Below are 57,671 nucleotides of genomic sequence, written 5' to 3'. Positions count from 1 at the left end.
AAGCGGGCCGGGAAGCTGGTCAATCTGGAGAAGGCGTTGGCCGAGAGTCCGCTTCCGGCCGGGACGGTCGGGATCGGTCATACGCGGTGGGCGACGCACGGGGGGCCGACGGATGTGAACGCGCATCCGCACCTGGACGACCACCGGCGGGTGGCGGTGGTGCACAACGGGATCATCGAGAACTTCGCCGAGCTCCGGGAGGAGTTGGCGGGGCGGGGGCACGTGTTGCGGTCGGAGACGGACACGGAGGTGGTGGCGCATCTGCTGGGGGAGGTGTTCGCGGGGGATCTGGCGGAGGCGATGCGGGCGGTGTGCCGGCGTCTGGAGGGTGCGTTCACCTTGGTGGCGGTGCACGCGGACCAGCCGGGTGTGGTGGTGGGGGCGCGGCGGAACTCGCCGTTGGTGGTGGGGCGTGGGGTGGGGGAGAACTTCCTGGCCTCGGACGTGGCGGCGTTCATCGCGTTCACCCGGGAGGCGGTGGAGCTGGGGCAGGACCAGGTGGTGGAGCTGCGCTCCGACGGGGTGTCGGTGACGGACTTCGACGGCGCGCCGGCGGTGGTGCGGGAGTACCACGTGGACTGGGACGCCTCGGCCGCGGAGAAGGGCGGCTACGACTACTTCATGCTGAAGGAGATCGCCGAGCAGCCGAAGGCCGTGGCCGACACCCTGCTCGGGCGGATCGGCGCCGACGGGCAGCTGACGCTGGATGAGCTGCGGTTGGACGACGCGGACCTGCGGTCGGTGGAGAAGGTGGTGATCGTGGCCTGCGGGACGGCCTTCCACGCGGGGGCGATCGCCAAGTACGCGATCGAGCACTGGACGCGGGTGCCGTGCGAGGTGGAGGTGGCGAGCGAGTTCCGCTACCGGGACCCGATCCTGGACGAGCGGACGCTGGTGATCGCGATCTCGCAGTCGGGGGAGACGATGGACACCCTGATGGCGCTGCGGCACGCGCGGGAGCAGGGCGCGAAGGTGCTGGCGATCTGCAACACCAACGGCTCCACCATCCCGCGCGAGTCCGACGCGGTGCTCTACACGCACGCCGGGCCGGAGGTGGCGGTCGCCTCGACCAAGGCCTTCCTCACCCAGCTGGTCGCCTGCTACCTGGTGGCGCTGTACCTGGGGCAGGTGCGCGGCACCAAGTGGGGGGACGAGATCCTCGCGGTGATCGAGGAACTGCGGGACGCGCCCCGGCAGGTGGAGCAGGTGCTGCGGACCATGGAGCCGGTGCGCGAGCTGGCCCGTTCGCTGGCGGACGCCCGGTCGGTGCTCTTCCTCGGGCGGCACGTGGGCTACCCGGTGGCGCTGGAGGGCGCCTTGAAGCTCAAGGAGTTGGCGTACATGCACGCCGAGGGCTTCGCCGCCGGGGAGCTCAAGCACGGCCCGATCGCGCTGATCGAGGAGGGCCTGCCGGTGGTGGTCGTGGCGCCGTCGCCGCGCGGGCGGTCGGTGCTGCACGACAAGGTGGTCTCCAACATCCAGGAGATCCGCGCCCGTGGCGCCCGCACCATCGTCATCGCCGAGGAGGGCGACGAGGCCGTCGCCCCGTACGCCGACCACCTGATCCGCGTCCCCGTCACCCCGGTCCTCCTCCAGCCGCTGGTGGCCACCGTCCCGCTCCAGGTCTTCGCCTGCGAGCTGGCCACCGCCAAGGGCCACGAGGTCGACCAGCCCCGCAACCTCGCCAAGTCCGTCACGGTCGAGTAGCCCTGACCCGGTGTCACCCCGGCGGCCGGTGCCGGCGGGGTGACACCCTGGGGTGGTCGAGAGGAGCGGCAGGTGATCGTCGGGGTCGGGATCGACGTGGCGGAGATCGCGCGGTTCGGGGCGGCGTTGGAGCGGACGCCCGGGATGGCGGAGCGGCTGTTCACGGAGGCGGAGCTGGTGCTGCCGAGCGGGGCGCGGCGCGGGGTGGCCTCGCTGGCGGCGCGGTTCGCGGCGAAGGAGGCGCTGGCCAAGGCGCTGGGGGCGCCGGGCGGCTTGAGCTGGACGGACGCGGAGGTGTCGACGGAGGCGTCGGGGCGGCCGGTGCTGACGGTGCGCGGGACGGTGGCGGCGCGGGCGGCGGAGCTCGGGGTGCGGTCGTGGCACGTGTCGCTGAGCCACGATGCGGGCGTAGCGTCGGCGGTGGTCATCGCCGAGGGGTAGGAGGCAGGGCAGGATGCGCAGCGCTCACACGGTCGGTCAGGTCCGGGCGGCGGAGGCGGAGCTGATGGCCCGTCTGCCCGGGGGGACGTTGATGCAGCGGGCCGCGTACGGCCTGGCGGCGGTCGGGGCCCGGCTGCTGGGGCGGGTGTACGGGGCACGGGTGCTGGTGCTCGCGGGGAGCGGGGACAACGGCGGGGACGCGCTGTACGCGGGGGCGCTGCTGGCCCGGCGGGGGGCCTCGGTGCGGGCGCTGCTGCTGAGCCCGGAGCGGGTGCACGCGGGCGGGTTGGCCGCGCTGCGGGCGGCCGGCGGGGTGGTGACGGCGGATCAGGGGGAGTACGCCACCGCGGACCTGGTGCTGGACGGGATCGTCGGCATCGGCGGCCGGGGCGGGCTGCGCCCGGAGGCGGCCTGGCTGGCCGGGGCGGAGCGGCGCGGCACGCTGGTCGCGGTGGACGTGCCGAGCGGGGTGGACGCGGACACCGGCGAGGTGCCGGGCGCGGCGTTGCGGGCGGACGTGACGGTCTGCTTCGGCACGTACAAGCCGGGCCTGCTGGTCGATCCGGGGGCCTCGTACGCCGGGGTGGTGCACCTGGTGGAGATCGGGTTGGAGCTTCCGGAGGCCGGGGTGACGGCCCTTCAGGAGGCGGACGTGGCGGCGCTGCTGCCGGTGCCCGGAGTGGAGAGCGACAAGTACCGGCGGGGCGTGGTCGGGGTGGCCGCCGGTTCGGAGCAGTACCCCGGGGCGGCGGTGCTGGCGGTGGCGGGGGCGCTGCGCGGCGGGGCCGGGGCGGTGCGGTACGCGGGGTCGGCGGCGGCCGAGGTGGTGCGGCGCTTCCCGGAGGTGCTGGTCAGTGAGGGGACGCTGGCGGCCGCCGGGCGGGTGCAGGCCTGGGTGGTCGGGCCCGGCGGCGGGGCCGGGGCGGGGGAGCGGCTGGACCAGGCCCTGGCGGGCACCGTCCCGGTGGTGGTGGACGCGGACGGGCTCACCGAGCTGGCCCGGCGCGGCCCGCAGGACGGCCCACCGCTGGTGCTCACCCCGCACACCGGGGAGGCGGCCCGCCTGCTGGCGGAGGGCGGGGAGCCGCCGGTGGCCGCCGACCTGGCGGCCACCCGGCTGCGCACCGCCCGGCGGCTGGCCGAGAAGTACGGGGCGGTGGTGCTGCTGAAGGGCTCCACGACGGTGGTGGCCGCCCCGGACGGCCGCGCCCGGGTCAACCCCACCGGCACCTCCTGGCTCGCCACGGCGGGCAGCGGCGACGTCCTGGCCGGCCTGCTCGGCTCGCTGTTGGCGGCGGGGCTGGAGCCTTTCGACGCGGCATCGGTCGCGGCGTACCGGCACGGTCTCGCGGGGCGTAGGGCCGCAGCTCAAGGCACCCCGATCACCGCCAGCGAGGTGGCTGCGAACTTGGTGATCCCTCGGGGGCGCGAGGAACTGCGCGAATCGGAGGTCCAGACCTTTGGATCGGGGCACACGAGTCAGTTGCACGTGTGACCGAACACGGAACCGTGGGTTCCATCCGCCGCGTCGCAGAGGCGTATGCACAGGGGGGCCGAAGCGGTCTGGGAGACTGGTACGCGATGACGACTGCGAACACGACCGGGACGGCCCTGCTCACCGAGGGGGTCCGCGCCGAGGCGACCATCGACCTGGCCGCCCTGCGCGGGAACCTCGACGCCCTGCGGGCCCGCACCAACGGCCCCGAACTCATGGCCGTGGTGAAGGCGGACGCCTACGGCCACGGCGCGGTGCGCTGCGCCCGCGAGGCGGTCGCGGCCGGCACCCGCTGGCTGGGCACGGCCACCCCGGAGGAGGCGCTGGCGCTCCGGGCGGCGGGGATCTCGGCCGCCGAGGCCCGCATCCTGTGCTGGCTGTGGATCCCGGGCGGCCCGTGGGCCGAGGCGCTCCGGGCCGGCATCGACATCTCGGTGAGCGGCCAGTGGGCGATGGACGAGCTGCTCGCCGCCGTCCGGGAGACCGGCGTGCAGGCCCGGGTGCACCTCAAGGCCGACACCGGCCTGGGCCGCAACGGCTGCCAGCCGCACGACTGGCCGGACCTGGTGGCCGCCGCCCGCCGGGCCGAGGCCGAGGGGATGCTGAAGGTCGTCGGGATCTGGTCGCACTTCGCGGCGGCCGACGAGCCCGGCCACCCCTCGATCCGGCTCCAGCAGGACGCCTTCGCCGAGGCGCTGGCCCACGCCGAGCGGGCCGGGCTGCGCCCGGAGGTGCGGCACCTGGCGAACTCCCCGGCCACCCTGCTGCTGCCCGAGTCGCACTACGACCTGGTCCGGCCGGGCCTGGCGATGTACGGGCTCTCGCCGGTGCCGGAGGTGGGCGCTCCGGCGGACTTCGGGCTGCGGCCGGTGATGGCGCTGACCGCGCGGCTGGCCCTGGTGAAGGAGGTGCCGGGCGGACACGGTGTCAGCTACGGCCACCACTACACGACTCCGGGCCCGTCGACCCTGGGCCTGGTGCCGGTCGGCTACGCGGACGGCATCCCCCGGCACGCCAGCGGCACCGGCCCGGTGCAGGTCGGCGGCAAGTGGTACTCGGTGGCCGGCCGGGTGGCGATGGACCAGTTCGTGATCGACCTCGGCGGCGACCACGCCCGGGTCGGCGACGAGGTGCTGCTGTTCGGCAACGGCGAGCACGGCGAGCCGACCGCCGAGGACTGGGGCCGGGCCTGCGGCACCCTCTCGTACGAGATCATCACCCGGATCGGCGCCCGGGTGCCGCGCCGTTACCTGGGGGCGTCGGCGTGACCGAGGCCAAGGGGGTCGGCCGGACGGCGGGGCTGATCGGCATCTCGGTCGGCCTGCTGGCCGCCGGTGCGGCGGCCGGCGTGGCGGTCGAGCGGCTCACCGTCGGCCGGGCCACCCGGCGCCGGGCCCGCGAGGAGCTGGACGCCGCGGCCCCGTACGGCTCGCTGCGCGGGCGGACGGTGCCGGTGACGGCGGCCGACGGCACCGTGCTGCACGTCGAGGTGGACGGCGACGAGAGCGCCCCGCTGACCGTGGTGTTCAGCCACGGCTACTGCCTGGGCCAGGACAGCTGGCACTTCCAGCGGGCCGCGCTGCGCGACTCCGCGCGGCTGGTGTTCTGGGACCAGCGCAGCCACGGCCGGTCCGAGCGCTCCCGCTCGTACCTGGCGGGCGAGCCGGCGAGCATCGACCAGCTGGGCGAGGACCTGAAGGCGGTGCTGGACGCCGTCGTGCCCGAGGGCCCGGTGGTGCTGGTCGGGCACTCGATGGGCGGCATGACGGTGATGGCGCTGGCCGACCGGCACCCGGAGCTGTTCGGCCCCCGGGTGGTGGGCGTCGCGCTGGTCGGCACGCTGGCCAGTGGCTGGGACGAGGTGACCCTCGGGCTGCCGGCCTTCGGCTCCAAGCTGGTGAAGCGGATGGCGCCCGGCGTGGTGAAGCTGCTGGGCCGTCAGGCCGGGCTGGTGGAGGCCACCCGCCGGGCCGGCTCGGACCTCACGGCGGTGTTCTACCGGCGCTACTCCTTCGGCACCAAGGACGTGGACCCGGGCGTGGTCCGGTTCGCCGAACAGCTGCTGGAGGCCACCCACTTCGACGTGGTCGCCGAGTTCTACCCGGCCTTCGGCGCGATGGACAAGGTGGCCGCGCTGCGGGCGATGGCCGGGCTGCCCGTCCTGGTGCTGGCCGGGACGAAGGACCTGCTCACCCCGCCCGAGTACAGCGAGGCCATCGCGGCCGAGCTGCCCGGCTGCGAGCTGGTCCTGGTGCCGGATGCCGGGCACCTGGTGATGCTGGAGCGGCCCGAACTGGTGAACCGTCAGCTGGCGGACCTGCTGGCCGCCGTCGGAGAGAAGGAGTGACCTCGGTGATCACGGTGGACACGCCGGAGCGGATGAACCGCCTCGGCAAGGCGCTGGCCGGACTGCTGCGCCCCGGCGACCTGGTGATGCTCTCGGGCGAGCTCGGCGCGGGCAAGACCACCCTCACCCGGGGCCTGGGCGAGGGCCTCGGCGTGCGCGGTGCGGTCACCTCGCCGACCTTCGTGATCGCCCGGGTGCACCCGCCGCTGGGTGCCGGGCCGGCCCTGGTGCACGTGGACGCCTACCGGCTGGGCGGCGGTCTGGACGAGATGGAGGACCTCGACCTGGACGTCTCGCTGCCCGAGTCGGTCGTGGTGGTCGAGTGGGGTGAGGGCAAGGTCGAGCAGTTGACGGACGACCGCCTGGAGGTCCGGATCGAACGCGCGATCGGCGCGGACGCGGTGGACGACTCCGACCCGCGGCAGGTCCGGCTGACCGGGATCGGCGAACGCTGGGCCGGGGTCGACCTGGCGGTGCTGGCCGAGGTCTGAGCCGCCCGGCGTTTGCCGACGGGCCGTCGGTAAGCGGTTGTGGGCGGGTGCGCCGGTGTGGTGGGATGACCCTGGCAGTTAGGTGTGCCTAACCAGGGAGACACATCATGACGAGCACCACGCCCACCACCCCGCAGACGCCCAGCCCGATGCGGGCCCTGCTCGCCGCGTGCGCGGCCGCGAAGGCGGTCTCCACGCCGCCCCCGCCGCAGCCCGCCGCGCGCTGACCTCCCGTCAGGGGACCACCACGACCTTCGTCCCGTTCGGGGCGAAGTCCCACAGGCTCTGGCCGTCCGCCCGGTTCGAACGGATGCCGCCGGTCTTGGCCTTCGGATCGGCCGGCGCCGCGGGCGCCGCCGCCGAGTCCATGGCCGCGCTGAAGCCGAACACCACGCCGTTCTGCTGGGCGAAGCGGACCACGTGCTCGATCTGGGCGCCGTCGGTGCCGGTGCCGGCCGCCGTCCGGCTGTAGACGCTGTAGCTGCCCGGGGCCGGCTCGGCCGTGCCCGGGGCGACGGGGAAGGCGGCCTGCAGCGGGGTCGGCTTCTTGGGGTCGACCAGCCAGACCCAGTGGCTGCCGGCCGAGTAGACGACCCGGCGGCCGGTGCCCGAACTCGCGGGCAGCGGCGGGACCGTGACGGTCGGTGAGGCGGACGGGCTCGGCGCGGCCGGACTCGCCGGGGCGGACGGCTGCGCCACCGGCGCCCGGGAGGCCGCTCCGTTCGCCTGGAACCCCAGCAGGCCGACGGCGGCCAGCGCCGCCACGGTCAGACCGGTGACCACCACTCCAGGACGCGACACGTCGGCTCCCCACCATGCGTAGGACTTCGGGCTACCCGGCCATCGTGCCAGTTCCCGCCGGGCACCACGGTCAGCACCACGCAGAGCTGCGCCGCAGCGGGGTAGGTGGTCACCTTGGGGGCGCGGGGAACTGCGCGAGGCGGAAGGAGCGGACCGTCTGCCGGGTACGGGCAGTCAGGTGCACGTGAGCGCCCGTACCCGGCGATCAGGTCAGCTCCTCCCGCCTCGCGCAGTTCCCCGCGCCCCTGAACGCCCTCCGGGCGTTCGCGGTGTCTTGGGGTGGCCGGTATCGCTGAGCGCTCGCGCGGCGGAGCCGCACATCAGCAGAGCCCCGCGCCCCTGAACGCCCTCCGGGCGTTCGCGGTGCTCGCGGAAACCCTTAACCTTGGGGGCGTGCTGCTGCTTGCCTTCGACACCGCGACCCCTGCCGTCACCGCCGCCGTCCACGACGGGGAGCGGGTCCTCGCCGAGGCCCACCAGGTGGATGCCCGGCGGCACGGGGAGCTGCTGCTCCCGTCGATCGACCGGGTGCTGAGGGACGCCGGGGTGGACAAGCACGCGCTGACCGCCATCGCCGTCGGCGTCGGCCCGGGCCCGTACACCGGGCTGCGGGTCGGTCTGGTGACCGCGGCGACGCTGGGGCACGCGCTGGGCCTGCCGGTCCACGGAGTCTGCACGCTCGACGCGATCGCGCACCAGGCGGAGAACGACGGCGCCCCGTTCACGGTGGCGACCGACGCCCGCCGCAAGGAGGTCTACTGGGCCTCGTACGACGGCGACAAGCGCCGCACCGAGGGCCCGGAGGTCAGCCGCCCGGCGGACCTGACGCCGCACCAGGTGGCGTTCGGCGCCGGTGCGCTGCTCTACCCCGAGACCTTCCCGGCCGCCGTCGGGCCCGAGCACGTCTCGGCCGGCGCGCTGGCCGACTTCGCCGTGCGGGAGCTGGCGGCCGGCCGCGAGCTGCTGCCGAACGTCCCGCTGTACCTGCGCCGCCCGGACGCCCAGGTCCCGGCCGGCTACAAGGCGGTGCTCCCGGCATGAGCGTGCGGCTGCGGCCGATGTGCTGGTGGGACATCGAGCCGGTGATCGCGCTGGAGCAGGAGCTCTTCCCGGAGGACGCCTGGTCGCGCGGCATGTTCTGGTCCGAGCTGGCCGACACCGGCCCGGGGGGCACCCGGCACTACACGGTGGCGGAGCTGGACGGCGCGCTGGTCGGCTACGCCGGGCTGATGGCGATCGGCGTCGAGGGCGACGTGCAGACCATCGCGGTGGCCCCGGGCCACCAGGGCGCCGGGCTGGGTGCCCGGCTGCTCACCGACCTGATCGACGAGTCGGCCCGCCGGGGCTGCACCGAACTGCTGCTGGAGGTGCGGGTGGACAACCTCGGCGCCCAGCGGCTGTACGAGCGGCACGGCTTCGAACCCGTCGGCATCCGGCGCGGCTACTACCAGCCCGCCAACGTGGACGCGCTGGTGATGCGCCTCGACGACCCGGGCCTCGACGACCCGGCCCTCGACAACCCGAAAGAGCGGCAGCATGGCTGACGAACCGTTGGTCCTCGGCATCGAGACCTCCTGCGACGAGACCGGCGTCGGCATCGTCCGGGGCACCACCCTGCTGGCCGACGCGGTCGCCTCCAGCGTCAACGACCACGCCCGCTTCGGCGGCGTGGTGCCGGAGATCGCCAGCCGGGCGCACCTGGAGGCGATGGTCCCGACCATCCAGCGCGCGCTGGACACCGCCGGGGTCAAGGGCTCCGACCTGGACGGCATCGCCGTCACCGCCGGGCCCGGCCTGGCCGGTGCGCTGCTGGTCGGCGTCTCGGCCGCGAAGGCTTTCGCCTGGGCGCTCGACAAGCCGCTGTACGGGGTGAACCACCTGGCCTCGCACATCTGCGTGGACCAGCTGGAGCACGGCCGGCTGCCGCAGCCCACCATGGCGCTGCTGGTCTCCGGCGGGCACTCCTCGCTGCTGCTCAGCGAGGACATCACCACCGACGTCCGCCCGCTCGGCGCGACCATCGACGACGCGGCCGGCGAGGCCTTCGACAAGGTGGCCCGGGTGCTCGGCCTGGGCTTCCCCGGCGGTCCGGTGGTGGACCGGATGGCCCGTGAGGGGGACCCGAAGGCGATCAACTTCCCGCGCGGCCTGAGCGGTCCGAAGGACCCGGAGTTCGACTTCTCGTTCTCCGGCCTGAAGACCGCGGTGGCCCGCTGGGTGGAGGCCAAGCGCCGGGCCGGCGAGGAGGTGCCGGTGGCCGACGTGGCCGCGTCCTTCCAGGAGGCGGTCACCGACGTGCTGACCCGCAAGGCCGTCAAGGCCTGCAAGGCCCAGGGCGTCGACCACCTGATGATCGGCGGCGGCGTGGCGGCCAACTCGCGGCTGCGCGAGATGGCCCAGCAGCGCTGCGACAAGGCCGGCATCGTGCTCCGGGTGCCCCGCCCGGGCCTGTGCACCGACAACGGCGCGATGGTCGCCGCGCTCGGCGCCGAGATGGTCTGGCGCAACCGCGCCCCCTCGGCCTTCGAGCTGTCCGCGGACTCCTCGCTGCCCGTGACCGAGGTCTCCGTCCCGCACACCGACCTGCACGCGGCGGCGCACGAAGCGCTGCGCTGACCCCGGTAGTGTTCCTGGGAGTTCGCTGGGAGCGCACGACGACGGGGAGCACGGTGAAGAGGACGTACGGGGTGGCGGCGCTGGCCCTGCTGCTGGTGGCGGGTTGCGGCAGCGGGGCGGAGCCGCCGTCCACCCCCGCGCCGCCCGCCCCGGGCAGCGCCTCGCCGAGCGCGGTGAAGGAGGGTCAGCCGGCCGCGGGCGGCAGCCCGGTGGCGTCCGCGGACGCCTGGGCGAAGTGGGGGATCAAGCCGCTGCCCGCCGCCCCGCCGGCCCCGGCCGACAAGCCGGTGAAGCTGACCGCGAGCGGCCCGGTGCCGGTCTTCTCCGAGGTGCCCACCAAGGACAAGGTCGTCTTCGTGACGATCGACGACGGGGCCGAGAAGGACCCGAAGTTCGTCGAGATGGTCCGGGACCTCAAGGTGCCGATCTCCATGTTCCTGACCAAGAACATCGTCAAGGACGACTACGGCTACTTCAAGCCGCTCCAGGAGCTGGGCAACCAGATCCACAACCACACCACGGACCACGCCCAGCTGAGCAGGGTCGCGCCGGAGAAGCAGAAGTCCGAGGTCTGCGACGCGCAGGCCGCGCTCACCCAGCAGTACGGCAAGGCCCCGCTGCTGTTCCGCCCGCCGTACGGGGACGGCGCGCACACCCCGCAGCTCAACTCCTCGGTGCAGCAGTGCGGGCCGCGCGCCATCGTGCTCTGGCGCGAGTCGATGCAGATCCACGACATGCAGTACCAGGCCGCGGACAAGAAGCTGAAGCCCGGCGACATCGTGCTCGCGCACTTCCGCGGCCCGAAGGACCTCAAGGGCGAGACGATGACCGAGATGTTCGCCGAGATGCTGCGCCGGATCGGCGAGCAGGGCTTCGCGGTGGCCCGGCTGGAGGACTACATCGCGGCCCCGGCGGGCTGACCGAGCATCATGAGCGGGCCGTGGTCGGTCCGGGCGAGGATCACGGTGAGCTCGTTCGGGCCGCTCGGCCTGAGCTGCTTGCGCAGCTCCTCCGGGGTGACGGCGAGACCGCGCTTCTTGATGACCACGGTGCCGACCTGACGCTCCTTCAGCAGGGCCTTGAGCTTCTTCACGTTGTAGGGCAGCACGTCGCTGAGCTCGTAGGCGTGGGCGTACGGGGTGGCCACCAGACGGTCCGAGGTGAGGTAGGCGATCTTGGGGTCGATCAGCCGTCCCTCGACCTGCTCGGCCACCTCGGCCACCTGGTGGGCCCGGATCACCGCACCGTCCGGCTCGTAGAGGTACCGGCCGACCGGGCCCGCCGCCGGGTCCGGGAGGTGACCGCCCGTCAGGGAGTGCGGGCCGGGGAGGAGGGTGGCCCGGTGCGGGGCGGTGGCACCGGTGCCGAACCAGAGGACGGCCTCCTTGACCTCGCCGTGGTCCGAGACCCACTCCGCCTCGGCGCCGTCGGGCACCAGCTCGTGCGGGATGCCCGGGGCCACCTTGAGGGCGCCGTACGGGGTGCGGCGGGCCGCCTCGACCGCCCAGGAGAGCGGCGGCGAGTACGCCTCCGGATCGAACACCCGGCCCCGGGCCGTCCGGCGGGCCGGATCGGTGAAGACCGCGTCGTAGCCGGTGACGTCCACCTCGGTGACGTCGGCCTCGCGGACCTCGATCAGGTCCGTCAGGCCCAGGGCGGCGGCGTTGGCGGTGGCGACGGCGCAGGTCAGCGGGTCGCGGTCGACGGCGAGGACGTGCACGCCAGCCCGGGCGAGGGCGATCGCGTCGCCGCCGATGCCGCAGCAGAGGTCCGCGAGGCGGCGGACGCCGAGGGCCGCGAAGCGGCCCGCGCGCCACTCGGCGACGCTGCGGCGGGTGGCCTGTTCGACTCCGTTGGGGGTGAAGTACATGGCGTCCGCGTCGGGGCCGAACTTCGCGCGGGCGCGCTGGCGCAGGGCCGCCTGCGCGAGCGCCGCGGTCACCAGCTCCGCCGGGTGCTCCTTGCGCAGCCGGGTCGCCAGCGCCAGCTCCTCGCCGGGCTTGAACTCCCGCAACTCGGCCAGCAGGGCCTGGCCCTGATCGGTCAACAGGGCCTTGAACGCGTCGATCTCCACGGGGACATTCTCGCCGCTCCGACCGGGTGGGCACGCGCGTGGCGGCGGTGCGGGGTTGGTGGTCACCCCGGGGGCGCGAGGCTCTGCCTGATGTGCGGCTCCGCCGCGTGGGCGCGCGGCGGGAGGAGCGCGCCGGGTGCCGGGTGCGGCGCTTCACTTGCAGGTGGCTGCCCGTTGCCGGCGATCAGGTGTATGTCTTCCGCCTCGCGCAGTTCCTCGCGCCCCCGGGGTGGCCGACTTTCGCTTCGCGCCCACGCGGCGGAGCCGCACATCAGCAGAGCCCCGCGCCCCTGAAGGCCCCTGCGGGGCCGCGGGGCGCCACGCGCGGCGTTGGCACTCTGGTTGACTGAGTGCTAACCGGCGCCTATGGTCGTTCCTGGCACTCCCCACCGGGTGAGTGCTAACGCGATGGAGCGTGTCCGACCCCCGCGACGGCGGGCGCGTGCACATTGCCACCTACCTGTAGAACAACCCCGTAATCTCCGAAGGGGAGCTCGGACGTGACCGCCAGCAGCAAGGTTGCCATCAAGCCGCTCGAGGACCGCATCGTGGTCCAGCCGCTCGACGCCGAGACCACCACGGCCTCCGGCCTGGTTATCCCGGACACCGCCAAGGAGAAGCCCCAGGAGGGCGTCGTCCTGGCCGTCGGCCCGGGTCGCTTCGAGGATGGCCAGCGCCTTCCCCTCGACGTCGCGGTCGGCGACATCGTCCTGTACTCGAAGTACGGCGGCACCGAGGTGAAGTACCAGGGCGAGGAGTACCTCGTTCTCTCGGCCCGCGACGTTCTCGCCATCATCGAGAAGTAAGTCGTTCCAGCCCGCCCCGGTCACGTGTCGTCAGACAGCGGCCGGGGCGCGGTTGTTGGCTCCCGCAGTCAGTAGATCCCCAGAGGAAACGGAACCATGGCGAAGATCTTGCAGTTCGACGAGGACGCCCGCCGCTCGCTCGAGCGCGGTGTCAACAAGCTGGCCGACACGGTGAAGGTGACCATCGGCCCCAAGGGCCGCAACGTCGTCATCGACAAGAAGTTCGGCGCGCCGACCATCACCAACGACGGTGTCACCATCGCCCGTGAGGTCGAGCTGGACGACCCGTACGAGAACCTCGGCGCCCAGCTGGTCAAGGAGGTGGCCACCAAGACCAACGACGTCGCGGGTGACGGCACCACCACCGCCACCGTCCTGGCCCAGGCCCTGGTCAACGAGGGTCTGCGCAACGTCGCCGCCGGTGCCGGCCCGGCCGCCCTGAAGAAGGGCATCGACAAGGCCGTCGCCGCCGTCTCCGAGCACCTGCTCTCCATCGCCCGCGAGATCGAGGGCAAGGAGGACGTGGCCGCCGTCGCGTCCCTGTCCGCCCAGGACCAGCAGGTCGGCGACCTGATCGCCGAGGCGATCGACAAGGTCGGCAAGGACGGCGTCATCACCGTCGAGGAGTCGAACACCTTCGGCGTGGAGCTGGACTTCACCGAGGGCATGCAGTTCGACAAGGGCTACCTGTCGCCGTACTTCGTCACCGACGCGGAGCGTCAGGAGGCGGTCCTCGAGGACCCGTACATCCTGATCAACCAGGGCAAGATCTCCTCCATCCAGGAGCTGCTCCCGCTGCTGGAGAAGATCCTGCAGGGCGGCGCCTCCAAGCCGCTGCTGATCATCGCCGAGGACGTGGACGGCGAGGCGCTCTCCACCTTGGTCGTCAACAAGATCCGCGGCACCTTCAACGCCGTCGCGGTGAAGGCCCCCGGCTTCGGCGACCGCCGCAAGGCGATCCTCGGTGACCTGGCCACCCTGACCGGTGCCACCGTCATCTCCGAGGAGGTCGGCCTCAAGCTCGACCAGGCCGGTCTGGACGTGCTGGGCACCGCCCGCCGCGTCACCATCACCAAGGACGACACCACGGTCGTCGACGGCGCCGGTGACACCGAGGCCGTCGCGGGCCGCGTCGCCCAGATCAAGGCCGAGATCGCCAACACCGACTCGGACTGGGACCGCGAGAAGCTGCAGGAGCGCCTGGCCAAGCTGGCCGGTGGCGTCTGCGTGATCAAGGTCGGCGCCGCCACCGAGGTCGAGCTCAAGGAGCGCAAGCACCGTCTGGAGGACGCCATCTCCGCGACCCGCGCCGCGGTCGAGGAGGGCATCGTCGCCGGTGGTGGCGCCTCGCTGGTGCACGCCGCCAAGGTCCTGGAGGACGGCCTCGGCCTCTCCGGCGACGAGGCGACCGGTGTCGCCGTCGTCCGCAAGGCGCTCGCCGAGCCGCTGCGCTGGATCGCCCAGAACGCCGGCCTCGAGGGCTACGTCATCACCTCGAAGGTCGCCGAGCTGGAGGCCGGTCAGGGCTACAACGCCGCCACCGGCGAGTACGGCGACCTGGTGAAGGCCGGCGTCATCGACCCGGTCAAGGTCACCCGCTCCGCCCTGGAGAACGCCGCCTCCATCGCCTCGCTGCTCCTCACCACCGAGACCCTCGTGGTGGAGAAGCCGGCCGACGAGGAGCCGGCCGGCCACAGCCACGGCGGCCACGGCCACTCCCACTGACGCACCGTCAGCCCGACCGGAGGCCCGGTTCCCCTGCGGGGGAGCCGGGCCTCCGGCGTGTGGAGAACCTTCGGAAGGTGGTCATGCCGGGGGCGCGGGGAACTGCGCGCGGGGGTACGGCAGCGCGTGCAACTGGCTGACGTGCCCCGATCTCACGCTGGTCCGCCTTCCGGTTCGCGCAGTTCCCCGCGCCCCCGAAGGCGTAGCCACATTCGCCGAGCCCCAGCGGGTTGGGCGTTTGCCCAAAGGATCGCTTATAACGGAGTCATGATCGAGGCCCGCCACCTGCGCGTCCTGCGCGCCGTCGCCCGCACCGGTTCGTTCTCGGCCGCCGCCCGGGAGCTGGGCTGCACCCAGCCGGCCGTCAGCCAGCAGATGAAGGCGCTGGAGAAGTCGGTGGACACCCCGTTGGTGGTGCGGTCCGGCAAGGGGATGCAGCTGAGCGAGGCCGGACAGGTGCTGCTGAAGCACGCGAACGGGATCCTCTCGGGGCTGTCGGCCGCCGAGGAGGAGGTCGCCGCGATCGCCGGGCTGCGGGCCGGACGGGTGCGGTTGGTGTCGTTCCCGACGGCGAGTTCCACCCTGGTGCCGCCCGCCGTCGCCCGTCTGCGGGGCGCCCGTCCGGGGGTGCGCGTGTCGCTGGTGGAGGCGGAGCCGCCGGAGTCGCTGGCGATGCTGCGCGGGGGCGAGTGCGAGGTGGCGCTGGCGTTCCGGTACCCGGACTCGCAGGGGGTGACCACGGTGCCGGCGCCGCACGTGACGGCGCGTCAGGCGCGGGCCGAGGCGGCCCTGGAGGCGGCCGCCAGCCAGGCCGCGAGCGACTGGTCGGACCTGGTGGTGCGGCCGCTGCTGGACGACCCGCTGGTGGGCCTGCTCCCGGCCGGGCACCCGTTGGCGGGCCGGGACGAGAGCAGGCCGGTGGAGCTGGCGGAGCTCGCGGGGGAGCAGTGGATCGCCGGCTGCCCGCAGTGCCGGGGGCACCTGGTGGAGCTCTGCGCGGGTGCGGGCTTCGAGCCGTCGATCGACTTCGCCACCGACGACTACCCGGCGGTGGTCGGTCTGGTGGCGGCCGGGCTGGGGGTGGCGGTGCTGCCGGGCCTGGCACTGGAGGCGGCCCGGCACGAGGGCGTCGCGGCGGTGCCGGTGCGGGCCGCCTCGGGGGAGCCGGCGGTGCGTCAGGTGGTCGCGCTGACCCTGCCGGACCTGGCCGAGGTGCCGGCCGTCGCGCTGATGCTGGACCAGCTCACCGGGGCGGCCGCCGCACGCTGACGGCGGGGCGCCACCAGCGTCCCGTGGTCCCGTGAGGGAAAAACGTTTCTGCGGTTACGGCGAAGGGGTGACGCGCCGTCAGCGCCGGATGGTGGCGGGCATGGTGAGCGGCACCTCGACCAGCCGGTTGCGCGAACGCCCCATCAGTTCCTCGCGCTCGTCCTCGGTCAGGCCGCCCCAGACGCCGTAGGGCTCGCGGACCGCCATCGCGTGCGCCGCGCACTGGGCCCGTACCGGGCAGCGCATGCAGACCTCCTTGGCACTGGCCTCGCGCGAGCTGCGGGCCGCTCCGCGCTCGCCCTCCGGGTGGAAGAAGAGCGAGCTGTCCACGCCGCGGCAGGCGGCGGAGAGCTGCCAGTCCCAGAGGTCCGCGTTGGGGCCGGGGAGGCGGGAGAAGTCGGCCATGGCACTTGTTCCCTTCATGGACTGCTGGCGAGGGTCTCGGTCCGTCCGGCGAGCTTGCTCAAAGCCGATATGGACACCAGGAAATATGACTTACGGCAACCACTGGGACAAGTCACTCACAGCGCCGCACAACAGTCAATGACCCCACAGAAGCTATAAAAACGGACAAATGGGGGCATGGGGTTTGGCGTGTGTCGGCGTGCCGATCGGGTGGCTCCGGGCGCGCGGAGGGGCGCCCGGTGGCGCCGGTGGTGCGCGGCAAGCGCGTGAGCAGCACAAAAGTGCGGCGTGTGCACCGCGATGCGGCTGATCGGTAACGGGTCGGCCACGTACAGTGGTGGAGATGGCCCTGAAGGCCGTAACTCATTCGAGTGACGGTCGTTGGAAGTGCGGAGGCGGTTAGCGGGCGCTGGGCGCCGGGAACGATCGCGGGAGACCGCGGGCGACCGGAGTCCTTCGCCATTCGGCCGTGTCGGAGAGATTCGTACCAGCCAGGAGGCTCAACGTGACGCGGATCAGCTGCGGAGGACGACGGTCATGACATCCGTACTCGTCTGCGACGATTCCCCGCTCGCCCGGGAGGCGCTTCGCCGCGCGGTGGCGACGGTCCCCGGGGTCGACCGGGTGACCACGGCGACGAACGGTGAGGAGGTCCTCCGCCGTTGGGTGGCCGACCGCTCCGATCTCGTCCTGATGGATGTCCGGATGCCGGGCCTGGGCGGGGTGGAGACGGTCCGCCGGCTGCTCTCGGCCGACCCGGGCGCGCGCATCATCATGCTCACCGTGGCCGAGGACCTGGACGGGGTCGCGCTCGCGGTCGCCGCCGGGGCGCGCGGCTACCTGCACAAGGACGCCTCGCGCGCCGAGCTGCGGGCCACCGTCACCCAGGCGCTGGCCGACCCGACCTGGCGGCTCGCCCCGCGTCGGCTGCGCAGCCCGGACATGGGCGCCGCACCGACCCTGACGGCCCGTGAGATCCAGGTGCTGGAGGGCATGAGCCACGGCCGGAGCAACGCGGAGATCGGCCGCGAGCTCTTCCTCTCCGAGGACACCGTGAAGACGCACGCCAGGCGCCTGTTCAAGAAGCTCGGCGCCTCGGACCGCGCCCACGCGGTGGCGCTCGGCTTCCGCTGGGGCCTGGTCCGCTGACCGGCCCGCACCGGTCACCGCTCGCTCAGACGTATGACGTCACGGTCCCGAGGCTGCACCATGGAACAGTGGAGCACCTCGGGGACCAGCGGGCGGAGGCGGGGGCGGTGGGGGAGACGCATAACGTTCCGATGCACAACTCCGGAGGCGGTGCCGCGTTTTCCGTGCCGACCAGGCACCATGGACCGATGCGCGACGACGACGCTCCCCCGGCCGGTGGCCCACCCGGCGCCCCGGCCGCGGCACCGGCCGTCGCGGCGTCCGCCGTCGAGCTGGGCGAACTGGTCGCGGCCGCCGTCCGCGGCGAGGGCCCGGCCATCGAGGCCCTGCTCGCCTACGTCCACCCGCTGGCGCTCCGCTACTGCCGGGGCCGGCTGCTCCGGCTCCCCGGCGGGGCCCGGCACCACGTGGACGACGTGGCCCAGGAGGTCTGCGTCGCGGTGCTCTGCGCGCTCCCCCGGTACAAGGACGAGGGCCGTCCCTTCGAGGCCTTCGTCTACGGGATCGCCGCGCACAAGGTGGCCGACCTCCAGCGGGCCGCGATGCGCGGCCCCGGGTCGACGGTGATCCCGCCGGACGACCTGCCGGAGCTGCCGGACGACGCGCTCGGCCCCGAGGAGCGGGCACTGCTCAGCAGTGACGCGGCCTGGGCCAAGGAGCTGCTCTCCAACCTGCCGGCCCGCCAGCGCGAGCTGGTGCTGCTGCGGGTGGCCGCCGGGCTGTCGGCGGAGGAGACCGGGGAGGTGCTCGGCATGTCGCCGGGTGCCGTCCGGGTGGCCCAGCACCGGGCGCTCAGCCGGCTGCGGGCGCTGGCGGAGCTGGCCGAGGAGAGCTCCTAGCCGTCCGCGGAAGGGATCGGGCCCCTGAGGTGTTGTCAAGGGGGCGCGAGTTCGGCATACCGGATGCCAGTACCATGGGGTATCGGCGCCTGGGCAGGTCGCCAAAGTTTCGCGGGTGTGGGCGAGGTTCCCTCGGAGGTTCCTCCAAAACCTCGGGCGTGCTTGGCGGTCCTGAGCTAGTGCCGGTTCGAGAGCAGCGTGCTCCCCCGGCCCTCAGGGGAGCGCGGGATCAGACGACGGCCGCCATGGAAGGTCCCCACATCATGTCTTACAACGCCGCAGGCGTACCCGAGAAGTTCGCGATGCTCGGACTCACGTACGACGACGTCCTGCTGCTGCCCGGGGCCTCCGAGGTGCTGCCCAACCAGGTCGACACCTCCTCGCGGGTCTCCCGCAACGTCCGGGTGAACATCCCGCTGCTCTCAGCCGCGATGGACAAGGTCACCGAGTCCCGGATGGCCATCGCGATGGCCCGCCAGGGCGGCGTCGGCGTCCTGCACCGCAACCTCTCGATCGAGGACCAGGTCAACCAGGTCGACCTGGTGAAGCGCTCCGAGTCCGGCATGGTCACCGACCCGATCACCGTCGGCCCGGAGACCACGCTGGCCGAGGCGGACGCGCTCTGCGCCAAGTTTCGCATCTCCGGCGTCCCGATCGCGGACGAGGCGGGCAAGCTGCTCGGCATCGTCACCAACCGCGACATGGCCTTCGAGTCGGACCGCAGCCGCAAGGTCCGCGAGATCATGACCCCGATGCCGCTGATCACCGGCAAGGTCGGCATCAGCGGGACGGACGCCATGGCGCTGCTCCGCCGCCACAAGATCGAGAAGCTCCCGCTGGTCGACGACGAGGGCCGGATCAAGGGCCTCATCACCGTCAAGGACTTCGTCAAGGCCGAGCAGTACCCGAACGCCGCCAAGGACGCCGAGGGCCGGCTGCTGGTCGGTGCCGCGGTCGGCGCCTCCTCGGAGGCCTTCGACCGGGCCCAGGCCCTGGTCGGCGCGGGCGTGGACTTCCTGGTCGTCGACACCTCGCACGGGCACAGCCACAACGCGCTGTCCTGGATCTCGAAGATCAAGTCCGCGGTGGGCGTCGACGTCGTCGGCGGCAACGTCGCGACCCGGGACGGCGCCCAGGCGCTCATCGACGCCGGCGTCGACGGCGTGAAGGTCGGCGTCGGGCCGGGCTCGATCTGTACGACCCGTGTGGTGGCCGGCATCGGTGTCCCGCAGGTCACGGCGATCTACGAGGCGGCGCTGGCCTGCCAGGCGGCCGGCGTGCCGGTGATCGGTGACGGCGGCCTGCAGTACTCGGGCGACATCGGCAAGGCGCTGGCGGCGGGTGCGGACACCGTGATGCTCGGTTCGCTGCTGGCGGGCTGCGAGGAGTCGCCGGGCGAGCTGCTCTTCATCAACGGCAAGCAGTTCAAGTCGTACCGCGGCATGGGGTCGCTGGGTGCGATGCAGTCGCGCGGCCAGGCGAAGTCCTTCTCGAAGGACCGTTACTTCCAGGCCGACGTCTCCTCCGACGAGAAGCTGATTGCCGAGGGCATCGAGGGTCAGGTGCCGTACCGCGGCCCGCTGTCCGCGGTGCTGTTCCAGCTGGTCGGCGGCCTGCGGCAGACCATGGGCTACGTCGGCGCGGCGACCGTCGCGGAGATGGAGTCCAAGGGCCGCTTCGTCCGGATCACCTCGGCGGGCCTCAAGGAGAGCCACCCGCACGACATCCAGATGACCGTCGAGGCGCCGAACTACCACGGCCGCTGACGGGTAGGCAGTTCGCCCGGTAGGGCAGCGCCGTAGGGGCGCGAGGAACTGCGCGAAGGGGAACGGCAGCACCGGCAACTGGCTCTTGGAGCACGAGTTGCGGGTGGTCCGCCTCCCGGACCGCGCAGTTCCTCGCGCCCCTTGCGTCTGCCCTGCCGGGGGCCGCGGCGGACACATGCGCGCCCGTGTGGCCCGGTGCGGGATACTGGGGCGACCAGCAAAGCATGTGCAGGAAGGGCTCGAAGTGACTGAGATCGAGATCGGGCGAGGCAAGCGCGGCCGGCGGGCGTACTCCTTCGACGACATCGCCGTCGTCCCCAGCCGTCGTACGCGGGACCCGAAGGAGGTCTCGATCGCTTGGCAGATCGACGCCTACCGGTTCGAGCTGCCGTTCCTGGCGGCGCCGATGGACAGTGTGGTGTCGCCCGCGCAGGCGATCGCCATCGGTGAGCTGGGCGGTCTCGGGGTGCTGAACCTGGAGGGTCTGTGGACCCGGTACGAGGACCCGCAGCCCCTGCTGGACGAGATCGCGACGATCACGGACGAGGCCGCGGCGACCCGCCGGCTCCAGGAGATCTACGCGGAGCCGATCAAGGCGGAGCTGATCAAGGAGCGGATCAAGGAGGTCCGTGACTCGGGCGTGGTGACGGCCGCGGCGCTGTCGCCGCAGCGGACCGCCGAGTTCTCCAAGGCCGTGGTGGACGCGGGCGTGGACGTGTTCGTGATCCGCGGGACCACCGTGTCGGCGGAGCACGTGTCGGGGGCGGCCGAGCCGCTGAACCTGAAGCAGTTCATCTACGAGCTGGACGTGCCGGTGATCGTCGGTGGCTGCGCCACCTACACCGCCGCGCTGCACCTGATGCGGACCGGCGCGGCCGGCGTGCTGGTGGGCTTCGGCGGTGGCGCCGCGCACACCACCCGGAACGTGCTGGGCATCCAGGTGCCGATGGCGACCGCGGTGGCGGACGTGGCGGCGGCCCGCCGGGACTACATGGACGAGTCGGGCGGCCGGTACGTGCACGTGATCGCCGACGGTGGCGTGGGCTACAGCGGCGACCTGGCGAAGGCGATCGCCTGCGGCGCCGACGCGGTGATGATCGGGGCGGCGCTGGCGCGGGCCACCGACGCTCCGGGCAAGGGCTTCCACTGGGGCATGGAGGCGGTGCACGAGGAGCTGCCGCGCGGCAAGCGCGTGGACCTGGGCACCGTGGGCACCACGGCGGAGATCCTCTCCGGCCCGTCGTACACCCCGGACGGCACCATGAACCTGTTCGGTGCGCTGCGCCGGGCGATGGCCACCACCGGGTACTCGGAGCTCAAGGAGTTCCAGCGCGTCGAGGTGACGGTGAACCCGGCCCAGCGCTGACGGCACGTCATGACGGAAGGCCCCCGCTCCGCCTGGAGCGGGGGCCTTCCGCGTGCCGTCAGGAGGCGAAGCGCTGGGTGGAGTTGAAGCCGAAGAAGAGGGCGATGGCGTAGAAGACCAGGTCCATGAAGTCCCGGCTCTCGCGCCAGACGTCGAAGGTGACGTCGACCTCGGTGACCAGCAGGTCGAGCATCGAGAGGCCGAGGCCCTCGTGCGCGAAGAGCGCGATGGCGAACATCTGGCCGAGGAACAGGCCGAGGGCGGTGAGCACCGCGCCGACCGGCGGGAGCACCTGGTTGCGGCCGCCGAGCTTGGCCAGGCAGACGCCGACGGCGGCGGCGATGCCGAAGACGGCCCAGCCGATCTCGTGGTCGATGGCCTTGGCCAGGAAGCCGTAGGCCAGACCGGCCACCAGGGCGGCGCCGACCGCGGCGGCGATGGCGAGGCCGGGGGCCTTGGCCGGGGCGGGAGCCGTCGGAAGGGGCTGGAAGTCGGCGGCCGGCTGGGCGGCCGGAGCCGGCTCGGCGGGCTGGGCGGGCTGGGGCAGGTCGGTGCTCATGGTGTGGGTCCCCCGGGGTGGTGATGTGAACGACGGCGAACGGTAGCAGTGGGGAAGTGGGCGGGGACAGTGGTTTCCGGCCACGGGTCGGGTACGAACGCGCTTGTGGCCGGGGGTGGCTGACACGGAGTCGGGTGGACGCGAGATGATGGGGGCTTGGCTGCCGGACCCTGGGGGACATCGCGATGACCGAGACCGACGGACGTCTGCTGGGGCGGCGCTACCGGTTGACCGGTGTGCTCGGCCGGGGCGGGATGGGTACGGTCTGGCGGGCCGAGGACGAGATGCTCGGCCGGGTGGTCGCGGTCAAGGAACTGCGGATGCAGGAGGGCGTGGACGAGGCCGACCGGCACCGGCTGATCGCCCGGACGCTGCGGGAGGCCAAGGCCACCGCGCGGATCCGGCACGCGGCGGCGGTGACCGTCTTCGACGTGGTCGAGGAGGACGGCCGGCCGTGGATCGTGATGGAGCTGGTCGGCGGCCGTTCGCTGGCCGAGGTGATCAAGGAGGACGGCCCGCTGGCTCCGGCCCGGGCCGCCGAGATCGCCCTGGAGGTGCTCGGAGTCCTGTGCGAGGCGCACGAGTTGGGCATCCTGCACCGGGACGTGAAGCCCTCCAACGTGCTGGTCGACGACGACGGCCGGGTGGTGCTCACCGACTTCGGGATCGCCAGCGTCGAGGGTGACACCTCGATCACCTCGACCGGGATGCTGGTCGGGGCGCCCTCGTACATATCCCCGGAGCGGGCCAAGGGGCAGAAGCCCGGGCCGCCGGCCGACCTCTGGTCGCTGGGCGGCACGCTGTACGCGATGACCGAGGGCAAGCCGCCGTACGACCGCGGCTCGGCGCTGGCCACCCTGACGGCGGTGATGACCGAGGACCTGGAGCCGCCGGTGAACGCCGGGCCGCTGCTGCGGCCGGTGATCGAGGGGCTGCTGGACAAGGACCCGGCCCAGCGGATGGACGCGGGCCAGGCCCGGGCCATGCTGCGCCGGGTGGCCGCCGAGGCCACCACCCGGGCCGAGGCGACCACGGTGGTGGCCAGGCCGGCCGTCCCGGCGGGTGCGGGCGGGGACGGGGACGCGGCGCGCAAGCGGTGGCTGCTGATCGCGGCGGCGGTCGCCGTGGTGGTGGCGCTGGTGGTCGGGGCGGTGCTCTGGCCGGAGGGGGAGAAGGACCGGGGGACGCAGAACCCGGCGGCGCTCCCGGCGAGCAGCGGGCAGCTGACGCCCTCGCCGACGCCGCCCGCCCAGGGGCAGAACCAGCAGCAGACCCCGGCGCCGACCTCGACCGTGACGGCCACGGCCACGGTGACGGCCACCGCGACGCAGACGCCGCCGGCGGCCCAGACCCCCGCCGCGCAGACACCGCCGTCCGCTCCGGCCGGGTACCAGAGCCAGAAGGGCACGCAGGGCTTCACGGTCTCGGTGCCCGAGGCGCTCAAGCCGCAGTCCGCGAGCGCGACCCAGCAGGCCTTCCGGGGCAACGGGGTCAGCCTGATCGTGGCCTACACGAACACCCCGGGGCCGAGCGCGCTGAAGGACTGGCAGGAGTCGGACGCCGACGGCCCGACGAACTTCCGCGGCTACCAGAGCCTCGGCACCCGCCCGGCGCCGTTCCGGTCCTGGACCAACTCGGCGGACTGGGAGTGGACGTACGACAAGGACGGCGTCCGGATGCACGCGCTCAACCGGGGCTTCGTGACCGGGAAGTACGGCTACGCGATCTACTGGATCGCCCCGGAGTCGGTCTGGAACTCGCCCGAGCAGGTGCAGGCCCGTCAGGCCTCCTTCGACTCCTTCCAGCCCGCTCCCTGATCCGGCGCCAGCCGGGGCGCGGTGCGGATGCCGAACTCCCGGCGCAGCGCCGAGCGGGCCGCCAGGAGGCCGGGCATGCCGTGCACGCCCGGCCCCGGCGGGGTGGACGCCGAGCAGAGGTAGACGCCCTTGAGCGGGGTGCGGTACGGGTCCCAGGCGGGCACCGGGCGCAGCAGTGACTGACGGAGGGTCATGGCGCCGGCCGCGATGTCGCCGCCGACGTAGTTGGGGTTGTACGCCTCCAGGGCGGCGGCGCTGACCGAGCGGCGGTCCACCACGGTCTCCGCGAAGCCGGGGGCGTACTGCTCGATCCGGGCGGTGACCGCGTCGGCAGGGTCGGCGCGGTCCCCGTGCGGGACGTGGGCGTAGGCCCAGAGCGGGCGGTGGCCGTCGGCGGCGACCCGGGAGGGGTCGGCGGCCGACGGGTCCACCACGAGGACGAACGGGGCGCCGCCGGGGTGGCCCTTGGCGACCAGGCTCTCCTGTGCGAAGACCTCCTGCTGGGTACCGCCCAGGTGGATGGTGCCGGCCCGGCCGACCAGCGGATCGGCCCACGGCACCGGGCCGTTGACGAGGAAGTCCACCTTGGCGGCGCCCGGGCCGTAGCGGAACCGGGAGAGGGCGCGGCGGTAGGCGGGGGGCAGGAGCGGGCCCGCCACCCGGAGGAACTCCTTGGGGCCGAGGTCGAGCAGGACGGCACGGGCGCCGCGTAGTTCGCGCAGGTCGTCCAGGCGGGCCCCGGTGGTGACGGTGCCGCCGTGCGCGACCAGGTCGGCGGTCATCGCCTCGGCGATCCGGGCGCTGCCGCCGCGCGGCACCGGCCAGCCGCCGGCGTGGGCGAGGTGACCGAGCATCAGCGCCACCGAGGCGGAGGACGGGGTGGGCATCGGGCCGACCACGTGGGCGGCGACGCCGGAGAGCAGGGCGGCGGCCTCGGGGGTCCTGAAGCGGTGCGCGGCGAGCGGAGTGCCGTGGGCGAGGAGGCCGCGGGCCAGGAGGAGGGGTGCGGCGAGGTCGGCGGGGAGGCCGCGCTGGCCGGAGAGCATGAAGTCGACCAGGCCCTGACTGTGCCTCAGCAGGGGCTCCATCAGGGCCCGCCAGCGGGGGCCGTCGGGGCCGAGGCGCTCGCAGGTGGCGTCGAGGCTGTGGTGGGCGAGGGCGGCGCGGGCGGGGGAGAGGGGGTGGGCGTAGCTGATCTCGGGGCGGAGGAGGTCGACGCCGCGGGCGGGGAGGTCGAAGGCGCGGAAGAACGCGGAGGCGGTGGCCATCGGGTGGACGGCGGCGCAGATGTCGTGGACGACGTCGGGGCGGAACAGGGGCTCCGTGCGCAGGCCCCCGCCGGGGGTGGCGGCCGCCTCGCGGACCTCGACCCGGAGGCCGGCGCGGGCGAGGGTGACGGCGGCGGCGAGTCCGTTCGGACCGCTGCCCACGACGACGACTTCGGCTACCACTGGGTGACACCCCTTCCGGTACGGGACGAGCATAGGCACGGGGCGGCCGGGCAGGTTGTCGGGGTGCGTGGCGGGACGTACGTGGTGATGCCGGGGGCGCGGGGCCCTGCTGATCTGCGGCTCCGCCGCGGGGCGCGCGGTGGAACGGCAGCACGTGCGACTGGCTCGCATGCCCCGACCTGGCACCGGTCCGCCTTCCGGTTCGCGCAGTTCCTCGCGCCCCTGGTGTAACCACGTACGTCCTTGCGCGGGGAACAGCACGTACGTTCCTCGCGTCCTCAGAAGCGGAGCCACCGCGTACGCTGGCGGGCGAGGGAGGACACATGCACGCCCCGGGGGATGTGGTCGGCGGGCGGTACCGGGTGACGGGCCGTCCGATGGGTGGTGCCCTGGCGGGGGTGCTGGGGGACGAGTCGGTGCGGCTGGTGGAGATCGCGCTGCCGGAAGTGCTGGACCAGGAGGACTGGGACCGGCCGCAGCCCTGGGAGGGGTTGGCGGCGCGGGTGGCGGGGGAGCTGGCCGGGGCGCCGGGCGGGCCGCGGCTGCTGCGCGGGTTCGAGGCCTTCGTGGAGGGGCGTCGGCTCTGGGTGGCGGAGGAGGCTCCGTCGGGGAGCGTGCTCTCGGAGTTGACGGAGCGTCCGTGGTCGCCGTACCGGGTGGCGGAGCTGGCGGCCGATCTGGCGCGGGCGTTGGCGGAGCTGCACCGGGGCGGGGTGGTGCACGGGAACGTGACGCCGGAGTCGGTGCTGGTCTGCGAGGACGGCGCGGCGATGCTCGGCGGGCTGCTGCTGGGGGCGGTGCAGGAGGCGTACTGCCGGGAGCTCGGCGGGGTGGTGGAGCGCCGGGTGTACGAGACCAGGGCGGTGCTGCTGGGGGTGCGGGCGGAGCGTTGGGCGCCGTACGGCGGGGCGGCGGGGGACGCCTGGGCGCTGGGGGTGCTGATGCACCGTCTGTTGACCGGCCGGGCGCCGTACCCGGAGCGGGACCTGGGGGAGCTGCTGGCGGCGGTGCGGGACGGGCGGCACGAGCCGTTGGACGGGTGCGGACCGTTGGCGGGGGTGGTCGGCGGGCTGCTGGCCGGGCGGCTGACGGTGGGCCAGGTGCGGCCCTGGCTGGCCGCGTTCCTGATCGGGGCACCGGAGCCGTACGACCCGGAGCGGGTGGCGCAGGTGCTGCCGGCCGTGCGCCGGGGCGGGGCGGTGACGGCCCGTCGGCGGGGGCCGGTGGAACGCAGGCGGGCGGGGGAGGTGGAGCGGCGGTCGTCGGGGGTGTCGCCCGCGGTGCTGGGCTCGCTGTTGGTGGGCGGGGTGCTGGTGCTGATGGTGGCGGCGGTGGCGGCGGTGGCCGTGTTCGCGGGCTGATCTAACCTGTGCAGGTACGGAATTCGAACACCTGGGTACGGGGGGAGCAGTCGCTGTGGACGGGCAGGACGGCCAGCGGCTGCTGGCGGGGAGATACCGGCTCGGTGAGCGGCTCGGCCGGGGCGGCATGGGGACCGTCTGGCGGGCCAGCGACGAGATGCTGGACCGCGAGGTGGCGGTCAAGGAGCTGACGGTCAGCCACCTCCCGGAGGAGGACCTGGAGATCCTCCAGTCCCGGATGAAGCGGGAGGCCCGGGCGGCCGCCCGGATCAAGCACCCGGGCGTGATCACCATCCACGACGTGCTGGAGCAGGACGGCCGGCCGTGGATCGTGATGGAGCTGGTGGACGGCCGTTCGCTGGCCGACGTGATCAGCCAGGACGGGACGCTGTCGCCGCGGGAGGCGGCCGAGGTCGGCTGCCAGGTGCTGGCCGCGCTGCACCGGGGGCACCAGCTCGGCGTGCTGCACCGGGACGTGAAGCCGGCCAACGTGCTGCTGGAGCACGGCACCGGCCGGGTGGTGCTGCTGGACTTCGGCATCGCCACCTTCGAGGGGTCCACCGAACTGACCCGCCCCGGGGACCTGGTGGGCTCGCCGGACTACCTGGCGCCGGAGCGGGCCCAGGGCGAGCGGCCGGGGCCGGCCTCCGACCTGTGGGGCCTGGGCGCGACGCTGTACGCGGCGGTGGAGGGGGACTCGCCGTTCCGCCGGACCTCGCCGATCACCACGCTGGCCGCCGTGGTCGGGGACCCGCTGCCGGAGCCCCGCCGGGCCGGGGCGCTGGGGCCGGTGCTGGCCGCGCTGATGACCAAGGACCCGGCGGAGCGCCCGGGCGCGGACCAGGCGATGCGGATGCTGGCCGAGGTGCGGTCCGGGCACACCCTGGCGATCAAGCCGCAGGCGCAGGAGCGGCCGCAGGCCGAGCCCACCCAGAACGTGCCGGTGGTGGACCGGGCCGAGGCGGCCGAGCCGGCCCAGGCCCCCGAGCCGGTGACGGTGGTGGCGGAGCCCGCGACAGCGGCGGCCGCGAAGCAGCGGCGGCGCTGGCCCCGGCTGCTGCTGGCTGGGGTGCTGGTGGCGGTGCTGGCCGGGGCGGGCACCTACGCGGTGACCGTGGTCCGGGGCAACGGCGAGCCCGGCCCGGCCGCGCCGACCGCTCCGGTCACCCCGGGGGCGCCCGCGCCCAAGGGCTTCCGCTGGGCGGACGACCCGGCCGGCTTCCGCTTCCTGCTGCCCACCACGGGCACCTGGGAGCGGACGGTGGAGAACAACCAGATCTACTACTCGCCGGACAAGCGCAACCGCTACCTGCAGTTCGCCGTGACGGTCGGTCAGCCGCTGAGGCCGCTGGCGCACTTCAAGGAGATGGAGGCCACCGTCTCCAAGAGCCTCAAGGAGTACAAGCGGGTCGCCTTCGACGAGGTGGACGTGCACGGGCACGAGGGCGCGGTCTGGGAGTTCAGCTACCTGGGCAAGGACGGCCGCCGGCACGCCCGCGAGGTGGAGTACCGGGACGACAAGGGCACCTCGTACGCGATCTACGTCTCGTACCCCGAGGCCGAGTGGACCGACGGGCAGCGCCTCTACACCACGGTGCTCAACGGTTTCGGTACTTCCTGACACGCTCCCGCCCCCGGGGTGTTTTCTGTTACCGGCGGGTACCAAAGCCGGGGCGCAGGCCCTAGGCTGCGCCCATGACGGACACCACGGCAGCCCGACAGACCACCGGACGCAACCCCGCGGCCCCCGGCTCGGCCCGCACCGTCGCCTCGGCGGTGCCGGCCGCGCTGGTCGCCCGGCTGGCCAAGGGCGTCACCGCCACCGGCGAGCCCGACCTGGTGCACACCACCGCCCCGCTCACCGGCGAGCGCCTGGCGACCCTGCCGCGCTCCACCCCGGCCGACGTCGAGGTCGCCTACCAGCTGGCCCGGCGGGCCCAGAAGACCTGGGCCGCGCTGCCGGTGCGCCACCGGCAGGGCGTGCTGCTGCGCTTCCACGACCTGCTGCTGAAGCGTCAGGACGAGGTGCTCGACCTCATCCAGGCGGAGACCGGCAAGGCCCGGCTGCACGCCTTCGAGGAGGTGCTGGCCGCCGCGCTGGCCGCCCGTCACTACGGCCGCAAGACCGCCTCGTACCTGCGCGACCGCCGCCGCGGCGGCGCCGTGCCGGTGCTCACCCACACCGTGGAGGCCCGCCGCCCCAAGGGCGTGGTCGGCCAGATCTCGCCGTGGAACTACCCGCTGGAGCTCTCCGTCGGCGACGCGCTGCCCGCCTTCGCGGCCGGCAACGCGGTGGTCAACAAGCCCGACACCCAGACCGCGCTGACCGCCCTGTGGGCCCGCGAGCTGCTGATCGAGGCCGGACTGCCCGCCGACCTCTGGCAGATCGTGATCGGCGACGGCCCGGTGGTCGGCCCCGAGGTGGTTGCCCACGCCGACTACGTCTCCTTCACCGGCTCCACCCGCACCGGCCGCGACGTGGCCCAGCGGGCCGCCGCCCGGCTGATCGGCGCCTCGCTCGAACTCGGCGGGAAGAACGCCCTGTTGGTGCTGGAGGACGCCGACCTGGACAAGGCCGCCGAGGGCGCGGTGCGGGCCTGCTTCTCCTCCGCCGGGCAGCTCTGCATCTCGATCGAGCGGATCTACGTGCACCGTTCGGTGGCCGAGGAGTTCCTCGCCCGCTTCACGGCCCGGACGGCCGCGCTGCGCCTCGGCGGCGGCCTGGCCTACGGCGCCGACATGGGCTCGCTGGTCTCCGAGCGCCAGCTGGAGACCGTCACCCGGCACGTGGAGGAGGCCGTCAAGGCCGGGGCCACCGTGCTGACGGGCGGCCGGGCCCGCCCGGACCTGGGCCCGCTGTTCTACGAGCCGACCGTCCTGGACGGGGTCACCCACGAGATGGCGGTGTGCGAGGAGGAGACCTTCGGCCCGGTGGTCTCGGTCTACCGCTTCGACACCGAGGACGAGGCGGTCGAGGCCGCCAACTCCACGCCGTACGGCCTCAATTCGAGCGTCTGGAGCAGGGACGCCCGGCGCGGCCGGGCGGTCGCGGCCCGGCTGCACACCGGCACCGTCAACGTGAACGAGGCCTACGCCGCCGCGTACGGCTCGGTGGCCGCCCCGATGGGCGGCATGGGCGACTCGGGCCTCGGCCGCCGGCACGGCTCGGACGGCATCCTGCGCTACACCGAGGCGCAGACCATCTCCACCCAGCGGGTGATGCCGCTCGGCCCGTCCTTCGGGCTCAGCGACGAGAAGTTCGCCGCGCTGTTCACCACCAGCCTCAAGGCGCTGAAGGTGCTCCGCTTCAAGTAGTGCTTGCCTCCCGGGAGTTGTGAGTCACATGACGGATGGTGCGTACGACTACGACGTGGTCGTGGTCGGGTCGGGCTTCGGCGGGTCGGTCTCCGCGCTGCGGCTGACCGAGAAGGGCTACAAGGTCGCGGTACTGGAGGCCGGCCGGCGGTTCGGCCGGGACGAGCTGCCGAAGACCTCCTGGGACACGAAGAACTACCTCTGGGCCCCCGCCCTCGGGCTGTACGGCATCCAGCGGATCCACCTGCTGGCCAACGTGCTGATCCTGGCCGGCGCGGGGGTCGGCGGTGGCTCGCTGAACTACGCCAACACCCTGTACGTGCCGCCGGAGCCGTTCTTCCAGGACCGCCAGTGGGCCCACATCACCGACTGGCAGGAGGAGTTGGCGCCCTTCTACGACCAGGCCAAGCGGATGCTCGGGGTCCGCGAGAACCCGACCATGACCCCCTCCGACGTCCACCTCAAGGACGCCGCCGAGCGGATGGGCGTCGCGGACACCTTCCACATGGCCCCGGTCGGCGTCTTCTTCGGCGACGGCAAGGACGCCGAGGGCGAGGCCAAGGTCTCCCCGGGCGCCGAGGTCGAGGACCCGTACTTCGGCGGGGCCGGGCCCCGGCGGCGGGCCTGCACCGAGTGCGGCGAGTGCATGACCGGCTGCCGCCACGGCGCCAAGAACATGCTCACCGAGAACTACCTCTACCTGGCCGAGCGCAACGGCGCCGAGATCCACCCGCTCACCACCGTGGAGCGGCTGCGCCCCCACGGCGAGGGCTTCGCGGTGGACGTGCGGCGCACCAACTCCCGCTCCAGGGACCGGGTGGCGGCCGGCGCACGGACCATCACCGCGGCCAAGGTGGTGGTCGCGGCCGGGACGTACGGCACCCAGACGCTGCTGCACAGGATGCGCGACCGGGGCTTCCTGCCCGGCATCTCCGCCAAGCTGGGCGAGCTCACCCGCACCAACTCCGAGGCGCTGGTGGGGGCCTCGACCACCGACCGGCGCTACGGCGAGCGCGTCGACTTCACCAAGGGGGTGGCGATCACCTCCTCCATCCACCCGGACGCCAACACCCACATCGAGCCCGTCCGCTACGGCAAGGGCTCCAACGCGATGGGCGCCCTCTCGGTGCAGCAGGTCAGCGGCGAGGGCCGCGGGCCGCGCTGGCTGCGCTACGCGGTGACCGCCGCCCGGCACCCGTGGATCTTCGCGCTCTCGATGAACCAGCACCGCTGGTCGGAGAAGACCATCATCGGCCTGGTGATGCAGTCGCTGGACAACTCGATCACCGTCTCGCTGAAGAAGGACGGCCTCGGCAAGGGCAAGCTGACCTCCCGTCAGGGCCACGGCGCGCCCAACCCCACCTGGATCCCGGCCGCCGAGCAGGGCGCCAACGCGCTGGCCGCCTCCATCAACGGCTTCGCCGGGAGCTCGGTCGGCGAGATCTTCGACATCCCGATGACCGCGCACTTCCTCGGCGGCTGCCCGATCTCGGACCGCCCGGAGGAAGGGGTGGTCGACCCGTACCACCGCCTCTTCGGCCACCCCGGGATCAGCGTGGTCGACGGCTCGGCGGTCTCCGCCAACCTCGGGGTCAACCCCTCGCTCACCATCACCGCGCAGGCCGAGCGGGCCATGTCGATGTGGCCGAACAAGGGCGAGGCCGACCCGCGCCCGGAGCAGGGCGAGGCCTACCGCCGGGTGACGGCCGTCGCCCCGGCCGCGCCCGCGGTGCCGAAGGGTGCCTTCGGCGAACTGCTGCTGCCGGTGCCGGAGGTGCCGAAGAAGCGCTCGTGAGCGAACCGGGTCGGCCCGGCACGGTTGACACCCCGTCAGCGCCGGTGGGATAAACCCCCTCGAAGAGGGGGCGAGATGGCGATCTGCACGACCTGCGGGGCGGCCTCGGCGATGGGGACGGCACACTGTGCCGCCTGCGGGGCCGCCTTCGCCGCGGCCGCGCCGGACACCGGACCGGCGATCGGCGAGGTGGAGTTCGAGGGCGGCCGTCAGGAACCCGGCCCCCCGGGGCGCTGGGGCGGCGGCCGGGAGGTGGCGCCCCGCCGGTGGGACGACGCCCTGGAGCTGGTGACCGGTCCGGGCTGGCTGCCCGTGCTCCGGGTGGTGGCCGCCACCACCGGACTGCTCCTGCTGTTCGGCCTGCTGGCCGCCGTCGCCCTGGCCGGCCTGGACGACCCGGCGGTCGGGACCGGCTTCGGGGTCACGGGCCCGTCGGACCGGTACGGCGTGGGGCTGGCCGCCGCGCTCACCGCGTTCGGCGGGTCGCTGAGCTCGATCGGCAGCTCCGGCCCGTCGGAGACCGCACTGGTCGTCCGCCTGGTGCCGCTGACCGGCACGGTGCTCTGGGCGCTGCTGTTCGCCTTCGGGCTGCGCCGCTGGGCCGGGCCGACGGTCCGTCAGGCGGTCCGCGCGGGGCTGCTGGCCGTGCCGGCGAGCGGCCTGCTCGCACTGGCCTCCGGGCTCGACCGGACGGCCTCCGGCACGGACGGCCTGGCCCCGGCCGGTCTGCGGACGGTGGTGACGCCGGGCCTGCTCGGGCCGATGGCGGGCACCGCCGTGCTGGCGGCCCTGGTCGGCGGCTGGGTCTGCTGGGGTGCTCCGGCCTTGCGCGAGCGGGCCCCGCTCTGGTCGGCGGCGGTGCCGGCCGCGGCCCGGGGCGCGGCCTCGGCGGTGGGCCTGTCCTCGGTGGTGGCGCTGGTCGTGCTCGCCACCCAGGTGCCGCTGCGCACGGCGTCGGCCGGCCTGCTGGTGCTGCCCAACCTCGGTCTCGCCCTGCTCGCCTTCGGAGGGGGCGCCGGGCTGCGCTCCGCGTTCAGCAGCCCCTACGTCGACGAGGCCGGACGGCAGGGGGAGGACCGGGCGGTCTCGCTCTTCGACCTGGAGGGCCTGTCCGACCTGTGGCTGCTGACCCCGCTGGTGGCGCTGGCCGCGGTGCTGCTGCTCGCCCGGTCGGCGCGCGCCCTGGCCAGGCCGGTCCGGCTGCGGGCGGCCGGGCTGCTCTGGGCCGGCCTCGCCCTGCTGACGGCGGTGGCCGGGCTGCGCTACGAGACGGTCTACCGGATGGTGCCCGCCGTCGGCGAATCGGCGGAGTCCGTCGTGCTGTCCACCACCGGGTTCGACCTGCCCCCGCTGCTGGTGGTCCATCTGGTGCTGGTGGGGCTGGGCGTGGTGGCGGTGCCCGAACTGCTCGACCGCCTCGGCGGGCGCGACCGGCCGGCGGCACCGGCCCCGCCGGCCGGGCCGGGCCCGGCGGAGGACGACCCGACGGGGCTGGAGCTGACCGCCTCCGGGTACCTGCCGCCGCAGGGCGGCGAGGTGCTGGACTTCGGGAAGCGCTGAACCGGGCGGTGCCGGACCGGGCGGCGCCGAACGGGGCGGTGCCGGACGGCGGTGCCGGAACGGGCAAAGGGCCCCGCGGGGGAACGGGGCCCTTTGTCGTTCAGCACGCGGCGTCAGGGCGGCGCCGGTGCTGGGTGACGGCGCCGGGGGATGAGCGCCGTCTCGGAGAGATGGTCATGGGTGCGGAGCGGTCGGCCATGACGGAGCGTGATCATCCGGCTGGCGTCGGGGCGACCTCCACATCCAGCATCGTGCTGGACGGAGCCCCGGCTCTGCAACCGGTTCGACGCAGTTCGGTACAGTCCGGCGCGTACTTTCCGGGGCGGGCGTACCCTGTCCGACGGTTCGGAGACGGTCGAACGCCGGTGGTTACCGACCCGTTGGTCGACTACTGTCCGTAGTACTGGCACGCCGGGACGGGCGTGCGGAGGTACGGCGGCCGTCCCCGGCGTCCCGGGAGTCGCCCGCCGCACCTCCTTCACCGTTTTTCAGTCGTGCCCGGCCCGGCTGTCCCCTGCCGGTCCGGCCACTCCCACCCGCGCACGGTCCCACGGCGGGCCGCCCCGTTCGGGGGCGGCGGCGCCACGCGCGCCGGTGGACTGAAGAGAGATCCACGCGCATGGTTCGGTGTCCGCGCCGTCCGGCCCGCCCCTGGCCGGGGCGGCCCGCGTGGTGCGGTCGATGGGTGCAACGATCCTGCCGTGACGCCGGTCACGGCCCGCGGTCCGGGCAAGCGGGTGAAACGGCGCCGACCCCCTGCCCGGTAGAATCGGCTCCGACACCCCCACATAACTGCCGGAAGGCCGTCTGTGTCCTCTGCTACTCCCGACCTGTCCGCCGCCGAGCTCGACACCGTGCTGGTCGTCGACTTCGGCGCCCAGTACGCCCAGCTCATCGCCCGTCGGGTGCGTGAGGCCCGGGTCTACAGCGAGATCGTGCCGTCCACCATGCCGGTGGCCGAGATGCTCGCCAAGAACCCGAAGGCGATCATCCTCTCCGGTGGCCCGTCCTCGGTCTACGAGGAGGGCGCGCCCCGCCTGGACCGTGCGATCTTCGAGGCCGGCGTCCCGGTCTTCGGCATGTGCTACGGCTTCCAGCTGATGGCCATCACCCTCGGCGGCACCGTGGACAACTCCGGTGCCCGCGAGTACGGCCGCACTCCGCTGCACGTCTCCAAGTCCGGCTCCACCCTGTTCGAGGGCACCCCGGCCGAGCAGTCGGTGTGGATGTCGCACGGCGACGCCTGCTCCGCCGCCCCCGAGGGCTTCACCGTCACCGCCTCCACCGACGTGGTGCCGGTCGCCGCCTTCGAGGACGACGAGCGCAAGCTCTACGGCGTCCAGTACCACCCCGAGGTGCTGCACTCGACCCACGGTCAGCAGATCCTCGAGCACTTCCTCTACCGCGGCGCGGGCATCGCCCCGACCTGGACCACCACCAACGTGGTGGAGGAGCAGGTCAACGCGATCCGCGAGCAGGTCGGCACCAAGCGCGCCATCTGCGGCCTCTCCGGCGGCGTGGACTCGGCCGTCGCGGCCGCGCTGGTGCAGCGGGCCATCGGCTCCCAGCTCACCTGCGTGTACGTGGACCACGGTCTGATGCGCAAGGGCGAGACCGAGCAGGTCGAGAAGGACTTCGTCGCCGCCACCGGCATCCAGCTCAAGGTGGTCGACGCCCAGGAGCGCTTCCTGACCGCGCTGGCCGGGGTCACCGACCCCGAGGAGAAGCGCAAGATCATCGGCCGGGAGTTCATCCGGGTCTTCGAGCAGGCCCAGGCCGAGATCATCGCCGAGGCGGGTGAGCACGGCGAGGAGGTCGAGTTCCTCGTCCAGGGCACCCTCTACCCGGACGTGGTCGAGTCCGGCGGCGGCACCGGCACCGCGAACATCAAGTCGCACCACAACGTCGGCGGCCTCCCCGAGGACCTGCAGTTCAAGCTCATCGAGCCGCTGCGCCAGCTGTTCAAGGACGAGGTCCGGATGGTCGGCCAGGAGCTCGGCCTGCCGGAGGAGATCGTCCAGCGGCAGCCGTTCCCGGGCCCGGGCCTGGGCATCCGGATCGTCGGCGAGGTCACCAAGGAGCGCCTGGACCTGCTCCGCGACGCGGACGCCATCGCCCGCGAGGAGCTCACCAAGGCCGGCCTGGACCGCGAGATCTGGCAGTGCCCCGTGGTGCTGCTGGCCGACGTCCGCTCGGTCGGCGTGCAGGGCGACGGCCGCACCTACGGCCACCCGATCGTGCTCCGTCCGGTCTCCTCCGAGGACGCCATGACGGCCGACTGGTCGCGCCTGCCGTACGAGACCCTGGCCCGGATCTCCACCCGGATCACCAACGAGGTCAAGGACGTCAACCGCGTCGTGCTGGACTGCACCAGCAAGCCGCCGGGCACCATCGAGTGGGAGTGACCTCCCGCCTCGGTTGAACGACCGCGCCGCCGCCCCCGACCGCATCGGGGGCGGCGGCGCGGTCGTTTGCTCCAGGGGGCCGTGCCCCCGAATCGGGCCCGCAGCGGGCAGAATCGGACCGGACCCGTCAGGAGTTGACGGGCCGTGAGCGAAGGGTGTCGGCGATGGCGGTGGGGCTGAGCGGGCCGGAACGTCCGGGCAGAGCCGAACGGGCAGCCCAGCGCCGGGAGTTGGCGACCCGGTACGCGCTGCTGCCGCTCCGGCTGTTCCTCGGGGTGACCTTCGTCTACGCCGCCCTGGACAAACTGGCCGACCCGCACTTCCTGGCCGGGGCGGCGGACAGCGCCTCCTTCGTCGCGCAGACCACCGCCGCCAAGGCGAGCAGCCCGATCGGCTGGGCGCTCGGCCCGGCGCTGGACGCGCCCACCTTCTCCGCGCTGGCCATCGCCTTCGGCGAGCTGGCGGTCGGCCTCGGCACGCTCTTCGGCCTCTGGGGGCGGCTGGCCGCGGCCGGCGGCGCGGCGCTCAGCCTGAGCCTGTGGCTCACCGTCAGCTGGAACACGTCCCCGTACTACTACGGCAACGACCTGGCGTACCTGATGGCCTGGACCCCGCTGCTGCTGGCCGGCACCCCCTACCTCTCGGTGGACGGCTACCTGGCCGCCCGGGCCGGGCGGGACCGGCGCCGGGGCCTGACGGAGGACCAGGTCGGCCGCCGGGCGCTGGTGGACGGGGGGATCGCGGCGGTCGCGCTCGGCGGGGCCGGGCTGCTGGCCGGCTCGCTGACCGCCACCTTCGGGCGGGACGAGCTGCCCGCCACCGCGGCCGCGCCCGCGCCGCTGCCGACCGGCTCGGGGAGCCCGTCCGCAGGTGCGTCCGCGAGTGCGTCCGGGGGCGCCGGGGTCACGGTGCCCGCCGCCTCGGTGCCGGTGGGCGGATCGGCCAAGGTCAAGGACCCGGCCACCGGGGACGCGCTCTACGTGGTGCAGCCCAAGGCCGGCCAGTACTGCGCCTTCTCCTCGATCTGCACCCACTCGGGCTGCGCGGTGGACGCCCCGAAGGACAACCAGATGTACTGCCCGTGCCACGGCTCCCGCTTCGACGCCACCACCGGGGCGGTGCTCAACGGGCCGGCCACCAAGCCGCTGCCGAAGTTCGCGGTCACCAAGAAGGGCGACCAGCTGGAGCTGGGCGCGCAGCAGAAGGCCTGACGGTCAGTCGGAGGAGGAGCGGACCTCCGGGGCCTCCCGGGCCGTGCGGATCCGGCGCAGCTCCCGGGAGCGGCGGGTCATCGCCGTGACCGCGCCGATCACCGCGGCCCCGCCCAGCACCAGGAAGGTCAGCGGCAGCACCACCCGCCCGCTCACCTCCCGGCCGTTCAGCGAGGCGACCAGGCAGAGCACCGCCAGGGTGCCGAAGAGCAGGCCCGCGATCAGCGAGAACGGGTCGAGCGGGTGCTTCCTCACGACTGCACCACCTGGAGGTCGCCGAGGCCCACGGACAGGGTGAGGTCGAGCGTCCCCCGGGACGGCCGGCCGTTGGTCGGGTGCAACTGGTACTCCACGTGGTTGCCTGCCCCGGCGGACAGGTGGCGGTCGGTGACCTGGATCTCGCCCAGGCCGTTGGTCAGGGTCAGCCGGACCTCCACGTCGCCCGGCACGGTCACCCGCATGTCGCCGGCGCCGAGCTTGGCCGAGGTGGTCACGGTGGTGCCCGCGGGGTCGAAGTCGGTGAGGTCGAGCTTCAGGTCGCCCAGGCCCAGGGTGTACTCGGGCTTCACCTCGGCCACCGAGGTGGGCGCCCAGTAGCGGTCCCCGGCACTGCTCGCCAGCTTGAAGTCCGAGCCGGTGGTGGCGGTCAGCAGGACCACCAGCAGCGCCGCGGGTACGGCCAGGCCGCGGGCCCGGCCGAACTTGGCGCCGATCAGCAGGGCCAGCCCGAGCCCGGCCAGCGCGGCGGCCAGCACGGTGGAGAGCAGTACCATCCCGCCCTGACGCTCCGTCACCCACCAGGCCAGCGCACCGCCCGCGGCGGCCATCAGCAGGCCCAGCAGCGGCAGCACGTTCGGCCCCCGGCGGACCGCCCGGTCCGGGGCGAAGGGGTGGGCGGGCGGCAGCGGCGGCTCCTCGGGGGAGGCGTCGGCCTTGCGCAGCGGGTCGCCCTCCGGCAGGTCGGTCCGCTGCCACCAGGGCCGGGCCGGGGCGCCGGGCGGGGGCGTGGCGCCGTACGGGTTGCGCTCCGGGTGGCGCGGGTCCCAGAGGTAGCCGCTCGGGCCGGCCGGCGGGGTGTCGGGGTGGGCCGGGGGGGTGTGCCGGGCGTGGGCGAAGGCGGTGCGCACCGTCTCCTCGTGGGTCTGCCAGGCCTCCTTCACCTGCTGCTCGGCCTGGTCCCACCAGGAGCGGTCCCCGGACGGGTCGTTGACGGTGCGCCAGCCGGGCGCGGCGCCGGTGGCGTCGTACGGGTGACCGGTCTCGTCGGTCAGCCGGTCGTACGGGCCGCCGCGGCCCCGGCGGCGGCCGCGCCGGCGGGGGTGGCGGCGGCGCTCCGGGTCGTACCGGACCGCCAGCAGCACCAGGCCGCCGAGCAGCAGGATCGGGAAGAGCTGGTCGCCGTCGCCCATCGAGGAGAAGAAGACACCGGTGCCGATCACGGTGAGCAGCACCGCGCCGATCGACTGGCCGTCCACCCGGCCGGTCAGCACGCGCTGCAGCTCGGTCCGGCCGGCCTGGCCGGACTCCGGCTCGCGCGGCACGATCAGCCAGGCCAGGCCGTACAGGAAGAGGCCGAGTCCGCCGGAGAGGCAGAGCACCGCCGTGACCACGCGGAACACCACCGGGTCGATGTCCAGGTGGCGGCCCAGGCCTCCGCACACGCCGGCCACCACCCGGTGCCTCTCGCTCCGGGTGAGCGGCGGGCGGGGCGGCTGCTCCGGCCCGGTGGGGGCGTCGGGCCCCGGCACGGTGGTCTGCTCGTCGGTCATGCCCCACATCCTGGTCCTTGTGCGGCCGCAGCCCAACCGGTGCGGGCCCGGTGCGGACCCTGATCTGTCCCTGAGACGGGTTCGGGGTGGCACCCTGATGCGCGCGGGGGCGCGCGCGTGTGACCATTCGGGGCGTGGCAGCCCCCGGTACCGATCCCAGAGCCCTCGACGGCCCCTACCCCGCTGACGGCGGGTCAGGTGACGGCGACGTCGAACGCCCGCCGTACCGGCGCCTCTACCGCAGCCGGCACGGCCGGATCCTCGGCGGGGTCGCGCACGGCCTGGCGGTCCACCTCGGGCTGCCGGTGACCTGGGTACGGGTCGCCTTCGTGCTGCTGTTCTTCGCCCAGGGCATCGGGGTGCTGCTGTACGCGGCGTTCTGGTTCGTGGTGCCGATCGGCATCGGCGAGCCGGCCGGCGGCGGGCCGCGCTGGCTGTACGTCAACGGCCGCTTCGTGCCGGCCGACGCGGTGGTCGGCGGCGAGGAGCTGAGGAAGGGGCGGCCGGCCCGGCTCGGGCGGCTGCGCGAGCTGCTCCAGCGCACCTTCCACGGCGAGGCGGCGGTGCAGGCCGGGGCGGCCGAGGAGCGGACCGGTGCCGCCCCGCGCGGCGGGCTCGGCCAGGTCTTCGCGCTGCTCGGCCTGGTGGTCGGCATCATGGCGCTGCTCAGCGCGCTGAACATCCAGCCGGCCAAGCCGTACGTCTGGCCGCTGCTCACCATCGGGGTCGGCGTCGCGCTGGTCTGGCGGCAGGCCGACGACTCCCGCTGGCAGCGCTGGTTCGGCATCGAGGAGGGCACCCGGCGGCGGGCCGCGTACACCAGGATCGGCGCCGGGGTGCTGCTGGTGGTGGCCGGCACGGTGGCCTTCCTGATCCTGCAGGGCAACGGCTCCACCATCGCCTCGGTGGTGGAGGCCTCGCTCGCGGTGCTGGCCGGGGTGCTGGTGCTGGTCGGCCCGTACGCGCTGCGGATGTGGCAGGACCTGGGTGCCGAGCGGACCGCCCGGATCCGGGCCCAGGAGCGGGCCGAGATCGCCGCGCACGTGCACGACTCGGTGCTGCACACCCTCACCCTGATCCAGCGCAACGCCGACGACGCCAAGGAGGTGCTGCGCCTGGCCCGGGCGCAGGAGCGGGAGTTGAGGCTCTGGCTGTACCGCCCGGAGGCCGCCGCCGAGGCCGCGCCGGACACCCTGGCCGAGCGGATCCGCTCGGTGGTGGCCGAGGTCGAGGACCTGCACGGGGTCGCGGTCGAGCTGGTCTGCGTCGGCGACTGCCCGATGGACGAGCGGATCTCGGCGCAGATGCAGGCCGCGAGGGAGGCGATGGTCAACGCCGCCAAGTACGGTGGCGGTGGGCCGGTCCAGGTCTACGCCGAGGTGGAGGGGCGGACGGTGTCGGTCTTCGTCCGTGACCACGGCCCCGGCTTCGACCCGGACGACGTGCCCGAGGACCGGATGGGCGTACGGGAGTCGATCATCGGCCGGATGAAGCGCAACGGCGGCACCGCCAAGGTGCGGCCCGCGCCGGACGGCGGGACCGAGGTCGAGCTGGAGATGGAGAGGGCAGATGACTGACGCAGTGTCGGCTACGGGGGCGGCGGAGCCGGAGCGGCGGGCCCGGGTGGTGCTGGTGGACGACCACCGGATGTTCCGCACCGGGGTCCGGGCCGAGATCGGCCGGACCGAGCTGACCGGCATCGACGTGGTGGGGGAGGCCGACGACGTCGAGTCGGCGGTCCGGGTGGTCGCCGAGACCAGGCCGGACGTGGTGCTGCTCGACGTCCACCTGCCCGGCGGCGGCGGGGTCGAGGTGCTGCGGCGCTCCGCCCCGGTGATGTCCGACCCGAACGGGGTCCGCTTCCTGGCGCTCTCGGTCTCGGACGCCGCCGAGGACGTGATCGGCGTGATCCGCGGCGGTGCCCGCGGCTACGTGACCAAGACCATCACCGGCACCGACCTGGTCAACGCGGTCTTCCGGATCGCCGACGGCGACGCGGTCTTCTCGCCCCGGCTGGCCGGCTTCGTGCTGGACGCCTTCGCCGCCACCGACACCCCGCCGGTGGACGAGGACCTGGACCGGCTGACCCAGCGCGAGCGCGAGGTGCTGCGGCTGATCGCCCGCGGCTACGCGTACAAGGAGATCGCCAAGCAGCTCTTCATCTCGGTGAAGACGGTGGAGTCGCACGTCTCGGCGGTGCTGCGCAAGCTCCAGCTGAGCAACCGTCACGAACTGACCCGCTGGGCCACCGCGCGCCGGCTGGTCTGAACCCGTACGGCCACGAACCGGCCCCCCCGGAGCTGCTCCGGGCAGCGCCCCGGGGGCCGGGTGGGCAGGCCAGGGGGGTCGGCGGGGCCGAGACCCGGGGGCGGCCCGGGCGCCGGGAGGGCCGGAGGTGGCCCGGGCGGGCCGGCCGGAGGCGGTCACCGCCCAGTGCTGGAGCGGCGGACGCCGATGTCCTGGCGGGCACTCAGCCGGACGGCGTCACCGGCCCGGGCCGGACCGACGAGTTGGGTACGTAGGTTCATAATCCTCTCAAGCGGTCTGTAGGGTTGCGGCGTTCCCAACGGGCATGCCGTTTTCCGGCCGGCCGCGGTGGAGAGTCCAATACCTCCCGGACCTGAGAGTCGCATCGATGTCATCCATCACGTCCGCGTCGGACGACCGGCAGATCGCTGTCCACGCATCCGACCGGACCACCGCCCCGGAGGCCCCCGCGCCCGTCAAGCGTCCGCGCCTGTACGTGCTCGACGGCCTCCGGCTGATCGCCGCCCTCGGCGTCGTGATGTGGCACTGGGTCGGCGTCGAGCGGTTCCCGGCCGTCTGGCACGGCAAGCCGAGCGAGCTGATGCCGACCGCGCACCTGGTCGGTGCGTACAGCTGGACCGGTGTCGAGCTGTTCTTCCTGATCAGCGGTTTCGTCATCTGCATGTCCTGCTGGGGTCGCTCGGTCGGTGACTTCGTCACCTCCCGGGTGGTACGGCTGTTCCCCGCATACTGGGTCTGCGTGTTGGCCACGGCGGCCTGCCTGCTGGTGGTGCCGACCATCTGGGGCGACAACACGCACCGCCCGACGCTGTCGCGGATCCTGACCAACCTGAGCATGGTCAACATGCCGCTCGGGGTGGACAACCTGGACCCGGTCTACTGGACCCTCTGGGCGGAGCTCCGGTTCTACCTGCTGTTCGGCATCATGGTGGCGATCGGCCTGACCTACCGCCGGGTGCTGGCGTTCTGCGGGATCTGGGGCGTCTTCGCGCTGCTGGCCGCGCAGGTGAACATCCCGCTGCTGACCGCGATCGTCCAGCCCGTCTACGCCTGGTACTTCATCGCCGGCATCGCGATCTTCCTGATGTACCGCTTCGGCGCCAACCTGCTGCTCTGGGGCATCGTCGGATTCTGCTGGCTGATGGCCCAGGACAGCTTGCGCGGCGTGGTCGGCGGCTACGAGTACGGTGCCGAGCACAGGCTCTCCTGGTCGCTCACCCTGGCCTGCACCACCATCGCCTTCGCTGTGGTGATCGCCGCCGCGCTCGGCGTCTTCGACCGGATCCAGTGGAAGTGGCTGACGGTGGCGGGTGCCCTCACCTACCCCGTCTACCTGCTGCACCAGGAGATCGGGTGGCAGCTGATCACCCGGATCCGGCCGCACCTGGACCCGTACCCGACGCTCGCGGTGGTGACCGCAGTCATGCTGTTCGCGGCCTACCTGGTGCACCGTCTGGTGGAGCGTCCGCTCGCCCCGCTGATGAAGCGGAAGATGGATGCCTCGTTCGCCCAGGTCCGTGCCGACGAGGCGCCGGGCGGTGCGCGGCGCCGCAAGGGATGACCGACCGGTCGGGCCCGATCGACACATTGTTCCCATCCGATCCACGTCAGTGAGCCAGAGAGACTCTTGATGACCGCCACCCCCCCGGCTTCCGTGACCGATCGTCAGGACCGGACCTCCGGCGAGCCGCACCGCGGCCGGCCGCAGCAGGCCCGCATCCAGGTGCTGCTCAACCGCACGGTCTGGCTCTGGCCGGCCCTGCTCACGCTCTTCCTCGGTATCAGGGGGAGCTGGCGTCCGCAGCCCTGGCGCGACGAGTACGCGACCTGGAGCGCGGCCACCCGCAGCACGGGTGACCTGCTGGAGATGTTGCAGCACGTGGACGCCGTCTCCGGCGCCTACTACTTGCTGATGCACGGCTGGGTGGGCCTCTTCGGGGACTCCCCGACGGCACTCCGGCTGCCTTCGGCACTCGCGCTGACCGGTGCGGTGGTCTTCGTCTCGCTGACCGCGCGCCGGCTGTTCGGCCTGCGGTCGGGGCTGATCGCAGGCCTGCTCTTCGCGGTGCTGCCGACGGTCTCCCGGTACGCCCAGGAGGCCCGCTCCTACGCCTTCGTGATACTCGCGGTGGCGGCCGCCACCTGGTTCCTCTACCGGGCGCTGGAGCGGCCGACCTGGCTGCGCTGGCTGCCGTACGCGGTGTCGGTGTCGGCGGCCGGGCTGTTCCACATGGTCTCGCTGGTCTTCCTCTCCGCCCACACCGTGGTGGTCGCCACGCACTGGTGGAAGGAGCGCCGCAAGGGCCTGCTGTTCGGCTTCCCGGTCGCGGTGGCGGTCGCCATGCTGCCCATGATCCCGCTGGTGCTGCTCGGCCGTGAGCAGGCCAAGCGGCAGATCGGCTGGCTGCCCGCGCCGGACCTGAACACCTTCGTCGACTACTGGCACAACATGTTCGGCTCGGCCCTGGTCAGCGCCTGCGTGCTGGCACTGGCCGCGATCCCGGCCGGCTGGGCCAAGGGCCGCCGCCCGGCCTTCGAGATCGGCCTGATGGCGGCGCTGCCGATCCTGCTCACCTGGTTCATCTCGCAGGGCCAGACCGCGTACTTCTTCGACCGCTACCAGCTCTACACCGTGCCCGCCTGGGCGATCCTGGCCGGTGCCGGGCTCGGGAAGATCCAGCCGCGCTTCCTCGGCGTGGTCGGCCTGGTGTTCGTCGCGCTGATCGGCCTGCCGGACCAGGAGAAGCTGCGCACCGTCACGGCGCACGAGCACACCAACGGCAAGGCCGCCGCGAAGATCATCGCGGACGGCTACAAGCCGGGCGACGGCTTCGCGCCGGTCCGCGGCGAGAAGTCCTGGGCGATGACCGACCTGGAGATCGACTACTACCTGCCGGACAAGGTCGAGCTCAAGGACGTCTTCGCGGCCAAGACCGCGCTGCAGAAGGACGACCTCTACGCCGACGCCTGCCCGCAGCCGGCCTCCTGCCTCAACGGGGTCAACCGGGTCTGGGTGGTCACCCTCGGCGAGGGCGACGACCCGTACGCCGACCTGCCGAAGGGCGAGGCGGACGCCCTGAAGGCCGGGTACAAGGTCACCCAGGTGAAGCACGTCCGCGGTCTGACCGTCTCGCTGTCGGAACGCAAGTAGGTCCTTCCGGGGGACAACGGGTGAACTCCGCCGGTCGCTTCCGGCGGAGTTCACCGGCCGGGCCCATTCCGGTTGGGACGTACGGGAACTGACGGCATGATGGATCTTGTGTCCATCGAGTCCCGGCAGTCGCACCGTGCCCCCGAGGCCTTGGTGCCCCAGGTGTCCACCGATCCGGTCGCGCCCGAGGGGAAGCGCCCAGGCTTCCGGGCCAGGCTCCGCGCCGCGCTCCGGTACGCGGCCCCGGCCCTGCTCGGCTACCTGGCCGTCCGGGCGGTCGGCATCCTGGTGATGGTCGTCTGGGGCGCCCGGCGCGGAACGGGCGGGCTGCACCGGCTCGCCACCATGTGGGACGCCGACTGGTACCAGGACCTCGCGCTGCACGGCTACGCCGGGTCCGTCCCGGTGCCCGGGCCGCACGGCCCGTACGAGGCCTACGCCTTCTTCCCGCTCTACCCGGCCCTGATCCGGCTGGCCGACCTGCTCACCCCGCTGAGCGTGCAGTACGCCGCGCTGCTGGTGGCCTGGGCCGCCTCGCTGGCCGCCGCCTGGGGGATCTTCGCGGTCGGCGCCCACCTCTACAACCGCCGCGTCGGCGTGCTGGCCGCGGTGCTCTGGGGGATCCTCCCGCTGGCCGTGGTGGAGAGCGCGGCCTACTCCGAGCCGCTCTTCACCGCCCTCGCCGCCTGGGCGGTGTACGCCGCGGTGCGGCGGCACTGGGTCCTGGCCGGGACCCTCACGCTGGTCGCCGGGCTGACCAGGCCGACCGGGATAGCGCTGGCCGCCGCCGTCTCCTGCGCCGCGCTCTGGGAACTGCTGGTCCGCCGGGGCGGGTGGCGGGCGGCCCTCGGGGCGGTGCTCGCCCCGCTCGGCTTCCTCGGGTTCCTCGGCTGGGTCGGCCTGGTGAAGGGGCGCTGGGACGCGTACTTCCGCGTGCAGGACGCCTGGGAGTCGCACTTCGACTTCGGCCGCAGCACCGTCCACAGCCTGGCGAAGATGCTGACCAGCAGTCACCAGGTCTGGCTGGCCGAGGTGGTGGTGGCCGGGGTGCTCGCGGCGAGCGTGGTGCTGTTCGCGGTCTCGGTCGCGCAGCGGCAGCCGCCGGTGCTGCTGCTCTACGGCGCGGCGATGCTCGTGCTGGCGCTCGGCGACGCCGCGTACTTCAACTCGCGGGCCCGCTTCCTGCTCCCGGCCTTCGGCCTGCTGCTGCCGCTGGCGGCCGGGCTGGCCCGGATCCGCAGCCGGGTCTCGCTGCTGCTGCTGATCGGGGCGGGGGCGCTCTGCTCGGCCGTGTACGGGGGCTTCCTGGCCTTCGTCTACACCAACGCCTCGTAGCGGGCGCGGGTGCGGGCGCGGGTGTGTGGGGGCGGGGGCTCGTGCGGTTCGCGGATTCCGGCGGGGCTGTCGGCGGGTGGTCATAGACTCGGAGGGCCATGAGTAGCCTCTTTGACGACCTTCCGCTCCCCGGCTTCGAGCTTCCATCCGCCACCGGGTCGCAGCACTCCTCCGACGACGAGCCGCCGGCCGGCGAGTACGGGGAGGAGCCGCCGGGGTACGGGGAGGAGCCGCCGTACGAGGAGGCGATCCCGGACGGGCTGTTCGACACCGACCACGCGGCGGAGGCCGAGCGGGACGCCTGGTACCGCAACGGCGCGGCCCGGACGGTGGTCGACCCGGCGCAGCTGCTGGAGGGGATGAACGACCCGCAGCGGGACGCCGTGGTGCACGCCGGGTCGCCACTGCTGATCGTGGCGGGAGCGGGCTCGGGCAAGACCCGGGTGCTGACCCACCGGATCGCGTACCTGCTGGGTGCCCGCGGGGTGCAGCCGGGCGAGATCCTGGCGATCACCTTCACCAACAAGGCCGCCGGCGAGATGCGCGAGCGGGTCGAGGCGCTGGTCGGACCGCGGGCCAAGGCGATGTGGGTGTCCACCTTCCACAGCGCCTGCGTGCGGATCCTGCGCCGGGAGAGCAAGCTGCTCGGCTTCACCTCGAGCTTCTCGATCTACGACTCGGCGGACTCGCAGCGGCTGATGGCCCTGGTCTGCCGTGACCTGGACCTGGACCCGAAGCAGTTCCCGCCGAAGTCCTTCACCGCGAAGATCAGCAACCTGAAGAACGAGCTGATCGACGAGGAGACCTACGCCGACCAGGCCGCCAACCCGATGGAGAAGAAGCTCGCCGAGGCGTACTTCCTCTACCAGCGGCGCCTGCGCGAGGCCAACGCGCTGGACTTCGACGACATCATCATGACCACGGTGAACCTGCTCCAGGCCTTCCCGGACGTGGCCGAGCACTACCGGCGGCGGTTCCGGCACATCCTGGTCGACGAGTACCAGGACACCAACCACGCCCAGTACATGCTGGTCCGCGAGCTCAGCGGCGGGTCGGTCACCGCCGCCCCCAAGCGGACGGTGGACGGGGAGTACGTGAACCCGGCGGAGGGCCGGCTCGCCGAGGTGCCGCCGGCCGAGCTCTGCGTGGTGGGTGACGCGGACCAGTCGATCTACGCCTTCCGCGGCGCGACCATCCGGAACATCCTCCAGTTCGAGGAGGACTACCCGAACGCGACCACCATCCTGCTGGAGCAGAACTACCGCTCCACCCAGACCATCCTGACCGCCGCCAACGCGGTCATCGAGCGGAACACCAACCGCCGCAAGAAGAACCTCTGGACCGCCGGGGACGACGGCGAGAAGGTGGTCGGCTACGTCGCCGACGACGAGCACGGCGAGGCCCAGTTCATCGCCGACGAGATCGACCGGCTGACGGACGCGGGCGCGGCCCGCCCCGGCGACGTGGCGATCTTCTACCGGACCAACGCCCAGTCGCGCGTCTTCGAGGAGGTGTTCATCCGGGTCGGCCTGCCGTACAAGGTGGTCGGCGGGGTGCGCTTCTACGAGCGCCGCGAGGTCCGGGACGTGCTGGCGTACCTGCGGGTGCTCTCCAACCCCGAGGACACCGTGCCGCTGCGCCGGATCCTCAACGTGCCCAAGCGCGGCATCGGCGAGCGGGCCGAGGCGATGATCGACGCGCTGGCGCAGCGCGAGCGGATCTCCTTCGCCCAGGCGCTGGTGCGGGTGGACGAGGCGTACGGCATGGCCGCGCGCTCGGCCAACGCGGTGAAGAAGTTCAACGACCTGCTGGCCGGGCTGCGTCAGGTGGTCGAGTCGGGCGCGGGCCCGGCCGCGGTGCTGGAGGCGGTGCTGGAGGAGACCGGCTACCTGGCCGAGCTCCAGGCCTCCACCGACCCGCAGGACGAGACCCGGGTGGAGAACCTCCAGGAGCTCGCGTCCGTGGCCCTGGAGTACGAGCAGGACCCGGGCGAGCGGCCGGAGGGCGACGAGGGGCCGCCGGTCGGCTCGTTGGCGGACTTCCTGGAGCGGGTCGCGCTGGTGGCCGACTCGGATCAGATCCCGGACGAGGAGGACGGCGCGGGCGTCATCACGATGATGACCCTGCACACCGCCAAGGGCCTGGAGTTCCCGGTGGTCTTCCTGACCGGCATGGAGGACGGGATCTTCCCGCACATGCGGGCGCTCAACCAGGTCAAGGAGCTGGAGGAGGAGCGGCGGCTGGCCTACGTCGGCCTGACCAGGGCCCGGCAGCGGCTCTACCTGACCCGCTCGGTGCTGCGCAGCGCCTGGGGCCAGCCCTCGTACAACCCGGCCTCGCGCTTCCTGGAGGAGATCCCGGACACCCTGGTGGAGTGGAAGCGGACGGGTGCCTCGGCGGTGCCGGCCTCCCGCGGCTTCTCCTCGTCCTCCGGGAGTCGCAAGTCCGGTGGCGCGGCGGCGAGTTCGCCGAAGGCTGGCTGGGGCCAGTCGGCCCGGCGGGTGACCGAGAAGGAGGTCGTGGCGCTGGCGGTCGGGGACCGGGTGACGCACGACTCCTTCGGGCTGGGCACCGTGGTGGCCACCTCCGGGGTCGGTGACAAGGCGCAGGCGACGGTGGACTTCGGCGGCTCCGGGCGCAAGCAGCTGCTGCTGCGGTACGCGCCGGTGGAGAAGCTCTAGGGGCCGGGTAGGGGTCCGTCAGGTCGGGTAGAGGGCTAGGGTCGGCTCGACCTGCCCCGGGGCTGTGATTTTCCCCTCCCTTGGGGAGGGGTCTCCGCCAACCGGGGTGGGTGGCGCTACCCTCCCCTCAGGTTCAGTTATCGGTGGTTAACCGGAGGCAGTGATGGGTGTGTCAGGGCCGATCCGCGTGGTGGTCGCCAAGCCCGGTCTGGACGGGCACGACCGGGGCGCGAAGGTCATCGCCCGTGCGCTGCGCGACGCCGGCATGGAGGTCATCTACACCGGGCTGCACCAGACGCCCGAGCAGGTGGTGGACACCGCGATCCAGGAGGACGCGGACGGGATCGGGCTGTCGATCCTCTCCGGCGCCCACATGACGCTCTGCGCCCGGGTGATCGAGCTGCTCAAGGAGCGCGACGCGGCCGACATCAAGGTGTTCTGCGGCGGGATCATCCCGGACGAGGACATCGTCGAGCTCAAGCGGATGGGTGTCGCCGACATCTTCACCCCGGGCACCCCCACCCGTGACGTGGTGGCCTGGGTCGCGGCGAACCTGCGCGCAGCGGGCTGAGCCCGACAGGCGGACGGTGAGGGCCTCGGGGCGTCCCCCGGGGCCCTCCGTCATGCTCCGGCGCCCCGGTCCGCCGCGAGTTCGTCGAGCATGGCGGCGCGGAAGCGGAGCGTCTCGGCGAGCCGGGTGAGGGTGTCGGCCCAGGCCGAGTTCGGCGTGGCGGCGGCGGCCAGGGCGGCGACGGCCGGGGCGGTGGCGGGGGAGAGGGCCCGCTCGGTCATGCCCAGCACGCCGCTGTGGCTCCACGGGTACGAGCCGGAGGCGGCTGCCCGCTCCAGGGCGGCGACCACGGCGGTGCTCAGCGGCGGGGTCCACGGGGTGGCGCAGGCGCCGAGCAGCTGGAAGGCCTCGCCCAGGCCGTGCGTCTCGATGAACGCGGCCGTCCAGGCGGCCCGTTCCTCCTCGGGCAGGACGCCGAGCAGGCGGGACGGGACGCCGGTGGCCTGGGCGGCCCGGGTAGCCCCGGCGGTACCGGTGGCACCGGAGGACCGGCCGGACTTCGTACGGGCCCGGTCGGCGAGGCGGGCCAGGGCGCCGGCGGGGCGCGGCGGCGGGCCGAGCAGGGCGCGGGCCCAGTCGGCGTCCCGCTGGCGGACCGCGGCGCGGGCCCACGCCTCGTGGAGGTCCTCCCGCCAGTCGTCGGCCTCCTCCTCGGTGACCGGCAGGCGGAGCAGCTGATCCGGCGTCAGGCCGGTGTCGGCGGTCCAGAGCCGGAGCGGCGCGGCCGCCACGATCTCGCCGAACCACCAGGCCCGCTGCCCGCGCCCGGTGGGCGACTTGGGCGCTATGCCGTCGCGCTGCATCCCGGCGTCGCACTCGACGGGCGGGCGGACGACCAGCCGGTCGGTGGTGCTGTTGGTGGTGTGGGCCGTGGCACGGACGGCGGCGCGGGCGCGTTCGGCCATCCGGGTGGCCAGGGCCGAGCCCGGCAGGGTGGAGAGCAGTTCGGCGGCGGTGGCCCGGACGTTCTTGCTGCGGTCGGTGAGGGCGGCCTCCAGGAAGGCCTCGTCGCCGAGCGACAGGCCCTCGTGCAGGGCGTCCAGGAAGAGCAGCCGGTCCTCGGCGCGCTCGGTGGCCCAGGTGGAGCCGAGCAGGGTCAGCGCGGCGGCCGGGTCGCTCCGGCGCAGCCGGGAGATCAGGCTGACCCGCTCGGCGAACAGGCCCTCCTGCCACAGCCGTTCGTCCGGCTCGGGGGCGAGCTCCTCGGTGACGGTGCGGCCGACGTACTTCCACTCCTGGTTCCGCTCGGCCAGCCAGCGGCCCAGTGGGCCGGTCAGCGCGACCACGTCCGGCCGGAGCTCGCTGCGGGCGCGGGCCGCGTCCAGCAGGGCGGGGACGGCGGCGGCCGGGGCGCGGTAGCCGTGCCCGCGGGCGGCCGTGAGCCACTGCGGGAGCAGCTCGCCGAGGTTGGCCGTGCCGTGGCCGCCGCCGTGCGGGCCGTGGCCGGTCAGCAGGACGGCCAACCGGTGGGCGGCGGCCGGCGAGGGCTCGGGGCGCGGGTCGGGCGCGGCGGGGGCGGGCACCGGCACGGCCGGATCGGCGAGGGCCCCGGCCCGGCGGCGCACGGTGGCCACCGCGGCCAGGTCGAGCAGCGCGGTGGCCGGATCGCTCCGGTCCACCGGCAGGTGGTCGGGGCCGGCGGGCAGCGGGCGGCGGTCGGTGCCGAGCAGGGCGGTGGTGTTCAGCTCCTGCCAGAGGTCGGTGGTCATCTGACCCTCCGTCGGTTCGGGAAGTCGGTCATGCCGGTTGCCCCGGGGGCGCGGGACGTAGGTGGTCACCCTGGGGGCCGCTGGGTGTACGTGGTTGCACCTGGGGGCGCGAGGAACTGCGCGAATCGGAAGGCGGACCGGTGCTAGGTCGGGGCAGGTGAGCCAGTTGCACGTGCTGCCGTTCCCCTGCGCGCCCCGCGGCGGAGCCGCAGATCAGCAGAGCCCCGCGCCCCCAGGGTGACCACCTTCCGCCCGGGCGTCCTTACTGCGTGAGCCCCGTCGGCCCGCCGTCCGGCGACCAGGCGGTGACGGGGGCGAAGCCGCGGTGGCCGTACTCGCCGAAGACGGTGAGGGGGTGGCCGGCGGAGAGGGCGGCGAGGCGCCAGAGGGCGGGCTCGGGGCAGCTGCCGGGACGGACCGGGACGCTGTACCGACCGTCCGTCAGGCGCCAGCCCTCGGGGCCGAGCACGGGCACCACGTCGGTGAGTACGGCCGGCCAGGAGGCCAGCCAGGGGTCGTCGGCGACGGCCCGGCCGTACGCGGCGACGGCCTCGCCCGGGCCGGTGCCGGCGGGCGCCGGGAGCTCCGGCTCGGGTGTGCCGTGGCGGGTGCCGAGCACGGCCCGGAGCGGGCGGGTGCCCGGGTGGAAGGCGAGCTCGGCCTCCAGCAGGTGGCCGGTGGGCAGGGCGAGTTCGGGGGAGCGGCCGGGGGCGCCGAAGGAGAGCAGCAGGGCGTGGCGGCCGGTCTTGGCGCCGCGCAGCCAGGTGCGGCGGGTGGTCAGCCGGTCGTCGGCGGTGTCGCGGCCGCCGAGGACCAGCCAGCGGTCCCGCACCGTCGGCCCGGCGAGCAGCTCGGCGCTGTCGACCGGAACGCCGACCCGGGCGCGGACGGTGGCGGCCAGCTCCTCGGGCAGCTCCTCGGTGCGGGAGGCGGCGCCGGCCAGCAGGTGCAGCAGGGCGTACTCGGAGAGCCGCTCGGCGGTCGGGGCGTAGGCCAACTCCCGTACCTGGGCGGCCAGCCGGGGTGCCTGGGCGTCGACCATCCGGGCCGCCACCTCGTCCCAGCCGCCGGGCTGCTCCTCGGCCAGGCCGTGCCGGACGCGGTCGGCGAGCCGGAGCCTGAGCTCGGCGGCGCCGGCCGAGATCCGCCCGGCGCGGCGGGCCGCGCGGCGGGCGGCGGCGGCCGGATCGGCGGGGGCGGCGGGCGGTGCGGCGCGGCGGGCGGCGGCCTGCTCGCGGGCGTCCAGCCACTCGCCGGCCCAGTCCGGCGGCTCGGCCCCGGTGATCGCCTCGGGGCTGCCGCTCCAGAGCAGCAGCAGGCCGAGGGCGTGCTTGCAGGGGAACTTGCGGCTCGGGCAGCTGCACTTGTAGGCGGGCGTGCCGAGCTCGACGACGGTGCGGTAGGGCGTGGAGCCGCTGCCCTTGCACTGGCCCCAGACCGCTCCGCGCCCGAGGCCGGTGCCGGACCACGGAGCGGGGGAGGAGAGCTTGCCGGCGGCCTTGCGGGAGGGCTGGTCGGGGGCGAGGGAGAGGACGTGTTCGGTGGTCCAACGATCCATGGGGACGACGCTAGGGCGGGGCACTGACAGCCGTTCACTCGAACTGGTGATCTGTCAGTTCGGCCGCCCCGACTGTCAGTCCGAGGGTGCATGGTGGTTCTCGCAGGGCGACGGGCCGAGGTCCGTCCGCCGTCTGTCCGCGCTGGTAGCTGCCCATGTGAAGACGCCTCTGCACCCAGCACGTCCCCTCCCACTCCCTTGCCACAGCTCTGCCTCCCGGCCGATCCAGAGGAGCTTTTGATGACCGCTCAGACCGCTCACGGGAGTGCTCCCGAGGCCGCCGAGGTGCTCCGCGCGCACGCCGAGGACGCCTTCGCCGCCGAGCTGGCCGCGCTCGCCGCCCAGGACGACCGGCCGCGCCCCGAGCGCTGGCGGCTCTCGCCCTGGGCGGTGGCCACCTACCTGCTCGGCGGCACGCTGCCCGACGGCACCGTGATCACCCCCAAGTACGTCGGCCCGCGCCGGACCGTCGAGGTCGCGGTCACCACGCTGGCCACCGACCGGGCGCTGCTGCTGCTCGGCGTGCCGGGCACCGCCAAGACCTGGGTCTCCGAGCACCTGGCCGCCGCCATCAGCGGCGACTCCACCCTGCTGGTGCAGGGCACCGCCGGCACCCCGGAGGAGGCCGTCCGCTACGGGTGGAACTACGCGCAGCTGCTGGCCCACGGCCCCAGCCGGGACGCCCTGGTGCCCTCCCCGGTGATGCGGGCGATGGCGCACGGCCAGATCGCCCGGGTCGAGGAGCTCACCCGCATCCCGGCCGACGTGCAGGACAGCCTGATCACCGTCCTCTCCGAGAAGACCCTGCCCATACCGGAGTTGGGCGCCGAGCAGCAGGCGGTCCGCGGCTTCAACCTGATCGCCACCGCCAACGACCGCGACCGGGGGGTGAACGAGCTCTCCAGCGCCCTGCGCCGCCGGTTCAACACGGTGGTGCTCCCGCTGCCCGGCTCGCTGGAGGAGGAGGTGGAGATCGTCAGCCGCCGGGTCGCCCAGCTCGGCCGCTCGCTCGACCTGCCGCAACTCCCGGACGGCGCCGCCGAGATCCGCCGGGTGGTGACGGTCTTCCGCGAGCTGCGGGCCGGCGTCACCGCCGACGGCCGGACGAAGGTGAAGACCCCCAGCGGCACCCTCTCCACCGCCGAGGCCATCTCGGTGGTGACCAACGGCCTGGCGCTGGCCGCCCACTTCGGGGACGGCGCGCTGCGCGCGGGGGACGTGGTGCCGGGCGTGGCCGGGGCGGTGCTGCGCGATCCGGGCGCCGACACGGTGGTCTGGCAGGAGTACCTGGAGGGCGTGCTGCGCGAGCGGGACGGCTGGAAGGACTTCTACCGCGCGGCCAGGGAGAACGCGCACTGAGCGGCGGCGGGTCGGCGGAGCGGCGGGAAACGATCGAGGGGAGTACGGAATGAGCGCGGCAGCGGAGGTCACCCTGCTCGGCGTCCGCCACCACGGGCCGGGCTCGGCCCGGGCGGTGGGGGCCGCCCTGGAGCGGCTGCGGCCGGACGTGGTGCTGATCGAGGGCCCGCCGGAGGCGGACGCGGTGGTCGGGCTGGCGGCCGAGGAGGGGATGGTGCCGCCGGTCGCGCTGCTCGCGCACGCGGCTGACGACCCGTCACGGGCGGCGTTCTGGCCGTTCGCCTCCTTCTCCCCGGAGTGGGTGGCGATCCGGTACGCGGCCGGGCTGGGTGTCCCGGTCTCCTTCATCGACCTGCCGGCCGGGCACGGGCTGGCGCCCGCTCCCGACCCCGTGATCGACGCTCCGGGAACCGGGAGCGGTGCGCCCGCCGTGGAGACGGTCGACGCCCCGGACGGCCCGGGAGTGCCGGGGGGCACTTCCGAGTCGTCCGAGGGTGCCGGGCAGGAGGCCGACGACGCGCCGGGCTTCGACCCGATCGGGGCCCTCGCGGCGGCGGCCGGGCACTCCGACCCGGAGGCCTGGTGGGAGGACGTCGTCGAGCACCGCCTCCCGGGCAGCGGGCCCGAGGCCGACCCGCTCGCCCCGTTCGAGGCCGTCGCCGAGGCGATGACGGCGCTGCGCGAGCGGTACCCGGCCGGGCGGCGGGACGAGCTGCGCGAGGCGTACATGCGGCAGGCGCTGCGGGCCGCCAAGCGGGCCGGGCACCGGCGGATCGCCGTGGTCTGCGGCGCCTGGCACGTCCCGGCGCTGGCCACCCTGCCGACGGTCGCGCACGACCGGGCCCTGCTGGCCACCCTGCCGAAGAAGGTCAGGACGGAGGTCACCTGGGTGCCCTGGACGCACCGCAGGCTCTCCCAGCACACCGGCTACGGCGCCGGGATCGATTCGCCCGGCTGGTACCACCACCTCTTCACCGCCGGGGCCGACGCCCCGTCAGGCCCCGCCGCAGGGGCGGGCGGTGCCTCCGGCGCCCTCCCGCTCTGGATGACCAGGGCGGCCGAGCTGCTCCGCGCCGAGGACCACCCGGTCTCCTCCGCGCACGTGATCGAGGCCGTCCGGCTGGCCGAGACGCTCGCCGTGCTGCGCGGCCGCCCGCTGCCCGGGCTGCCGGAGACGCTGGACGCGATCCTCTCCGTGCTGTGCGACGGCTCCGAGGTGGCGCTGGAGCTGGTCCGCGAGCGGCTGGTGATCGGTGACGCGCTCGGTGAGGTCCCGGACGGCGCACCGACGGTGCCGCTCCAGCGGGACCTCACCCGGCTGCAGCGCAGCCTGCGGCTCAAGCCGGAGCCCGAGCCGCGCGAGCTCGCCCTCGACCTGCGGAAGGAGAACGACGCGGCCCGCTCCCTGCTGCTGCACCGGCTGCGGCTGATCGGGATCGACTGGGGCACCCGGGCGCAGGACGCCGTCCGCGCCACCGGCACCTTCCGGGAGAGCTGGCGGCTGAGCTGGCAGCCGGAGTTCGCGGTGCGGGTCGCGGTGGCCGCCCAGTGGGGCACCACGGTGGAGGCGGCCGCCACCGGCCGGGCGGTCGAGCTGGCGGCCCGGGCCGAGGGCCTGCCGGAGCTCACCACACTGGTCGAGAAGTGCCTGCTGGCCGGGCTCCCGGCCGCCCTCCCGCCGGTGATGCGGGCGCTGGCCGACCGGGCCGCGCTCGACACCGACGTGGCCCAACTCGCGGCGGCGCTCCCCGCGTTGGTCCGCGCCCTGCGGTACGGCGACGTCCGGGGCACCGACAGCTCCGCGCTGGCGGCGGTGGCGCACGGCCTGGCCGACCGGATCTGCGTCGGCCTGCCCCCGGCCTGCGTCGGGCTCGACGCGGAGCAGGCGGGGGTGCTGCGCGGCCACCTGGAGGGCGTCCACGCGGCCGTCGCGCTGCTCGCGGCGGACGAGGCCGGCGGAGTGGACGGGGCGGCCGGGGCGGCCGTGGCCGATGCGGCCGACGGCGCGGACCCGGGTGCCGGCCGGGCGGCTGACGGTGTGTCGGCCGGCAGCGACGGCCGGGCGGGGGAGAGCGGTGGGACGTCCGGTGGGACGTTCGGAGGGGTGCCGGTGGCGCCGGGCGGGTCGCTGGCCGACCGGTGGGCCGGTGCGCTGCGGTCGCTGGTCCGGCGCCGGCCCGGGTCCCCGGTCGGCGGCGGTGGCGCGGCGGCACCCGGAGTCGCGGGCGCGGTGCCGGGCCTGCTGCGCGGGCGGGCGGCGCGGCTGCTGCTGGACGGCGGCCGGATCGACTCGGCGGAGGCCGGGCAGCAGCTCGGCCTGGTGCTCTCGCACGCCAACCCACCGGCGGACACGGCCGGTTGGGTGGAGGGCTTCCTCTCCGGCAGCGGCGTCCTGCTGCTGCACGACCCGGAGCTGCTGGCCCTGCTCGACGGCTGGCTGAGCACCGTCCCGGAGGAGGTGTTCACCGACGTGCTGCCGCTGCTGCGCCGGACCTTCGCCGCGCTGGAGGCGGGGGTGCGCCGTACGGTCGGCGAGCAGGTCGCGGCCGGGCGGCTCGGCGCCGCCGCGGGGCCGGCCGGTCCGGCCGACGTCGAGGAGCTGGACGGCGAGCGGGCGGACGCCGCGCTGCCCGTGCTCCGCCTCCTCCTCGGCCTGGAGCAGTCCGCGGCCGCCGCGCCCGTGGCCGGTGCCACCTCCGCCGCGGCCACCGACACCGACAGCGCCGCCCCCGCCGCCGGGGCCCGCCCCCGGATTCCCCGTCAGACCGACCGCAGGAGTGCCTGATGACGACCACCCAGCTCCCCGAGCCGCCGTCGCCGCAGTCGTCGCCGCTCCTGTCGGAGCAGGCCCGCCAGGAGCGGCTGCGCCGCTGGCGGCTGGTGCTCGGCGGCGAGGCCGACGGCACCGGCCGCACCCTGACCGGCCGGGACGCCGCGATGGACGGCGCGCTCGCCGCGCTCTACCGGGGCGCGGACGAGGGCGGCGCCCGTCCCCGCACCGGCGGGCCCCGCTCGGCCGGTCTCGGTGGCTCCGCCCCGCAGGTGGCCCGCTGGCTGGGGGACATCCGGGAGTACTTCCCGACCTCCGTGGTCCAGGTGATGCAGCAGGACGCGATCACCCGCCTCGGGCTCGAACGGCTGCTGCTGGAGCCGGAGATGCTGGAGGCCGTCGAGCCGGACGTGCACCTGGTCTCCACCCTGCTCTCGCTCAAGCACGCCCTTCCGGAGACCACCCGGGAGACGGCCCGGGCCGTGGTCGCCCGGGTGGTGGCGGACCTGGAGCGGCGGCTGGCCGACCGCACCCGGGCCACCCTCGGCGGTGCCCTCGACCGCAGCGCCCGGGTCAACCGCCCGCGCCACCGGGACATCGACTGGGGCCGCACCATCCGGGCCAACCTCGCCAACTACCTCCCCGAGTACCGCACCGTGGTGCCGGAGCGGCTGGTCGGCTACGCCCGGGCGCAGCGCTCGGTGAAGAAGGAGGTGATCCTCTGCGTCGACCAGTCCGGCTCGATGGCCCCCTCCGTGGTGCACTCGGCGGTCTTCGGCGCGGTGCTCTCCTCGATGAAGACCCTCTCCACCCGCCTGGTGGTCTTCGACACCTCGGTGGTGGACCTCACCGAGCAGCTCAGCGATCCGGTGGACGTCCTGTTCGCCACCCAGCTCGGCGGCGGCACCGACATCAACCGGGCCCTGGCGTACTGCCAGTCCCGGATCACCCGCCCCGCCGACACGGTGGTGGTGCTGATCAGCGACCTCTACGAGGGCGGCATCCGGGACGAGATGCTCAAGCGGGTGGCCGCGATGAAGGCGGCCGGGGTGCAGTTCGTCGCGCTGCTCGCGCTCTCGGACGAGGGGGCGCCGGCCTACGACCACGCGCACGCCGCCGCGCTGGCCGCGCTCGGCTGCCCGGCCTTCGCCTGCACGCCGGACGCCTTCCCCGAGATCATGGCCGCGGCCGTCGAGCGCCGTCCGCTGCCGGTCCCGGAGACCTGACGGACCGGTCTCCGGAGGGAAGGGGGAGCTGACGGAGTGTCCGAACCATTCACCCGGACGAGCGACGTCGGAGAGGGGCTCACGGTCGGTCCCGACCGCTGGTGAGCTGCGCCTGCGGCGCGCCCGGGGCGGTCGGTTGTGACGGTTCTCACCAAAGCGGAGCGGGCCCCGGGCGAAACACGCCGGTCGTCCGGGGATAACCTGCCATGCGGACGTGACGCGCGTGTTGATTGACGTGTGCGCCCGTGGCTGTGTGGGCCGCAAGGCTGTCTCTGCGTACCCGCCCAGCCTCGACGACCCGCAGCGAAGATCCTGCCGTGGCACGCTCGTAGAGACACAATCCGCGACCACGAACAAGGACAAACACGTGGACCTGTTCGAGTACCAGGCGAGGGACCTCTTCGCCAAGCACGGCGTGCCCGTGCTTGACGGCGATGTCATCGAGACCGCCGCAGACGCTGCCGCCATCGCGGAGCGCTTCGGCGGCCGCGCCGTCGTCAAGG

Annotated in this window: 45 protein-coding genes and 1 pseudogene (2 of these 46 running past the window's edge); 37 read left to right on the top strand and 9 right to left on the bottom strand. The window is 73.9% G+C overall.

Annotated elements, in window-relative coordinates:
* The 6 genes from glmS to tsaE all read left to right on the top strand — a co-directional run.
* On the top strand, positions 1-1,707 hold the 3' portion of the coding sequence (gene glmS, locus ACIA8O_RS28060; protein WP_396296765.1) for a glutamine--fructose-6-phosphate transaminase (isomerizing). 150 nt of this gene lie to the left of the window's left edge; only the last 1,707 of its 1,857 coding nucleotides appear in the window; its start codon lies off the left edge, out of view; the stop codon is at positions 1,705-1,707.
* A gap of 72 nt (positions 1,708-1,779) precedes the next feature.
* Positions 1,780-2,148, top strand: coding sequence for a holo-ACP synthase (locus ACIA8O_RS28055; RefSeq protein WP_396296764.1), 369 nt, complete (start codon positions 1,780-1,782; stop codon positions 2,146-2,148).
* Positions 2,149-2,161: 13 nt separating this feature from the next.
* Positions 2,162-3,643 carry an NAD(P)H-hydrate dehydratase gene (locus ACIA8O_RS28050; RefSeq protein WP_396296763.1) on the top strand — a complete coding sequence of 494 codons (1,482 nt, stop codon included), beginning with the start codon at positions 2,162-2,164 and terminating at the stop codon, positions 3,641-3,643.
* Between the two features lie 86 nt (positions 3,644-3,729).
* Positions 3,730-4,911 carry an alanine racemase gene (gene alr / locus ACIA8O_RS28045; protein ID WP_396296762.1) on the top strand — a complete coding sequence of 394 codons (1,182 nt, stop codon included), beginning with the start codon at positions 3,730-3,732 and terminating at the stop codon, positions 4,909-4,911.
* The gene (locus ACIA8O_RS28040) at positions 4,908-5,990 is read left to right on the top strand and encodes an alpha/beta fold hydrolase (protein ID WP_396296761.1); all 1,083 of its coding nucleotides are present in this window, start codon (positions 4,908-4,910) and stop codon (positions 5,988-5,990) included. The genes alr and ACIA8O_RS28040 overlap by 4 nt, the downstream gene beginning before the upstream one ends.
* 32 nt (positions 5,991-6,022) lie before the next feature.
* The gene (gene tsaE, locus ACIA8O_RS28035) at positions 6,023-6,481 is read left to right on the top strand and encodes a tRNA (adenosine(37)-N6)-threonylcarbamoyltransferase complex ATPase subunit type 1 TsaE (protein ID WP_396296919.1); all 459 of its coding nucleotides are present in this window, start codon (positions 6,023-6,025) and stop codon (positions 6,479-6,481) included.
* A 234-nt stretch (positions 6,482-6,715) separates the two neighbouring features.
* Here tsaE and ACIA8O_RS28030 read toward each other — a convergent pair whose 3' ends face one another.
* On the bottom strand, positions 6,716-7,282 hold the full coding sequence (locus ACIA8O_RS28030; protein WP_396296760.1) for a hypothetical protein: 567 nt from the start codon (positions 7,280-7,282) through the stop codon (positions 6,716-6,718).
* Positions 7,283-7,675: 393 nt separating this feature from the next.
* Here ACIA8O_RS28030 and tsaB point away from each other — a divergent pair, with 393 nt between their 5' ends.
* Genes tsaB through ACIA8O_RS28010 form a run of 4 tightly spaced genes read left to right on the top strand, consistent with a single transcriptional unit; the run spans position 7,676 to position 10,818 of the window.
* Positions 7,676-8,323, top strand: a complete 648-nt coding sequence (tsaB, locus tag ACIA8O_RS28025; RefSeq protein ID WP_396296759.1) for a tRNA (adenosine(37)-N6)-threonylcarbamoyltransferase complex dimerization subunit type 1 TsaB — start codon at positions 7,676-7,678, stop codon at positions 8,321-8,323.
* Positions 8,320-8,826: a ribosomal protein S18-alanine N-acetyltransferase gene (gene rimI, locus ACIA8O_RS28020; RefSeq protein WP_396296758.1), complete on the top strand. Its 507-nt coding sequence runs from the start codon at positions 8,320-8,322 to the stop codon at positions 8,824-8,826. The genes tsaB and rimI overlap by 4 nt, the downstream gene beginning before the upstream one ends.
* Positions 8,819-9,898, top strand: a complete 1,080-nt coding sequence (tsaD, locus tag ACIA8O_RS28015) for a tRNA (adenosine(37)-N6)-threonylcarbamoyltransferase complex transferase subunit TsaD (RefSeq protein WP_396296757.1) — start codon at positions 8,819-8,821, stop codon at positions 9,896-9,898. The genes rimI and tsaD overlap by 8 nt, the downstream gene beginning before the upstream one ends.
* Before the next feature lie 53 nt (positions 9,899-9,951).
* A complete protein-coding gene (locus ACIA8O_RS28010; protein WP_396296756.1) occupies positions 9,952-10,818 on the top strand; it encodes a polysaccharide deacetylase family protein in 867 nt (288 codons plus the stop codon).
* On the opposite strand, the gene ACIA8O_RS28005 is transcribed toward ACIA8O_RS28010, so the two are convergent.
* Positions 10,794-11,972 (bottom strand): methyltransferase domain-containing protein, encoded by a 1,179-nt coding sequence (locus ACIA8O_RS28005; RefSeq protein ID WP_396296755.1) that lies wholly within the window; start codon positions 11,970-11,972, stop codon positions 10,794-10,796. The genes ACIA8O_RS28010 and ACIA8O_RS28005 overlap by 25 nt on opposite strands.
* A gap of 500 nt (positions 11,973-12,472) precedes the next feature.
* Between ACIA8O_RS28005 and groES the strand changes: the two genes are divergently transcribed.
* From groES to ACIA8O_RS27990, 3 genes are all read left to right on the top strand, one after another.
* Positions 12,473-12,778, top strand: a complete 306-nt coding sequence (gene groES / locus ACIA8O_RS28000; protein WP_057231242.1) for a co-chaperone GroES — start codon at positions 12,473-12,475, stop codon at positions 12,776-12,778.
* Between the two features lie 96 nt (positions 12,779-12,874).
* Complete coding sequence (gene groL, locus ACIA8O_RS27995; protein WP_396296754.1) at positions 12,875-14,503, top strand: chaperonin GroEL; 1,629 nt, start codon at positions 12,875-12,877, stop codon at positions 14,501-14,503.
* Between the two features lie 267 nt (positions 14,504-14,770).
* Complete coding sequence (locus ACIA8O_RS27990; RefSeq protein ID WP_396296753.1) at positions 14,771-15,772, top strand: LysR family transcriptional regulator; 1,002 nt, start codon at positions 14,771-14,773, stop codon at positions 15,770-15,772.
* 78 nt (positions 15,773-15,850) lie between these two features.
* Here ACIA8O_RS27990 and ACIA8O_RS27985 read toward each other — a convergent pair whose 3' ends face one another.
* The gene (locus ACIA8O_RS27985) at positions 15,851-16,177 is read right to left on the bottom strand and encodes a WhiB family transcriptional regulator (protein WP_345286160.1); all 327 of its coding nucleotides are present in this window, start codon (positions 16,175-16,177) and stop codon (positions 15,851-15,853) included.
* 537 nt (positions 16,178-16,714) lie between these two features.
* Between ACIA8O_RS27985 and ACIA8O_RS27980 the strand changes: the two genes are divergently transcribed.
* The 4 genes from ACIA8O_RS27980 (at position 16,715) to ACIA8O_RS27965 (ending at position 21,297) form a co-directional block, all read left to right on the top strand.
* Positions 16,715-17,326, top strand: coding sequence for a response regulator transcription factor (locus ACIA8O_RS27980; protein WP_014136228.1), 612 nt, complete (start codon positions 16,715-16,717; stop codon positions 17,324-17,326).
* A gap of 188 nt (positions 17,327-17,514) precedes the next feature.
* The gene (gene shbA, locus ACIA8O_RS27975) at positions 17,515-18,165 is read left to right on the top strand and encodes an RNA polymerase sigma factor ShbA (RefSeq protein ID WP_396296752.1); all 651 of its coding nucleotides are present in this window, start codon (positions 17,515-17,517) and stop codon (positions 18,163-18,165) included.
* Positions 18,166-18,428: 263 nt separating this feature from the next.
* Complete coding sequence (gene guaB / locus ACIA8O_RS27970; RefSeq protein ID WP_396296751.1) at positions 18,429-19,931, top strand: IMP dehydrogenase; 1,503 nt, start codon at positions 18,429-18,431, stop codon at positions 19,929-19,931.
* 244 nt (positions 19,932-20,175) lie between these two features.
* Positions 20,176-21,297, top strand: a complete 1,122-nt coding sequence (locus ACIA8O_RS27965) for a GuaB3 family IMP dehydrogenase-related protein (protein WP_396296750.1) — start codon at positions 20,176-20,178, stop codon at positions 21,295-21,297.
* A 58-nt stretch (positions 21,298-21,355) separates the two neighbouring features.
* Here the strand turns inward: ACIA8O_RS27965 and ACIA8O_RS27960 are convergent, their stop codons facing one another.
* The gene (locus tag ACIA8O_RS27960) at positions 21,356-21,856 is read right to left on the bottom strand and encodes a hypothetical protein (RefSeq protein WP_396296749.1); all 501 of its coding nucleotides are present in this window, start codon (positions 21,854-21,856) and stop codon (positions 21,356-21,358) included.
* A 185-nt stretch (positions 21,857-22,041) separates the two neighbouring features.
* Here ACIA8O_RS27960 and ACIA8O_RS27955 point away from each other — a divergent pair, with 185 nt between their 5' ends.
* A complete protein-coding gene (locus ACIA8O_RS27955; RefSeq protein WP_396296748.1) occupies positions 22,042-23,673 on the top strand; it encodes a serine/threonine-protein kinase in 1,632 nt (543 codons plus the stop codon).
* On the opposite strand, the gene ACIA8O_RS27950 is transcribed toward ACIA8O_RS27955, so the two are convergent.
* Positions 23,637-25,157, bottom strand: a complete 1,521-nt coding sequence (locus ACIA8O_RS27950) for a phytoene desaturase family protein (protein WP_396296918.1) — start codon at positions 25,155-25,157, stop codon at positions 23,637-23,639. The two genes, ACIA8O_RS27955 and ACIA8O_RS27950, sit on opposite strands and share 37 nt — an antisense overlap.
* 290 nt (positions 25,158-25,447) lie before the next feature.
* Here ACIA8O_RS27950 and ACIA8O_RS27945 point away from each other — a divergent pair, with 290 nt between their 5' ends.
* The 8 genes and pseudogenes from ACIA8O_RS27945 to ACIA8O_RS27910 all read left to right on the top strand — a co-directional run bounded on the left by ACIA8O_RS27945 (position 25,448) and on the right by ACIA8O_RS27910 (position 36,771).
* Positions 25,448-26,485, top strand: a complete 1,038-nt coding sequence (locus tag ACIA8O_RS27945) for a hypothetical protein (RefSeq protein ID WP_396296747.1) — start codon at positions 25,448-25,450, stop codon at positions 26,483-26,485.
* Positions 26,486-26,540: 55 nt separating this feature from the next.
* On the top strand, positions 26,541-28,106 hold the full coding sequence (locus tag ACIA8O_RS27940; RefSeq protein ID WP_396296746.1) for a serine/threonine-protein kinase: 1,566 nt from the start codon (positions 26,541-26,543) through the stop codon (positions 28,104-28,106).
* Between the two features lie 74 nt (positions 28,107-28,180).
* Positions 28,181-29,800: a succinic semialdehyde dehydrogenase gene (locus ACIA8O_RS27935; protein ID WP_396296745.1), complete on the top strand. Its 1,620-nt coding sequence runs from the start codon at positions 28,181-28,183 to the stop codon at positions 29,798-29,800.
* A 28-nt stretch (positions 29,801-29,828) separates the two neighbouring features.
* On the top strand, positions 29,829-31,595 hold the full coding sequence (locus ACIA8O_RS27930) for a GMC oxidoreductase (protein ID WP_396296744.1): 1,767 nt from the start codon (positions 29,829-29,831) through the stop codon (positions 31,593-31,595).
* A 75-nt stretch (positions 31,596-31,670) separates the two neighbouring features.
* A complete protein-coding gene (locus ACIA8O_RS27925) occupies positions 31,671-33,155 on the top strand; it encodes a hypothetical protein (RefSeq protein ID WP_396296743.1) in 1,485 nt (494 codons plus the stop codon).
* An 809-nt stretch (positions 33,156-33,964) separates the two neighbouring features.
* On the top strand, positions 33,965-35,560 hold the full coding sequence (gene guaA / locus ACIA8O_RS27920) for a glutamine-hydrolyzing GMP synthase (protein WP_396296742.1): 1,596 nt from the start codon (positions 33,965-33,967) through the stop codon (positions 35,558-35,560).
* Between the two features lie 164 nt (positions 35,561-35,724).
* A pseudogene (locus ACIA8O_RS27915) lies at positions 35,725-36,252 on the top strand (DoxX family membrane protein); the annotation flags it as partial.
* A gap of 33 nt (positions 36,253-36,285) precedes the next feature.
* Complete coding sequence (locus ACIA8O_RS27910) at positions 36,286-36,771, top strand: ubiquinol-cytochrome c reductase iron-sulfur subunit (protein ID WP_396296917.1); 486 nt, start codon at positions 36,286-36,288, stop codon at positions 36,769-36,771.
* 3 nt (positions 36,772-36,774) lie between these two features.
* Here ACIA8O_RS27910 and ACIA8O_RS27905 read toward each other — a convergent pair whose 3' ends face one another.
* On the bottom strand, positions 36,775-37,026 hold the full coding sequence (locus ACIA8O_RS27905) for a hypothetical protein (protein ID WP_396296741.1): 252 nt from the start codon (positions 37,024-37,026) through the stop codon (positions 36,775-36,777).
* A complete protein-coding gene (locus ACIA8O_RS27900) occupies positions 37,023-38,540 on the bottom strand; it encodes a PspC domain-containing protein (RefSeq protein ID WP_396296740.1) in 1,518 nt (505 codons plus the stop codon). The genes ACIA8O_RS27905 and ACIA8O_RS27900 overlap by 4 nt, the downstream gene beginning before the upstream one ends.
* A gap of 134 nt (positions 38,541-38,674) precedes the next feature.
* On the opposite strand from ACIA8O_RS27900, the gene ACIA8O_RS27895 reads away from it, so the two are divergent.
* From ACIA8O_RS27895 to ACIA8O_RS27865, 7 genes are all read left to right on the top strand, one after another.
* The gene (locus ACIA8O_RS27895) at positions 38,675-40,117 is read left to right on the top strand and encodes a PspC domain-containing protein (RefSeq protein WP_396296739.1); all 1,443 of its coding nucleotides are present in this window, start codon (positions 38,675-38,677) and stop codon (positions 40,115-40,117) included.
* Positions 40,110-40,808, top strand: a complete 699-nt coding sequence (locus tag ACIA8O_RS27890; RefSeq protein WP_396296738.1) for a LuxR C-terminal-related transcriptional regulator — start codon at positions 40,110-40,112, stop codon at positions 40,806-40,808. The genes ACIA8O_RS27895 and ACIA8O_RS27890 overlap by 8 nt, the downstream gene beginning before the upstream one ends.
* Before the next feature lie 367 nt (positions 40,809-41,175).
* The gene (locus ACIA8O_RS27885; protein WP_396296737.1) at positions 41,176-42,369 is read left to right on the top strand and encodes an acyltransferase family protein; all 1,194 of its coding nucleotides are present in this window, start codon (positions 41,176-41,178) and stop codon (positions 42,367-42,369) included.
* 93 nt (positions 42,370-42,462) lie between these two features.
* Positions 42,463-43,959, top strand: a complete 1,497-nt coding sequence (locus ACIA8O_RS27880; protein WP_396296736.1) for a glycosyltransferase family 39 protein — start codon at positions 42,463-42,465, stop codon at positions 43,957-43,959.
* 96 nt (positions 43,960-44,055) lie between these two features.
* Positions 44,056-45,294 (top strand): hypothetical protein, encoded by a 1,239-nt coding sequence (locus tag ACIA8O_RS27875; protein ID WP_396296735.1) that lies wholly within the window; start codon positions 44,056-44,058, stop codon positions 45,292-45,294.
* 98 nt (positions 45,295-45,392) lie between these two features.
* Positions 45,393-47,975 (top strand): DNA helicase PcrA, encoded by a 2,583-nt coding sequence (pcrA, locus tag ACIA8O_RS27870; protein WP_396296734.1) that lies wholly within the window; start codon positions 45,393-45,395, stop codon positions 47,973-47,975.
* Between the two features lie 163 nt (positions 47,976-48,138).
* Positions 48,139-48,546 carry a cobalamin B12-binding domain-containing protein gene (locus ACIA8O_RS27865; protein WP_345286113.1) on the top strand — a complete coding sequence of 136 codons (408 nt, stop codon included), beginning with the start codon at positions 48,139-48,141 and terminating at the stop codon, positions 48,544-48,546.
* Positions 48,547-48,596: 50 nt separating this feature from the next.
* On the opposite strand, the gene ACIA8O_RS27860 is transcribed toward ACIA8O_RS27865, so the two are convergent.
* The gene (locus ACIA8O_RS27860) at positions 48,597-50,255 is read right to left on the bottom strand and encodes a DUF5691 domain-containing protein (protein WP_396296733.1); all 1,659 of its coding nucleotides are present in this window, start codon (positions 50,253-50,255) and stop codon (positions 48,597-48,599) included.
* A 262-nt stretch (positions 50,256-50,517) separates the two neighbouring features.
* Positions 50,518-51,813 (bottom strand): SWIM zinc finger family protein, encoded by a 1,296-nt coding sequence (locus tag ACIA8O_RS27855; RefSeq protein ID WP_396296732.1) that lies wholly within the window; start codon positions 51,811-51,813, stop codon positions 50,518-50,520.
* A 240-nt stretch (positions 51,814-52,053) separates the two neighbouring features.
* On the opposite strand from ACIA8O_RS27855, the gene ACIA8O_RS27850 reads away from it, so the two are divergent.
* From ACIA8O_RS27850 to sucC, 4 genes are all read left to right on the top strand, one after another.
* The gene (locus ACIA8O_RS27850; RefSeq protein WP_396296731.1) at positions 52,054-53,172 is read left to right on the top strand and encodes an AAA family ATPase; all 1,119 of its coding nucleotides are present in this window, start codon (positions 52,054-52,056) and stop codon (positions 53,170-53,172) included.
* A 49-nt stretch (positions 53,173-53,221) separates the two neighbouring features.
* The gene (locus ACIA8O_RS27845; RefSeq protein ID WP_396296730.1) at positions 53,222-55,957 is read left to right on the top strand and encodes a DUF5682 family protein; all 2,736 of its coding nucleotides are present in this window, start codon (positions 53,222-53,224) and stop codon (positions 55,955-55,957) included.
* Positions 55,957-57,168: a VWA domain-containing protein gene (locus ACIA8O_RS27840; protein WP_396296729.1), complete on the top strand. Its 1,212-nt coding sequence runs from the start codon at positions 55,957-55,959 to the stop codon at positions 57,166-57,168. The genes ACIA8O_RS27845 and ACIA8O_RS27840 overlap by 1 nt, the downstream gene beginning before the upstream one ends.
* Before the next feature lie 367 nt (positions 57,169-57,535).
* On the top strand, positions 57,536-57,671 hold the beginning of the coding sequence (gene sucC, locus ACIA8O_RS27835; protein ID WP_396296728.1) for an ADP-forming succinate--CoA ligase subunit beta. It continues 1,037 nt past the right edge of the window; 136 of the gene's 1,173 nt are visible here — the first part of the coding sequence; the start codon lies at positions 57,536-57,538; its stop codon lies off the right edge, out of view.

The organism is Kitasatospora sp. NPDC051853, from assembly GCF_044452665.1.
In the GTDB taxonomy this organism is placed as follows: domain Bacteria; phylum Actinomycetota; class Actinomycetes; order Streptomycetales; family Streptomycetaceae; genus Kitasatospora.
This window is presented reverse-complemented; position numbering and strand designations above follow the sequence as displayed.

Excerpts from the sequence above, each read along its gene's own strand:
- ACIA8O_RS28050 (WP_396296763.1), top strand. The coding sequence starts at position 2,162 with ATGCGCAGCGCTCACACGGTCGGTCAGGTCCGGGCGGCGGAGGCGGAG.
- alr (WP_396296762.1), top strand. The coding sequence starts at position 3,730 with ATGACGACTGCGAACACGACCGGGACGGCCCTGCTCACCGAGGGGGTC.
- tsaE (WP_396296919.1), top strand. The coding sequence starts at position 6,023 with ATGAACCGCCTCGGCAAGGCGCTGGCCGGACTGCTGCGCCCCGGCGAC.
- rimI (WP_396296758.1), top strand. The coding sequence starts at position 8,320 with ATGAGCGTGCGGCTGCGGCCGATGTGCTGGTGGGACATCGAGCCGGTG.
- tsaD (WP_396296757.1), top strand. The coding sequence starts at position 8,819 with ATGGCTGACGAACCGTTGGTCCTCGGCATCGAGACCTCCTGCGACGAG.
- groL (WP_396296754.1), top strand. The coding sequence starts at position 12,875 with ATGGCGAAGATCTTGCAGTTCGACGAGGACGCCCGCCGCTCGCTCGAG.
- ACIA8O_RS27990 (WP_396296753.1), top strand. The coding sequence starts at position 14,771 with ATGATCGAGGCCCGCCACCTGCGCGTCCTGCGCGCCGTCGCCCGCACC.
- ACIA8O_RS27985 (WP_345286160.1), bottom strand. The coding sequence starts at position 16,177 with ATGGCCGACTTCTCCCGCCTCCCCGGCCCCAACGCGGACCTCTGGGAC.
- ACIA8O_RS27980 (WP_014136228.1), top strand. The coding sequence starts at position 16,715 with ATGACATCCGTACTCGTCTGCGACGATTCCCCGCTCGCCCGGGAGGCG.
- shbA (WP_396296752.1), top strand. The coding sequence starts at position 17,515 with ATGCGCGACGACGACGCTCCCCCGGCCGGTGGCCCACCCGGCGCCCCG.
- guaB (WP_396296751.1), top strand. The coding sequence starts at position 18,429 with ATGTCTTACAACGCCGCAGGCGTACCCGAGAAGTTCGCGATGCTCGGA.
- ACIA8O_RS27960 (WP_396296749.1), bottom strand. The coding sequence starts at position 21,856 with ATGAGCACCGACCTGCCCCAGCCCGCCCAGCCCGCCGAGCCGGCTCCG.
- ACIA8O_RS27955 (WP_396296748.1), top strand. The coding sequence starts at position 22,042 with ATGACCGAGACCGACGGACGTCTGCTGGGGCGGCGCTACCGGTTGACC.
- ACIA8O_RS27950 (WP_396296918.1), bottom strand. The coding sequence starts at position 25,157 with ATGCTCGTCCCGTACCGGAAGGGGTGTCACCCAGTGGTAGCCGAAGTC.
- ACIA8O_RS27945 (WP_396296747.1), top strand. The coding sequence starts at position 25,448 with ATGCACGCCCCGGGGGATGTGGTCGGCGGGCGGTACCGGGTGACGGGC.
- ACIA8O_RS27935 (WP_396296745.1), top strand. The coding sequence starts at position 28,181 with ATGACGGACACCACGGCAGCCCGACAGACCACCGGACGCAACCCCGCG.
- ACIA8O_RS27930 (WP_396296744.1), top strand. The coding sequence starts at position 29,829 with ATGACGGATGGTGCGTACGACTACGACGTGGTCGTGGTCGGGTCGGGC.
- ACIA8O_RS27925 (WP_396296743.1), top strand. The coding sequence starts at position 31,671 with ATGGCGATCTGCACGACCTGCGGGGCGGCCTCGGCGATGGGGACGGCA.
- ACIA8O_RS27900 (WP_396296740.1), bottom strand. The coding sequence starts at position 38,540 with ATGACCGACGAGCAGACCACCGTGCCGGGGCCCGACGCCCCCACCGGG.
- ACIA8O_RS27890 (WP_396296738.1), top strand. The coding sequence starts at position 40,110 with ATGACTGACGCAGTGTCGGCTACGGGGGCGGCGGAGCCGGAGCGGCGG.
- ACIA8O_RS27885 (WP_396296737.1), top strand. The coding sequence starts at position 41,176 with ATGTCATCCATCACGTCCGCGTCGGACGACCGGCAGATCGCTGTCCAC.
- ACIA8O_RS27875 (WP_396296735.1), top strand. The coding sequence starts at position 44,056 with ATGATGGATCTTGTGTCCATCGAGTCCCGGCAGTCGCACCGTGCCCCC.
- pcrA (WP_396296734.1), top strand. The coding sequence starts at position 45,393 with ATGAGTAGCCTCTTTGACGACCTTCCGCTCCCCGGCTTCGAGCTTCCA.
- ACIA8O_RS27865 (WP_345286113.1), top strand. The coding sequence starts at position 48,139 with ATGGGTGTGTCAGGGCCGATCCGCGTGGTGGTCGCCAAGCCCGGTCTG.
- ACIA8O_RS27860 (WP_396296733.1), bottom strand. The coding sequence starts at position 50,255 with ATGACCACCGACCTCTGGCAGGAGCTGAACACCACCGCCCTGCTCGGC.
- ACIA8O_RS27855 (WP_396296732.1), bottom strand. The coding sequence starts at position 51,813 with ATGGATCGTTGGACCACCGAACACGTCCTCTCCCTCGCCCCCGACCAG.
- ACIA8O_RS27850 (WP_396296731.1), top strand. The coding sequence starts at position 52,054 with ATGACCGCTCAGACCGCTCACGGGAGTGCTCCCGAGGCCGCCGAGGTG.
- ACIA8O_RS27845 (WP_396296730.1), top strand. The coding sequence starts at position 53,222 with ATGAGCGCGGCAGCGGAGGTCACCCTGCTCGGCGTCCGCCACCACGGG.
- ACIA8O_RS27840 (WP_396296729.1), top strand. The coding sequence starts at position 55,957 with ATGACGACCACCCAGCTCCCCGAGCCGCCGTCGCCGCAGTCGTCGCCG.